The 53,922-nt window shown below is 56.1% G+C and carries 62 protein-coding genes and 1 tRNA gene (2 of these 63 cut by a window edge); 38 read left to right on the forward strand and 25 right to left on the reverse strand.

Annotated features, from left to right (window positions below; all coding sequences use genetic code 11):
- Positions 1–519, forward strand: partial view of an oxaloacetate decarboxylase gene (locus tag B9Z42_RS05480; RefSeq protein ID WP_100132360.1) — the 3' portion only. It extends 336 nt beyond the left edge of the window; only the last 519 of its 855 coding nucleotides appear in the window; its start codon lies off the left edge, out of view; it ends in the stop codon at positions 517–519.
- Between the two features lie 25 nt (positions 520–544).
- Here the strand turns inward: B9Z42_RS05480 and B9Z42_RS05485 are convergent, their stop codons facing one another.
- Together B9Z42_RS05485 and B9Z42_RS05490 are read right to left on the reverse strand one after the other, a co-directional pair.
- A complete protein-coding gene (locus B9Z42_RS05485; RefSeq protein ID WP_100132361.1) occupies positions 545–1,291 on the reverse strand; it encodes a TerC family protein in 747 nt (248 codons plus the stop codon).
- Positions 1,292–1,414: 123 nt separating this feature from the next.
- Positions 1,415–1,491: transfer RNA gene (locus B9Z42_RS05490), tRNA-Met, on the reverse strand.
- Between the two features lie 235 nt (positions 1,492–1,726).
- Here B9Z42_RS05490 and B9Z42_RS05495 point away from each other — a divergent pair.
- Together B9Z42_RS05495 and B9Z42_RS05500 are read left to right on the forward strand one after the other, a co-directional pair.
- Positions 1,727–2,272, forward strand: coding sequence for a hypothetical protein (locus B9Z42_RS05495; RefSeq protein WP_158235909.1), 546 nt, complete (start codon positions 1,727–1,729; stop codon positions 2,270–2,272).
- A 91-nt stretch (positions 2,273–2,363) separates the two neighbouring features.
- The gene (locus B9Z42_RS05500) at positions 2,364–2,750 is read left to right on the forward strand and encodes a response regulator (RefSeq protein WP_100132363.1); all 387 of its coding nucleotides are present in this window, start codon (positions 2,364–2,366) and stop codon (positions 2,748–2,750) included.
- A gap of 29 nt (positions 2,751–2,779) precedes the next feature.
- Here B9Z42_RS05500 and B9Z42_RS05505 read toward each other — a convergent pair whose 3' ends face one another.
- Genes B9Z42_RS05505 through B9Z42_RS05515 form a run of 3 tightly spaced genes read right to left on the reverse strand, consistent with a single transcriptional unit; the run spans position 2,780 to position 6,107 of the window.
- Positions 2,780–3,850, reverse strand: a complete 1,071-nt coding sequence (locus tag B9Z42_RS05505) for an HD domain-containing phosphohydrolase (RefSeq protein ID WP_158235910.1) — start codon at positions 3,848–3,850, stop codon at positions 2,780–2,782.
- A gap of 10 nt (positions 3,851–3,860) precedes the next feature.
- Positions 3,861–5,300: a sensor histidine kinase gene (locus tag B9Z42_RS05510; protein ID WP_100132365.1), complete on the reverse strand. Its 1,440-nt coding sequence runs from the start codon at positions 5,298–5,300 to the stop codon at positions 3,861–3,863.
- A gap of 27 nt (positions 5,301–5,327) precedes the next feature.
- On the reverse strand, positions 5,328–6,107 hold the full coding sequence (locus B9Z42_RS05515; protein WP_100132366.1) for an enoyl-CoA hydratase: 780 nt from the start codon (positions 6,105–6,107) through the stop codon (positions 5,328–5,330).
- Between the two features lie 144 nt (positions 6,108–6,251).
- Here B9Z42_RS05515 and B9Z42_RS05520 point away from each other — a divergent pair, with 144 nt between their 5' ends.
- From B9Z42_RS05520 to paaK, 3 genes are read left to right on the forward strand one after another with little or no spacing between them, the layout of a single operon-like run.
- Positions 6,252–7,082 carry an enoyl-CoA hydratase-related protein gene (locus B9Z42_RS05520; RefSeq protein ID WP_100132367.1) on the forward strand — a complete coding sequence of 277 codons (831 nt, stop codon included), beginning with the start codon at positions 6,252–6,254 and terminating at the stop codon, positions 7,080–7,082.
- On the forward strand, positions 7,082–7,534 hold the full coding sequence (gene paaI, locus B9Z42_RS05525) for a hydroxyphenylacetyl-CoA thioesterase PaaI (RefSeq protein WP_100132751.1): 453 nt from the start codon (positions 7,082–7,084) through the stop codon (positions 7,532–7,534). Before B9Z42_RS05520 ends, paaI begins: the two co-directional genes overlap by 1 nt.
- Complete coding sequence (gene paaK, locus B9Z42_RS05530) at positions 7,531–8,847, forward strand: phenylacetate--CoA ligase PaaK (RefSeq protein WP_100132368.1); 1,317 nt, start codon at positions 7,531–7,533, stop codon at positions 8,845–8,847. The genes paaI and paaK overlap by 4 nt, the downstream gene beginning before the upstream one ends.
- A gap of 52 nt (positions 8,848–8,899) precedes the next feature.
- Here paaK and B9Z42_RS05535 read toward each other — a convergent pair whose 3' ends face one another.
- The 4 genes from B9Z42_RS05535 to B9Z42_RS05550 all read right to left on the reverse strand — a co-directional run bounded on the left by B9Z42_RS05535 (position 8,900) and on the right by B9Z42_RS05550 (position 13,210).
- The gene (locus B9Z42_RS05535; RefSeq protein WP_100132369.1) at positions 8,900–10,771 is read right to left on the reverse strand and encodes a M61 family metallopeptidase; all 1,872 of its coding nucleotides are present in this window, start codon (positions 10,769–10,771) and stop codon (positions 8,900–8,902) included.
- A 1-nt stretch (position 10,772) separates the two neighbouring features.
- A complete protein-coding gene (locus B9Z42_RS05540; RefSeq protein ID WP_100132370.1) occupies positions 10,773–11,225 on the reverse strand; it encodes a DUF3429 domain-containing protein in 453 nt (150 codons plus the stop codon).
- 14 nt (positions 11,226–11,239) lie between these two features.
- The gene (locus B9Z42_RS05545) at positions 11,240–11,971 is read right to left on the reverse strand and encodes a DsbC family protein (protein ID WP_233203543.1); all 732 of its coding nucleotides are present in this window, start codon (positions 11,969–11,971) and stop codon (positions 11,240–11,242) included.
- A gap of 69 nt (positions 11,972–12,040) precedes the next feature.
- The gene (locus B9Z42_RS05550) at positions 12,041–13,210 is read right to left on the reverse strand and encodes an FAD-dependent monooxygenase (protein ID WP_199171989.1); all 1,170 of its coding nucleotides are present in this window, start codon (positions 13,208–13,210) and stop codon (positions 12,041–12,043) included.
- Between the two features lie 33 nt (positions 13,211–13,243).
- Here B9Z42_RS05550 and B9Z42_RS05555 point away from each other — a divergent pair, with 33 nt between their 5' ends.
- From B9Z42_RS05555 to B9Z42_RS05565, 3 genes are all read left to right on the forward strand, one after another.
- Positions 13,244–14,173, forward strand: coding sequence for an MOSC domain-containing protein (locus B9Z42_RS05555; protein WP_100132372.1), 930 nt, complete (start codon positions 13,244–13,246; stop codon positions 14,171–14,173).
- Between the two features lie 75 nt (positions 14,174–14,248).
- Positions 14,249–15,340 carry a redox-regulated ATPase YchF gene (gene ychF, locus B9Z42_RS05560; protein WP_100132373.1) on the forward strand — a complete coding sequence of 364 codons (1,092 nt, stop codon included), beginning with the start codon at positions 14,249–14,251 and terminating at the stop codon, positions 15,338–15,340.
- A 33-nt stretch (positions 15,341–15,373) separates the two neighbouring features.
- The gene (locus tag B9Z42_RS05565; RefSeq protein ID WP_100132374.1) at positions 15,374–16,528 is read left to right on the forward strand and encodes an aminotransferase class V-fold PLP-dependent enzyme; all 1,155 of its coding nucleotides are present in this window, start codon (positions 15,374–15,376) and stop codon (positions 16,526–16,528) included.
- Positions 16,529–16,544: 16 nt separating this feature from the next.
- Here B9Z42_RS05565 and B9Z42_RS05570 read toward each other — a convergent pair whose 3' ends face one another.
- Positions 16,545–17,033, reverse strand: a complete 489-nt coding sequence (locus B9Z42_RS05570; RefSeq protein WP_100132375.1) for a YqaA family protein — start codon at positions 17,031–17,033, stop codon at positions 16,545–16,547.
- Between the two features lie 76 nt (positions 17,034–17,109).
- Here B9Z42_RS05570 and dusB point away from each other — a divergent pair, with 76 nt between their 5' ends.
- The 4 genes from dusB (at position 17,110) to B9Z42_RS05590 (ending at position 21,378) form a co-directional block, all read left to right on the forward strand.
- Positions 17,110–18,144 (forward strand): tRNA dihydrouridine synthase DusB, encoded by a 1,035-nt coding sequence (gene dusB / locus B9Z42_RS05575; RefSeq protein ID WP_100132376.1) that lies wholly within the window; start codon positions 17,110–17,112, stop codon positions 18,142–18,144.
- Positions 18,137–18,373 (forward strand): helix-turn-helix domain-containing protein, encoded by a 237-nt coding sequence (locus B9Z42_RS05580; protein ID WP_100132377.1) that lies wholly within the window; start codon positions 18,137–18,139, stop codon positions 18,371–18,373. The genes dusB and B9Z42_RS05580 overlap by 8 nt, the downstream gene beginning before the upstream one ends.
- Positions 18,374–18,393: 20 nt before the next feature.
- The gene (gene purH, locus B9Z42_RS05585) at positions 18,394–20,007 is read left to right on the forward strand and encodes a bifunctional phosphoribosylaminoimidazolecarboxamide formyltransferase/IMP cyclohydrolase (RefSeq protein WP_100132378.1); all 1,614 of its coding nucleotides are present in this window, start codon (positions 18,394–18,396) and stop codon (positions 20,005–20,007) included.
- An 81-nt stretch (positions 20,008–20,088) separates the two neighbouring features.
- Positions 20,089–21,378 (forward strand): DEAD/DEAH box helicase, encoded by a 1,290-nt coding sequence (locus B9Z42_RS05590; RefSeq protein WP_100132753.1) that lies wholly within the window; start codon positions 20,089–20,091, stop codon positions 21,376–21,378.
- A gap of 119 nt (positions 21,379–21,497) precedes the next feature.
- Here the strand turns inward: B9Z42_RS05590 and B9Z42_RS05595 are convergent, their stop codons facing one another.
- Genes B9Z42_RS05595 through B9Z42_RS05610 form a run of 4 tightly spaced genes read right to left on the reverse strand, consistent with a single transcriptional unit; the run spans position 21,498 to position 24,596 of the window.
- Positions 21,498–21,848: a DUF6172 family protein gene (locus B9Z42_RS05595; RefSeq protein WP_100132379.1), complete on the reverse strand. Its 351-nt coding sequence runs from the start codon at positions 21,846–21,848 to the stop codon at positions 21,498–21,500.
- Between the two features lie 56 nt (positions 21,849–21,904).
- Positions 21,905–22,324, reverse strand: coding sequence for a hypothetical protein (locus B9Z42_RS05600; protein WP_100132380.1), 420 nt, complete (start codon positions 22,322–22,324; stop codon positions 21,905–21,907).
- 38 nt (positions 22,325–22,362) lie between these two features.
- Positions 22,363–23,658 carry a glutamate-1-semialdehyde 2,1-aminomutase gene (hemL, locus tag B9Z42_RS05605; RefSeq protein WP_100132381.1) on the reverse strand — a complete coding sequence of 432 codons (1,296 nt, stop codon included), beginning with the start codon at positions 23,656–23,658 and terminating at the stop codon, positions 22,363–22,365.
- A gap of 5 nt (positions 23,659–23,663) precedes the next feature.
- Positions 23,664–24,596: a bifunctional hydroxymethylpyrimidine kinase/phosphomethylpyrimidine kinase gene (locus B9Z42_RS05610; RefSeq protein WP_100132382.1), complete on the reverse strand. Its 933-nt coding sequence runs from the start codon at positions 24,594–24,596 to the stop codon at positions 23,664–23,666.
- 65 nt (positions 24,597–24,661) lie between these two features.
- Between B9Z42_RS05610 and B9Z42_RS05615 the strand changes: the two genes are divergently transcribed.
- Positions 24,662–24,814, forward strand: a complete 153-nt coding sequence (locus B9Z42_RS05615) for a rubredoxin (protein ID WP_100132383.1) — start codon at positions 24,662–24,664, stop codon at positions 24,812–24,814.
- 71 nt (positions 24,815–24,885) lie between these two features.
- Here B9Z42_RS05615 and B9Z42_RS05620 read toward each other — a convergent pair whose 3' ends face one another.
- Entirely contained in the window at positions 24,886–26,373 is a 1,488-nt protein-coding gene (locus B9Z42_RS05620; RefSeq protein WP_100132384.1) for a deoxyribodipyrimidine photo-lyase, read from the reverse strand.
- 22 nt (positions 26,374–26,395) lie between these two features.
- Between B9Z42_RS05620 and B9Z42_RS05625 the strand changes: the two genes are divergently transcribed.
- The 7 genes from B9Z42_RS05625 to B9Z42_RS05655 all read left to right on the forward strand — a co-directional run bounded on the left by B9Z42_RS05625 (position 26,396) and on the right by B9Z42_RS05655 (position 31,456).
- A complete protein-coding gene (locus B9Z42_RS05625; protein ID WP_100132385.1) occupies positions 26,396–27,034 on the forward strand; it encodes a YqgE/AlgH family protein in 639 nt (212 codons plus the stop codon).
- Positions 27,031–27,441, forward strand: coding sequence for a Holliday junction resolvase RuvX (gene ruvX, locus B9Z42_RS05630; RefSeq protein ID WP_100132386.1), 411 nt, complete (start codon positions 27,031–27,033; stop codon positions 27,439–27,441). Before B9Z42_RS05625 ends, ruvX begins: the two co-directional genes overlap by 4 nt.
- A 37-nt stretch (positions 27,442–27,478) precedes the next feature.
- Positions 27,479–27,976: a bifunctional pyr operon transcriptional regulator/uracil phosphoribosyltransferase PyrR gene (gene pyrR / locus B9Z42_RS05635; RefSeq protein ID WP_100132387.1), complete on the forward strand. Its 498-nt coding sequence runs from the start codon at positions 27,479–27,481 to the stop codon at positions 27,974–27,976.
- Position 27,977: 1 nt separating this feature from the next.
- Positions 27,978–28,940, forward strand: a complete 963-nt coding sequence (locus tag B9Z42_RS05640; protein WP_100132388.1) for an aspartate carbamoyltransferase catalytic subunit — start codon at positions 27,978–27,980, stop codon at positions 28,938–28,940.
- Entirely contained in the window at positions 28,937–30,262 is a 1,326-nt protein-coding gene (locus tag B9Z42_RS05645) for a dihydroorotase (RefSeq protein ID WP_100132389.1), read from the forward strand. The genes B9Z42_RS05640 and B9Z42_RS05645 overlap by 4 nt, the downstream gene beginning before the upstream one ends.
- A 13-nt stretch (positions 30,263–30,275) precedes the next feature.
- Positions 30,276–31,007 (forward strand): 1-acyl-sn-glycerol-3-phosphate acyltransferase, encoded by a 732-nt coding sequence (locus tag B9Z42_RS05650; RefSeq protein ID WP_100132390.1) that lies wholly within the window; start codon positions 30,276–30,278, stop codon positions 31,005–31,007.
- 161 nt (positions 31,008–31,168) lie between these two features.
- Positions 31,169–31,456: a metalloregulator ArsR/SmtB family transcription factor gene (locus B9Z42_RS05655; RefSeq protein ID WP_233203563.1), complete on the forward strand. Its 288-nt coding sequence runs from the start codon at positions 31,169–31,171 to the stop codon at positions 31,454–31,456.
- On the opposite strand, the gene B9Z42_RS05660 is transcribed toward B9Z42_RS05655, so the two are convergent.
- Genes B9Z42_RS05660 through B9Z42_RS05670 form a run of 3 tightly spaced genes read right to left on the reverse strand, consistent with a single transcriptional unit; the run spans position 31,457 to position 33,535 of the window.
- Positions 31,457–31,870 carry a DsrE family protein gene (locus B9Z42_RS05660; RefSeq protein WP_369806855.1) on the reverse strand — a complete coding sequence of 138 codons (414 nt, stop codon included), beginning with the start codon at positions 31,868–31,870 and terminating at the stop codon, positions 31,457–31,459. It lies immediately after the preceding gene.
- A 29-nt stretch (positions 31,871–31,899) separates the two neighbouring features.
- Complete coding sequence (locus B9Z42_RS05665) at positions 31,900–33,186, reverse strand: NAD(P)/FAD-dependent oxidoreductase (RefSeq protein WP_100132393.1); 1,287 nt, start codon at positions 33,184–33,186, stop codon at positions 31,900–31,902.
- Positions 33,187–33,199: 13 nt separating this feature from the next.
- Positions 33,200–33,535, reverse strand: a complete 336-nt coding sequence (locus B9Z42_RS05670; protein WP_100132394.1) for a c-type cytochrome — start codon at positions 33,533–33,535, stop codon at positions 33,200–33,202.
- Between the two features lie 315 nt (positions 33,536–33,850).
- Between B9Z42_RS05670 and B9Z42_RS05675 the strand changes: the two genes are divergently transcribed.
- The 11 genes from B9Z42_RS05675 (at position 33,851) to soxB (ending at position 42,979) form a co-directional block, all read left to right on the forward strand.
- A complete protein-coding gene (locus B9Z42_RS05675) occupies positions 33,851–34,834 on the forward strand; it encodes an MBL fold metallo-hydrolase (RefSeq protein ID WP_233203544.1) in 984 nt (327 codons plus the stop codon).
- Positions 34,831–35,319 (forward strand): thioredoxin fold domain-containing protein, encoded by a 489-nt coding sequence (locus B9Z42_RS05680; protein WP_233203545.1) that lies wholly within the window; start codon positions 34,831–34,833, stop codon positions 35,317–35,319. The genes B9Z42_RS05675 and B9Z42_RS05680 overlap by 4 nt, the downstream gene beginning before the upstream one ends.
- Entirely contained in the window at positions 35,316–36,020 is a 705-nt protein-coding gene (locus B9Z42_RS05685; protein WP_100132395.1) for a Crp/Fnr family transcriptional regulator, read from the forward strand. Before B9Z42_RS05680 ends, B9Z42_RS05685 begins: the two co-directional genes overlap by 4 nt.
- Positions 36,021–36,034: 14 nt before the next feature.
- The gene (locus B9Z42_RS05690) at positions 36,035–36,349 is read left to right on the forward strand and encodes a hypothetical protein (RefSeq protein ID WP_100132396.1); all 315 of its coding nucleotides are present in this window, start codon (positions 36,035–36,037) and stop codon (positions 36,347–36,349) included.
- Between the two features lie 97 nt (positions 36,350–36,446).
- A complete protein-coding gene (soxC, locus tag B9Z42_RS05695; RefSeq protein ID WP_369806844.1) occupies positions 36,447–37,817 on the forward strand; it encodes a sulfite dehydrogenase in 1,371 nt (456 codons plus the stop codon).
- Positions 37,801–38,871, forward strand: coding sequence for a c-type cytochrome (locus tag B9Z42_RS05700; protein ID WP_100132397.1), 1,071 nt, complete (start codon positions 37,801–37,803; stop codon positions 38,869–38,871). Before soxC ends, B9Z42_RS05700 begins: the two co-directional genes overlap by 17 nt.
- Before the next feature lie 26 nt (positions 38,872–38,897).
- Positions 38,898–39,353: a thiosulfate oxidation carrier protein SoxY gene (gene soxY / locus B9Z42_RS05705; RefSeq protein WP_100132398.1), complete on the forward strand. Its 456-nt coding sequence runs from the start codon at positions 38,898–38,900 to the stop codon at positions 39,351–39,353.
- Positions 39,354–39,377: 24 nt separating this feature from the next.
- Complete coding sequence (gene soxZ, locus B9Z42_RS05710; RefSeq protein WP_199171990.1) at positions 39,378–39,689, forward strand: thiosulfate oxidation carrier complex protein SoxZ; 312 nt, start codon at positions 39,378–39,380, stop codon at positions 39,687–39,689.
- 26 nt (positions 39,690–39,715) lie between these two features.
- Complete coding sequence (gene soxA / locus B9Z42_RS05715) at positions 39,716–40,510, forward strand: sulfur oxidation c-type cytochrome SoxA (protein WP_100132757.1); 795 nt, start codon at positions 39,716–39,718, stop codon at positions 40,508–40,510.
- A gap of 11 nt (positions 40,511–40,521) precedes the next feature.
- Positions 40,522–41,175, forward strand: a complete 654-nt coding sequence (soxX, locus tag B9Z42_RS05720; RefSeq protein WP_100132400.1) for a sulfur oxidation c-type cytochrome SoxX — start codon at positions 40,522–40,524, stop codon at positions 41,173–41,175.
- A gap of 70 nt (positions 41,176–41,245) precedes the next feature.
- Complete coding sequence (soxB, locus tag B9Z42_RS05725; protein WP_100132401.1) at positions 41,246–42,979, forward strand: thiosulfohydrolase SoxB; 1,734 nt, start codon at positions 41,246–41,248, stop codon at positions 42,977–42,979.
- A gap of 27 nt (positions 42,980–43,006) precedes the next feature.
- On the opposite strand, the gene B9Z42_RS05730 is transcribed toward soxB, so the two are convergent.
- From B9Z42_RS05730 to B9Z42_RS05740, 3 genes are all read right to left on the reverse strand, one after another.
- Positions 43,007–43,342 (reverse strand): TIGR01244 family sulfur transferase, encoded by a 336-nt coding sequence (locus B9Z42_RS05730; protein ID WP_100132402.1) that lies wholly within the window; start codon positions 43,340–43,342, stop codon positions 43,007–43,009.
- 81 nt (positions 43,343–43,423) lie between these two features.
- The gene (locus B9Z42_RS05735; protein ID WP_100132403.1) at positions 43,424–43,852 is read right to left on the reverse strand and encodes a YeeE/YedE family protein; all 429 of its coding nucleotides are present in this window, start codon (positions 43,850–43,852) and stop codon (positions 43,424–43,426) included.
- A gap of 10 nt (positions 43,853–43,862) precedes the next feature.
- Positions 43,863–44,300 carry a YeeE/YedE family protein gene (locus tag B9Z42_RS05740; RefSeq protein ID WP_100132404.1) on the reverse strand — a complete coding sequence of 146 codons (438 nt, stop codon included), beginning with the start codon at positions 44,298–44,300 and terminating at the stop codon, positions 43,863–43,865.
- An 83-nt stretch (positions 44,301–44,383) separates the two neighbouring features.
- Between B9Z42_RS05740 and B9Z42_RS05745 the strand changes: the two genes are divergently transcribed.
- Together B9Z42_RS05745 and B9Z42_RS05750 are read left to right on the forward strand one after the other, a co-directional pair.
- The gene (locus B9Z42_RS05745; RefSeq protein WP_100132405.1) at positions 44,384–45,256 is read left to right on the forward strand and encodes an MBL fold metallo-hydrolase; all 873 of its coding nucleotides are present in this window, start codon (positions 44,384–44,386) and stop codon (positions 45,254–45,256) included.
- A gap of 142 nt (positions 45,257–45,398) precedes the next feature.
- The gene (locus B9Z42_RS05750; RefSeq protein ID WP_100132406.1) at positions 45,399–46,409 is read left to right on the forward strand and encodes a sulfate ABC transporter substrate-binding protein; all 1,011 of its coding nucleotides are present in this window, start codon (positions 45,399–45,401) and stop codon (positions 46,407–46,409) included.
- A 3-nt stretch (positions 46,410–46,412) separates the two neighbouring features.
- On the opposite strand, the gene B9Z42_RS05755 is transcribed toward B9Z42_RS05750, so the two are convergent.
- Genes B9Z42_RS05755 through B9Z42_RS05770 form a run of 4 tightly spaced genes read right to left on the reverse strand, consistent with a single transcriptional unit; the run spans position 46,413 to position 50,358 of the window.
- Positions 46,413–47,153 (reverse strand): amino acid ABC transporter ATP-binding protein, encoded by a 741-nt coding sequence (locus B9Z42_RS05755; protein WP_100132407.1) that lies wholly within the window; start codon positions 47,151–47,153, stop codon positions 46,413–46,415.
- 18 nt (positions 47,154–47,171) lie between these two features.
- Positions 47,172–48,290: an amino acid ABC transporter permease gene (locus tag B9Z42_RS05760; RefSeq protein WP_100132408.1), complete on the reverse strand. Its 1,119-nt coding sequence runs from the start codon at positions 48,288–48,290 to the stop codon at positions 47,172–47,174.
- Positions 48,290–49,279: an amino acid ABC transporter permease gene (locus B9Z42_RS05765; protein WP_100132409.1), complete on the reverse strand. Its 990-nt coding sequence runs from the start codon at positions 49,277–49,279 to the stop codon at positions 48,290–48,292. The genes B9Z42_RS05760 and B9Z42_RS05765 overlap by 1 nt, the downstream gene beginning before the upstream one ends.
- 38 nt (positions 49,280–49,317) lie before the next feature.
- Positions 49,318–50,358, reverse strand: a complete 1,041-nt coding sequence (locus tag B9Z42_RS05770) for an amino acid ABC transporter substrate-binding protein (RefSeq protein ID WP_100132410.1) — start codon at positions 50,356–50,358, stop codon at positions 49,318–49,320.
- A 205-nt stretch (positions 50,359–50,563) separates the two neighbouring features.
- Here B9Z42_RS05770 and B9Z42_RS05775 point away from each other — a divergent pair, with 205 nt between their 5' ends.
- The 4 genes in view from B9Z42_RS05775 to B9Z42_RS05790 are tightly spaced (at most 40 nt apart) and all read left to right on the forward strand, a layout consistent with a single transcriptional unit that may run on beyond the window.
- Positions 50,564–51,556 (forward strand): sulfate ABC transporter substrate-binding protein, encoded by a 993-nt coding sequence (locus B9Z42_RS05775; protein ID WP_100132411.1) that lies wholly within the window; start codon positions 50,564–50,566, stop codon positions 51,554–51,556.
- Positions 51,557–51,562: 6 nt separating this feature from the next.
- The gene (gene cysT / locus B9Z42_RS05780; protein WP_100132412.1) at positions 51,563–52,417 is read left to right on the forward strand and encodes a sulfate ABC transporter permease subunit CysT; all 855 of its coding nucleotides are present in this window, start codon (positions 51,563–51,565) and stop codon (positions 52,415–52,417) included.
- On the forward strand, positions 52,414–53,307 hold the full coding sequence (cysW, locus tag B9Z42_RS05785) for a sulfate ABC transporter permease subunit CysW (protein ID WP_100132413.1): 894 nt from the start codon (positions 52,414–52,416) through the stop codon (positions 53,305–53,307). The genes cysT and cysW overlap by 4 nt, the downstream gene beginning before the upstream one ends.
- A 40-nt stretch (positions 53,308–53,347) precedes the next feature.
- On the forward strand, positions 53,348–53,922 hold the 5' portion of the coding sequence (locus B9Z42_RS05790; protein WP_100132414.1) for a sulfate/molybdate ABC transporter ATP-binding protein. The gene runs 520 nt beyond the window's last position; 575 of the gene's 1,095 nt are visible here — the first part of the coding sequence; the start codon lies at positions 53,348–53,350; its stop codon lies off the right edge, out of view.

Raw genomic sequence — 53,922 nt, forward strand, 5'->3', positions numbered from 1 at the left:
AAACGCTGCGGCCATTTAGACGGCAAGGGTGTGGTGCCCGTCGCGGAGATGGAAGGCAAATTGCGCGCTGCGCTGGATGCCCGTCGCTCATCCGACACGCTGATCTTGGCGCGCACCGATGCGGTCGCTGTGGAAGGGTTTGAGGCTGCGCTCGAACGCGCTGAGCGTTACTTGGCGTGTGGTGTGGATGCTTTGTTCATTGAAGCCGTGCGCACCCCCGAACACATGAATACCGCGTGTCAACAGTTTGCGCACCGCGTGCCCATGTTGGCGAACATGGTGGAGGGGGGCAAAACGCCTGTCCAAAGTGCCGATGTGTTGGCGCAGCGCGGATACAAAATTGTGATTTTCCCAGGCGGCACCGCGCGCGCTGTGGCGCACACCTTGCAAGGCTATTACGCCAGTTTGCAGGTCCACCAAACGACATTGCCTTGGCAAAACCACATGCTTGATTTTGACGGTTTGAACGCCGTGATCGGCACGCCAGAGCTGTTGGCCGAGGGGCGCCGGTACGAGTGAGACCCTGTTAGGGTCTCACGCGGCCTTATTCGCCGGGTATCCGTGCTTGATGCAGCTGCACCACATCCTTGGAACGCTTGCGAAAGCGGATGTTGAGCATCTCCACAATCACCGAGAAAGCCATCGCAAAGTAGATGTAACCTTTAGGAATGTGGTGACCCAAACCCTCGGCGATCAACACTACGCCAACCACCACCAAGAAGGTCAAGGCCAGCATCTTGATAGACGGGTGGGCTGACACAAATTGACCGATGGCTTTGGCAAACAGCATCATCAAGCCCACTGACACGATCACCGCGGCAATCATGATGGCCACCTCATCCACCATGCCAACGGCGGTGATGATGGAGTCGAGTGAGAACACCAAGTCAATCACCATGATTTGCAAAATGACGCTGGCCAAGGTGGCCTTGACAGCGCTGGCATGACCACCTTCTTCGCCTTCAAACGACTGGTGAATTTCACCCGTGCTCTTCCAAATCAGGAACAAGCCACCAATGATCAAAATCAGGTCTCGCCCCGACAGTGCTTGGTCCATCACCGTGATGATGGGATCGACAAGCCCCACGATGACCGACAAGATCAGCAGCAAGCCAATGCGCATGAACATGGCCATGAACAAGCCAATGCGCCTAGCCATTTCTCGTTGGGCGGCTGGCAGCTTGTCGACCAAGATCGAAATGAAGATGATATTGTCTATGCCCAGCACCAGCTCTAGGGCAGTCAGGGTGGCAAAAGCGATCCACGCTTGGGGATTGGTGAGGAGTTCCATACTTAGCTTTCCAATTAAGAGCCCGAAGGATAGCCATTCATGCAAAAGCATGCGGTTTGTAAGGCGAACAAGCAGGACGCCCAAGAAAAAACCCACAGTCGTCAAACTGTGGGTTTTTATTTTTGGTGGTGGTAGCGGGATTTGAACCTGCGACATCAGCATTATGAATGCTGCGCTCTAACCAACTGAGCTATACCACCGACAAGGCAGCATTGTAAACCATTTTTTAACGTTTGAGGATGCCCAGCCTCGCTGCATCATGCCGGCGAGGGTCGGTGCTCAGAGACGTTTGCAGTTGAAAACCACGCTTGCCAATGTGTTCATATTTTTACAAACAACGTCAATCTGATCTGCTTATATGTTTTAAAAATCAAAATTAAGAGGCTATGCATATGTCAGAATTTAGGCATGTTTGAAAAAACTAATTCCCATGAGATGCGTCTTGAATATCAGGCACTGTGGGTGTTTTTCTGCGCAGTGATTTATTTTTACGCCTTCAAAGTCAACTCGTTTTTATTTGATTGGCTGGAATTTTCTAACGGCGTCAGTTGGATTTTTATTCCGAGTGGTCTCAGGCTTGTGTTTGTGTTGGTCTTGCACCAAGCGGGGGCGATCGGCATTGTTTTGGCTTCGTGCCTGATCAACTACACCCAAGGTCAACCGGATGCCCATCTGTTCAACATCGTGACAGGTTTGCTATCAGGCCTGTCACCGTTTCTTGCCCGTGTCATCGCCATTGATTTTTTCAAATTCAATACAAACTTGGATGGCTTGACGGTTCACACCTTGTTCAAAACGTCGATGCTTTTTGCCGTCATCAGTGGCATCCTTCATCAGCTTTGGTTCTTCTGGGCGGGGCTGACAGAAACATTCGTGACCAACACCTTCGTCATGGTGGTCGGTGATTGTGCGGGCACCATCTTGGTGATGGTGAGTGCGAGCTTCTTATTTAAAACTTATCAAAAATTATTCATTCATTGATATTTTTTAGCATGAATGGACGGTCTATTCTTTCTGATGATCTTGAGTTATGTGTGTCCGTTAAACTTGCTTCATCACTTTTATTGCCCTTATGACCACTATCCTGATCGTTGAAGACGAAGACCTGTTGCGCGAAGGTGTTCAAGAGGTTTTGGAAATGCACGGTTATGTCGTGATCGGTGCTGGCGATGGGCTAGAGGCCTTGCAGTGGTTGTCAGAAACGCATGTCGATCTGGTGGTCACTGACTTGGTCATGCCCAACATGGACGGCGTTGATTTCGTAGCCAAATTGCGTGAGACCCACCCGTATTTGCCTGTCATCGTGGCCTCGGGCAGCACCAATTCAGTGATTGAACGCTATGGGTTGAAATCGATCGACATTCCAGGGGCCAACGCCAGCATTGCAAAGCCTTTCAAGAGCAAAGATCTGCTCCTCAAGATCGAACAGTTGCTGGCTGAGCGCATCGCGGGGCAATAAGCCGTTGGCCGTTCACGTCTCGCAAGCGCTCACAGTGATGCGGTGTTGATGACGCTCACAAAATGGCTCACCATGACGGGGCAAAAGTAAATACTTTCTGCCTTGGTGATGACTGACAAGGCTTCGGCAGACGATTTGGGGCGCGTGCTGAATTCCCCTGTTGTTAACTCTTCATAAGCTTCTGCAATGGCCACAATTCTGGCCCCTATCGGGATGGCATCGCCCGCCAGTTTGTCTGGAAAACCTTGCCCGTTGAAGTGTTCGTGGTGCGCGCGGATGATCTGTGCCACGCCCTTCATGTCGTCCAAGTTTTTCAAACACGCAGCACCCAAAGCGGCATGATTTTCGTAAGCGTGGACATCCCCGAGGGGCAGCTCAAACACCTTGGCTTGCAAAATTCGGTCGCTCACACTGAGTTTGCCAATGTCGTGCAACAAGCCAGCAATGTAAATTTCTTGGCATTGCTCTTCGTCTAAACCTGCGGTGCGTGCCGTTTTGAAAGACAGTTCAGCCACGTTGCGCGAGTGCGCCAACAGACTCTCGTCGCGCATACCCAGCAGGCCAGAAAACGCTTTGATGGATGCGATGTAGGAGTCGCGCAGCTTTTGGTTGGACTCTGTCAATTCAGCTGTTCGCTCTTTGACTTTTTCTTCTAAGTTCAGCACCAAGTCGTTGAGTTTGACGTTTTGTTCTTCCGTGAGTGCGGTCAAGCGGGAGCGGTCTTTTTTGAGCGCAATCAGCTCTAAGGAAGATTCGATGGTGGCCACCAGCTCTGCATCGACCCAAGGCTTGGTCAAGTAGCGGTAAATGCCGCCTTGGTTCACCGCTGCAATGGCGCTGCTGGTGTCGGCATTGCCGGTCAACAAAATGCGCATGGCATCCGGGTGGTGTTCTTTGACGGCTGCCAACAATGCGGCACCATTCATCTCGGGCATGTGCATGTCGGAAATGACCACATCGACGGGCGTGCTAGCCAACAGCTCGAGGGCGGTTTTCCCGCTGTCAGCGGTCAACACCTTGAAGTTATTCAAGGACAACATGCGTCGCAGCGCGGCCAAGATGTTGGGTTCGTCGTCGACGCAAAGGACGGTGGATTTCATGGTGATTGGCTTACTCGGCTGTCGTTTGATGGATGGGCAGCATGACCTTGAACGTGGTGCCTTTGCCCACTTCGCTCTCCACGGTGATGCTGCCGTGGTGGCGTTCAATGATGCCATGCGTGACCGACAAGCCCAGACCCGTGCCCACCCCAACCGCTTTGGTGGTGAAGAAAGGATTGAAAATATTTTTCATGTTCTCTTCGGTCATGCCACAGCCCGAATCGGATACGGTGAAGAACACATGGCTGTCGTCTGCCGTGGTGGTGATGCGAATCAGACCCCGTTGCGCTGGGTCGATGGCTTGTGTGGCATTGACCACCAAATTCAGCACCACTTGGTTGATTTGTGAGGGGTAGCAATCGATCTCGGGCAAAGTGCCAAACACCAACTCGACGTCCGCCACGTTTTTGAATTCGCTGGCCACGATGTTCAAGGTTGAGGCAATGCCTTTGTGCAGATCGGCTTTGGACCACGCTGCCGTGTTTTCGGTGCGCGAGAAGTCTTTCAAATCTTGAATGATGGTTTTGACGCGCTGAATGCCTTCACGCGTTTCAGACAACAAAAACTTGAAGTCCTCTTGGATGAATTCGAAATTGATCTCTTCTTTGATCGCATTGATTTGCTCCAGCGTCAAGGTCTCCTGACCAGGCTGACAATGCTGCTCGAAGGCATCAATGATTTTTTGGTAGGCCTCAAAGTAGCTCACCAGCGACGTGATGTTGGACGAGACATAGCCAATCGGGTTGTTGATTTCATGCGCAACACCCGCAGACAACTGGCCCAATGCCGCCAGCTTTTCCGATTGGTACAACTTTTCGGAAGTGTCTTTGAGTTGATCGGTCACGCGTAATTCACGCCTGATGGCCGAAAAATAAGCGCGCCATAAAAACACGCCAATCGCTGTTAAACCCAACAAAATCGAGATGGCAGACAACACAAACGCATTGCGCTTGATGACATCGAGCTCTCCCCCATCGACGGCGCCCATCATGTCCAGTCGAATCCATCCCAAATTGACACCGATGTTGACTTTTTCCCAGCACACCAAGATGTCGCCTTCGATGCGGCTCACATGGTCTAGACCGGCTTCACTCGGCAGCTTGATGGGGCCGCTGTCAAAGATTTCTAGCGGTTCGTTACCGGGTGTTCTGGCCAAGTGCGTGAGCACTTTGCCTTGGCTGTCAACCACTTGAATCGACAACACCTCATCGTTGTACATGGTTTGCATCATGCGCGACTCGAGGGTCGAGAAGTCTTTCTCAATCAGCGGGTCCACCACGGCCACGATCAAGCCATGCGTGAGGTTTTGGGCACGCTTGAGCTTGTTCTCCAAGAGCAGCGCTTTGGACTGCTTAAAGGCAAACATCCCGCTGCCGATTTGCACCAGCAGCAGCACCCCAAGCACCAAGAACACGGGTTTCAGCCGCTTCCACTTGAGCCATGCTTTCAAGTCGAATTCCTCTTGCGGGTAGGCGCTTTAGGCGTTTTTGAACGCAGCGGGGCGTTTGTTGACAAACGCGTCCATGCCTTCTTTTTGGTCGGCGGTGGCGAACAAGGCGTGGAAGAGGCGACGCTCAAACATCACGCCGTCGGCCAAACCGCTTTCGAACGCACGGTTGACTGACTCTTTGGCAGCCATGGTGGCGAGTTGTGAGTAGCCACAAATCATCAGCGCTGCGCCCAAGGTTTCTTCCATCAGTTTGTCCAGCGGCACGATGCGGCTGACCAAGCCCGCTTTTTCGGCTTCGTTGGCGTCCATCATGCGACCGGTGAGTGCCAAGTCCATGGCTTTGGATTTGCCCACAGCGCGCGGCAAACGCTGCGTGCCGCCTGCGCCAGGAATGATGCCCAGTTTGATTTCGGGTTGGCCAAATTTGGCGTTGTCAGCCGCGATGATGAAGTCGCACATCATGGCCAGCTCGCAGCCGCCACCCAAGGCAAAGCCGCTGACCGCCGCGATGACGGGCTTGCGAATGCTGCGGATGGTTTCCCAGTCGCGGGTGATGTAGTCGTTTTTGTACACGTCGGCAAAGCTGTAGGTGGCCATGGCGCCTATGTCTGCACCCGCTGCAAAGGCTTTTTCGCTGCCGGTGATGATCATGCAGCCGATGGCCTCATTGGCATCAAAGGCTTTGAGGGCTTGGCCCAGCTCCACCATCAAGGGGCCATTCAGCGCGTTGAGCTGCTTGGGGCGGTTGAGGGTGATGACGCCCACTTTGTCGGCTTCGGTGTGAACGGTGATGAATTCGTAGGCCATGCATGCAGCTCCAAAAGTTTTGTAAGAAGATTTTGACGCTAACTATAGCCAAGCTTGTGTGGCCTAGAGACGGTGCGATCCAAGGGTAAACATTAACCAACCGATCGGTCGGTTAATGCTAAATTTATCCTCAGGAGACCACCCATGACCGCATCTACCCCCAATGCCAACGACAGCGCCAACGACAGCGCCACCGTCTTGTACGAAGCCCGTGGCAGCGTTGCTTTGCTCACGCTGAACCGCCCGCAAGCGCTCAACAGTTTCACCCGCCAGATGCACCACGACCTGTGGGCTGCGCTGGACCGTGCCGAAGCCGATGCGTCCATTCGCGCGCTGGTGATCACGGGGGCAGGGCGGGGCTTTTGTGCAGGGGCTGATTTGTCAGAATTCGACTTTGCACCCGGACCCGATTTGATCGAGCGTGCCAACCCCGGACCCGTGATCGAACAAGCCTTCAACCCCACCGCTCGCAGGTTGCAAGGATTGCGCATGCCCACGGTCGCTGCCATCAACGGCGTGGCTGCAGGGGCTGGGGCTTCGCTGGCCATGTGTTGCGACATCGCCATTGCGGCGCCGACGGCCAGTTTCATCCAAGCCTTTAGCAAGATTGGCTTGATTCCCGATGCAGGCGGTAGTTGGTTGTTGGTCGAGCGTTTGGGTATGGCGCGTGCCATGGCCTTGGCCATGACGGGCGACAAACTGCCCGCCGTACAAGCCAAAGAATGGGGCCTCATTTGGGAGGTGGCCGACGACAGCGTGGCCGCCGCTTTGGCTTACGCCGACAAATTGGCCGTCATGCCCACCAAAGCCCTGGTTGAAACACGCCACCTGTTGCGCGACGCAGGCACCCGCAGCTTCACCCAGCATTTAGACGCCGAGCGCGATGCGCAATCGGCCATGGGGCGCACCCATGACTACATCGAGGGCGTAACCGCCTTTTTAGAAAAACGTCCTGCCGTGTTCAAAGGCGAATGATGCGCAGCGAATTACACAACGACCCACAAGCCATCGCGCTGGCGCAGCAGGTGGCCCAATCCATGTTCGCTGTGGACACGGCGACCAAAGACACCATGGGCATCGAGATTTTGGTGTGTGAGCCCGGCCGCGCCGTGCTGCGCATGCCTGTGCAGCCGCTGCATTTGAATGGCCATCAAATCTGTCACGGTGGCTTCATCTTCACACTGGCCGATTCGACCTTTGCGTTTGCCTGCAACAGCTACAACAAAGCCGCTGTTGCGGCCGGTTGCAGCATTGAGTTTTTGAAGCCCGCCAAGTTAGGCGATGTGCTGACGTGCGAAGGCGTGGAGCAAACGCTGTCAGGTCGCCACGGTATTTACGACATGCGCGTGACCAACCAACACGGCGACACCATCGCCCTGTTCCGTGGCAAAAGCGCACAAATTCAAGGCACGGTGATCCCCGCATGAAACCCGCATTCACCTCTCAACAGTTTCCGTTAGAGCCTATCGAGAAGGCCAGCATCGACGAGTTGCGCGCCCTGCAATTCAAGCGCCTCAAAGCCACGTTGCAGCAGGCCTATGCCAACTCGCCCGTGTACCGCGCCAAGTTTGATGCGGCGGGCGTGCACCCAGACGATTGCAAATCCTTGGCCGATTTGGCCAAGTTCCCGTTCACCACCAAAGCCGATTTGCGCGACAGCTACCCGTTTGGCATGTTGGCCAAACCGCGTGAACAGTGCGTGCGCATTCACGCCTCAAGTGGCACCACGGGCAAACCCACGGTGGTGGCTTATACCCAAAACGACATCGATACGTGGGCCAACGTGGTGGCACGCAGCATCCGCGCAGCCGGTGCTCGCCCCGGCGACATGGTGCATGTCAGCTACGGCTACGGTTTGTTCACGGGCGGCTTGGGCGCGCATTACGGGGCTGAGCGTTTGGGCCTCACGGTCATTCCGTTTGGCGGTGGTCAGACCGAGCGCCAAGTGCAGTTGATTCAAGATTTCAAGCCCGACCTGATCATGGTCACGCCAAGCTACATGCTGGCCATTGCGGATGAGTTTGAGCGTTTGGGCCTGTCGGCGGCGGAGTCGAGCTTGCGCCTCGGCATCTTTGGTGCTGAGCCTTGGACCAACGACATGCGCCGCGCCATCGAGCAGCGCTGCGGCATTGACGCCGTGGATATTTACGGCTTGTCCGAAGTCATGGGCCCAGGGGTGGCCAGCGAATGCGTGGAGACCAAAGACGGCCCCACCATTTGGGAAGACCACTTCTATCCCGAGATCATCCACCCCGAAACTGGCGAGCCTGTGGCCGACGGCGAAATGGGCGAGTTGGTGTTCACCAGCCTGACCAAAGAAGCCTTGCCCATCATCCGTTACCGCACCCGCGATCTGACGCGTTTGCTGCCCGGCACGGCGCGCACCATGCGTCGCATGGAAAAAATCACCGGTCGCAGTGACGACATGATGATCGTGCGCGGTGTGAACGTGTTCCCCTCACAGATTGAGGAATACATCTTGAAGCGCCCTGAGCTGGCCCCGCACTACCAATGCGTGCTGACCCGCGAAGGCCCGATGGACAACTTGACTGTGGTGGTCGAAACCCGACCCGGCATTGACCCCGACGCCTCTGCAGCACGCGCTGCCGCGCAAGCCTTGCAGCACGATGTGAAGATGTTTGTGGGCACCAGCATTGGTGTGACACTCAAACCCGAAGGGGGCGTGGAGCGTAGCCAAGGCAAAGCCAAGCGTGTGGTGGATTTGCGGGGCTTGAAGTAAGCCGCTGGGGTCGGGTAGCAGCGGCGTGCGAGACGCGTTCGCTGCTGTTGTCTTAAGACACCAACCAAGCCGCCACTTTGTGGCTGTCTTGAATGGCCAAGCGCCAAGTCGCTTGGTCTTTGGCTTTGGGCAAACTCAGCGGTAAGCGCAGCAGTTGGCGGTCGCGGCTGACCAAGGCGGTCAGTTGCGTTGCGCGGCCTGCATAGAGCAACACATCGTCTAGCTTTTTGATGCGCCATGCCGAGTGGGTGGCTAACTTGGTGGGGCTGCCCACTTCCAGTCCCAACCATTCGTCGCCCGGTGCAAAGCCTGCACGCTGAGCCGCGCTGTCGGCCAACACTTGTTTGATCTGCACGCTGTGGTCTTCGCCCACGCGCAGGCCCAAGCGTTGGGCGAGCGGGGCAGGGTCGTGCTGGATGGTCACGCCGTGCGCTGTGAGCAGCTTTTCCAAAGGCAACTCGCGTGTGCCGTGCACCCAAGCCTTGAACTCGGGTGCCCATGAGCGGCCGGTCAGGTCGTGCAACACGGCCAGTACATCGGCTTCTTGCATGGAGCCGCTGCGTTTGCCGGTGCAGCAGCGTTGCCACAAGGCGCGCATCACGTCGTCCAACGTCACGCTGTGGTTTTTGACGCCGTGCTGGCGCAGGGTAAGGTCGAGGCACAAGGCCACCAAGGCACCTTTGGTGTAGTAGCTCACCGTCAAATTGGGCGTGTTGGCGTCGGCTCTGTAGTACTTGGTCCACGCTTCAAAGCTCGATTGCGCCACGGTGTGCACCTTGCGACCCGGCGTTTGCAGCACTTGGTTGACGGTCTTGTTGAGCAAGCGCAGGTAGGCGGCATCGTCGATCAAGCCAGCGCGGCGCAGCAAGAGGTCGTCGTAATAGCTGGTGAAACCTTCAAAGAACCACAGCAACTCGGTGGTATTTTCGCGGGTGTAGTCGTATCGGGCGAACTCGAACGGGCGCAAGCGCTTGACGTTCCAGGTGTGAAAGTACTCGTGGCTGATCAGCCCCAGCAAGGTGGTGTAGCCGTCGCTCAAGGCTGTGCTGGCGGGGGGGCTGCCCTGGCTTGGTGGTTTCGTTGCGGCCGCTTGAACGGTTGGTGCGCTGTCCAAACGCGGTAAGTCTGCGCGTTGACAAATCAAGGCAGTGGAGTTGCGATGCTCCAAACCACCGTAGCCATCGGCCACGGCGTTGAGCATGAACACATAGTTTTTGTGCGGGGTTTGGCCACGTTTTTTGCCGTGCCAAAACGCAATGGCTTGCTCGCAAATGCGTTGTGTGTCACGCAGCAGGCGCTCGCCGTCGAACGAGGGTGTGGCACCTGCCACCACGAAGCGGTGTTCAATGCCAGCTGCCTTGAAAGTGCCCGACCAAAAAGTGCCCATTTCCACAGGGCAATCGACCAGCTCGTCATAGTCGGCAGCGATGTAGGTGCCAAACCCTTGGCGGTCGATTTTGAGGGGCGTCAAACCGGTGGCAACTTGCCAGCGGGCTTGCGGTGCAATCAGTTCGAGTTGATGGGGCTGCTCGGTTTGCCCAGCTACTTGCAAACATAGGCTGGTGCCATTGAAAAAGCCGCGCTGCGCATCCAGCCAAGCGGTGCGCACCGAGTCGTCATGGGCGTGCACTTGGTAGTGCAGCGTGACGGGCGCGTCTGCTTGGCAGTCCAGCACCCACGTGCATTTGTCGAGCTGCTTCACGGTCACAGCACGCGAGCCTTGGCGAGCGGTGATGCCGACGATTTGTTTGGAAAACTCGCGCACCATGTAGCTGCCCGCAATCCACACCGGCAGGGACACGCGCTGTTGGGCGGCGGGTTGGGCTACGGTGAGGGTCACGCCATACAGGTGGGCGTGGAGGTCAGCGGCTTCGACGCGGTAATGGAGGTTGGTCGCTTCCATGGGGATGTTTGGGGTCGCCATGTCAGGTTGCCGCCGCGCCAATCAGGCAAGACAGTACCGACACCACGGTCAGGCGAAAGCGCATCGTCATCCATTCGCGCAGGCCAGCTTCCGGCCATGTTTTGCGGTCTACCAAGTAGCAGCCAACCAGCAGCAAAGCCAGCACGGGCAAGCCCGCAAAGGCCGGCATGATGACCGCCACCCAGGCCACCAGCGAGGGCGTGACGCCCCAGATCATGTGCAGCTTGCGTTGCGGCGCGTTGTGGCGCAGGCCAATGCCCCAATGGATGCCGCCTAAAAATGCGGCGATGGTGGCCGCATAGGCGCTGAGCGCGATGGCGACAAAAGGGTGGGCTTCAGGTGTGACGATGTGCAACAGCAAGGCCAGCAAGACAAACGGTGCCAAGCCTGCGTAGCCCAGGCGCTGGATCAAAAGACCAGTGTCAGAGTCGGGGGGGATGGTGGAATGGACCATGTTGTGCGCCTCTTTTATTTACTGGCGTCCGCCAACAGCTTTTCGATTTGCGGCGTGCTGATGGCGCCGGGCACGCGGGTGCCGTCCTGCGCGATCAGCGTGGGCGTGCCGGTGATTTTGTGTTTGCGTCCGAACTCGGTGTTGCGGTCAATCGCGGCGGTGTTGCAGGTGCCTGCGTTGTTGGGGGCTTGGTCGCGCGTCATCAGATCGATCCAAGCGGTGGCGGGGTCTTTGGCGCACCAGACGGCTTTGGATTTGTCGACCGAGCCTTGGCCCAGCACGGGGTAAAGAAACAGGTAAATCGTGACGTTGTCGATCTTGGCCAAGTCGCGTTCGAAGCGTTTGCAGTAGCCGCAGTTGGGGTCTTCAAAGACGGCGAGCTTGCGTTTGCCGTTGCCGCGCACCACCGTGATGGCGTCTTTGATAGGCAGCGTGTTGAAGTCGACTGCGCCTAGTTTGGCCTCGCGCTCTTCGGTCAGGTTGCGGCGGCTCTTGGTGTCGATCAAACTGCCTTGGATGAGGAAGTTGCCTTCGGCATCGCTGTAATAAATCTCGTTGGTGCTCAGACGGACTTCATACAAACCTGCCATCGGTGAGCGTGTGACTTCTTCGATTTTGGGGATTTGCGGGATGCGTTCGCTGATGTTCTTGCGAATGGTGGCTTCTTGGCCTTGTGCCCACACGGTGCTTGTCACACTCAGCGCAATCAAAGCAGTGGTGATCCATTGGCGAATTGAAAAGGACATGGTGTTGGGTTTCATGTAAGGGGAAGTTAAGTCAGTGAGACGCGTGTGGTTTGGGCGCTTAAAAGGCTTTCACCTATTTTCTAAACCCATGGCCTGTTGCATGGCCCACGCTTTGACAGGCGCGAGACTGTTGAAGCCATTCATGCCCCAGTTGCGCACCGCTTGCACGCTGGTGTTGGGGTGTGCGAACAGGCGTTGCAGTCCATCGCAAGCGGCCCAAGTGGGCAGCAGGCCTGCTTTGCGGGCGCGTTCGTAGCGGCGTAAAAAGTAACGGTCGCCTGCTTTGCGCCAATAGTCTTTGCCATCGCGGGTTTTTAAAATTTGTGCCAATTCGGCCACGTCGGCCAAGCCAAGGTTGAGGCCCAAACCAGCCAGCGGGTGAATGTTGTGCGCCGCATCGCCCGCCAAAGCCCAAGCGCTGCCATCGGCGAATTGACCCGTCCACTGTTGGGCGCGTGCCAGTTGCAGCGGCCACATGGCACGTTCGCTGGTCAGTGTCAGTTGGCCCAGCACGCCGTGACTGGCGTTTTCTAAAGCCTGCGCAAATGCGTTGGCATCGAGCGCCAACATGGCTTGCGCACGCGCTGGCGGCTGCGACCACACCAAACTGGCTGTGTCACCTTGCGCACCGCCCATGGGCAGTAACGCCAAAATCTCTAAGCCTTCGGGTCCTTGAGAGAACCATTGCAAGGCTTGTTGACGGTGCGGCGTGGTGCAACGCACGCGGGCTGCCACGGCGTGTTGTTGGTAAGGCATCACTTCAAAGTCCACACCCAAGGTTGTGCGGGTGACACTCTGGCGGCCTTCACAAATCACGGTCAAGTCGGCTTGTGTTGTTTGGCTGTCGTCGTCTGTCAAGCAGGTGATTTCTGCTTGGTAACGCACCGCCTCGGCCAGTTGGTTTTCCAGCACTGGCACGTCGACGATCCAGGTCAGACCATCGGGCGTGGGGCTTTCAAAATGCGTGAAGCCACCGTTGTCGCCCCAAACGCGCATGTGTTGCACGGGCGTGGCATGTTGTGGGCTGGGCCAGCAGCGCAGTTCAGACAGCAAGTCGCGGGATGCACTGTTGAGGGAGTAGGCCCTCACATCTTGTGCGTCGTCACTGGTGGTGTGGTTGCCTTTTGATGCGTCGTGTGAGACCAAGCCCACACGCAGGCGTTGGCGGGCCAGCAGCAGCGCCAATGTGCGCCCCACCATACCGTCACCCCGAATGCAAACGTCGAATTTTTGAGCCATGTGAAAGATTGTAGGAGGGCGGCACAATGCGGCATGACAAAGACCTTTGCCGCCCAAGTTGAAGCGCTGTGGATTTACCCCATCAAGTCGTGTGCCGGTGTGTCGGTGCAAGCCGCGCAGCTGACTGAAACCGGTCTGGCTTGGGACCGCAATTGGATGGTGGTCAACACCAAGGGCATGATGGTGACCCAGCGCGATTTGCCCCGCATGGCTTTGATTCAGCCGGTGTTGCCAGCGGCCTCGTTGGACACGTTGGGTCACAACTCCGCTTGGCTGCTGCGAGCGCCAGGCATGGCTGATTTGGGTTTGACGCGCTTTACACAGCCCGTTCCTGAATCTGAGCCTGTTTCCGTCCAAGTTTGGCAGGACACCGTGCCTGCCTTTGACCAAGGCCAAGCGGCGGGCGATTGGTTGATCACGTTTTTGGGCTCCTCAATGGGCCCTTTGCGTTTGGTGCAATTTGACACGCGTCACCGCCGCCTCTCCAGCAAAAAATGGACGCATGATGTGCCCGCCGTGAACCAATTCAGCGACGGATTTCCGATTTTGGTCGCCAGCACCGCCTCGTTGAATGAACTCAACACTCGGCTGGCGAAGCAAGGGCAGCCCACAGTCGACATGCGTCGTTTTCGACCCAACGTGGTGTTGGGCGACCTGTTGTCAGTCCACCCCATGCAAGCGGTCTCGGCGCACGACGAAGACCGCGTGGCCACCTTGACCTTTGCTACCGAGGCCGGTGATGTGCAGTTGCAGCCCGTCAAACCCTGCCCGCGCTGCCCGATTCCCAACATCGACCCCGACACCGCGCAAAGCACGCTCACCGTGGGCGACACCTTGCAGACCTACCGCCAAGATGCGCGCGTCGATGGCGCTGTCACGTTTGGCATGAACGCGATTCCCCTGCGTGGGGTCGGGCGGGTGCTGCAAGTGGGGCAGGCCGTTCAGGCCGATTGGCAGTTTTAGCCCCTAGCTACAATAGGTTCATCCCCCTGAATCACCATTAACCCCGCGCAATGCTTGTGCGGTAGAGGAATCTCCATGAGTTTGAAATGCGGCATCGTGGGTTTGCCCAACGTTGGCAAGTCCACCCTGTTCAACGCCCTGACCAAAGCGGGCATTGCTGCAGAAAATTACCCCTTTTGCACGATCGAGCCCAACACCGGCGTGGTCGAGGTGCCTGACCCACGTCTGCAGCAGTTGGCTGAAATCATCACGCCCGAGCGCATCGTCCCTGCCATTGTGGAATTTGTGGACATCGCTGGCCTGGTGGCTGGCGCGAGCACAGGTGAAGGCTTGGGCAACAAGTTTTTGGCCCACATCCGCGAAACCGACGCCATCGTCAACGTGGTGCGCTGCTTTGAAGACGACAACGTCATCCACGTCGCCAACAAAGTCGACCCGATTGCTGACATCGAAGTGATTCAGACCGAGCTCTGTTTGGCCGACTTGGCTGCCGTGGAAAAAGCCATTCACCGCGTGAGCAAAATTGCGCGCTCTGGCGACAAAGAAGCCGTCAAGCAAATGGCGATTCTTGAAAAGTGCCAAACCGCGCTGAACGACACCAAGCCCGTGCGCACCATCGACTTCAGCAAAGAAGAGCTGGTCGAACTCAAGCAGTTCTTCTTCATCACCGCCAAGCCCGCCATGTTTGTGGCCAACGTGTCGGAAGACGGTTTCGAGAACAACCCGTTCTTGGACCGCCTCAAAGAGTTTGCAAAAGCGCAAAACGCGCCTGTGGTGGCCATTTGCGCCAAGATCGAAGCCGAGTTGTCCGAAATGGACGATGCCGATCGCTTGGAGTTCTTGCAGGAGCTTGGCCAAGACGAGCCAGGCCTGAACCGCTTGATTCGTGCCGCCTACTCGCTTTTGGGTTTGCAAACCTACTTCACTGCCGGCGTGAAAGAAGTACGCGCCTGGACCATCCATGTGGGCGACACCGGCCCACAAGCCGCCGGCGTGATTCACACCGACTTCGAAAAAGGCTACATCCGTGCCCAGACCATTGCATTTGATGACTTCATCACTTTCAAAGGCGAACAAGGCGCGAAAGATGCTGGCAAGATGCGCGCCGAAGGCAAGGACTATGTGGTTAAAGACGGCGACGTGATGAACTTTTTGTTCAGCAGCTAATATCGCGCTTACTTAAAAATTGCGGAGACAGACATGCCAGGACTTTTGAACAACATTGACCCAGACGGATTGCTAGAGTTTTCCGTGGTCTATACCGACCGCGCGCTGAACCACATGTCCACACGTTTTCAAGGCGTGATGAGGGATATTTCGAGCATCCTCAAAGAGGTCTATGCGGCTAAGTCGGCGGTGTTGGTGCCGGGCAGCGGCACCTTCGGTATGGAGTCGGTGGCGCGTCAGTTCGCCACGGGCAAGAAAGTTTTGGTCATCCGCAATGGCTGGTTCAGCTACCGTTGGACGCAGATCTTTGACATGGGGCACATCCCCTCCGAATCGGTGGTCATGAAGGCCCGCCGCATTGAGGATGGAGCGCAAGCCGCTTGGGCACCGTGTCCTGTGGACGAAGTGGTGGCAGCCATCTTGGCTGAGAAGCCAGCTGTGGTGTTTGCCCCGCACGTTGAAACATCGGCTGGCATGATCTTGCCTGACGATTACCTGCGCCAAGTGTCTGACGCGGTTCACCAAGTCGGTGGCCTGTTTGTGCTCGATTGCATCGCATCGGGCGCCATGTGGGTCAACATGGAAAAGACCGGCGTGGACGTGCTGATCAGCGCGCCTCAAAAAGGCTGGAGCGGCTCGCCGTGCTGCGCCATGGTCATGTTGAGCGAGCTTGCGCGCGTGGCCATTGATCAGACCGCCAGCACCAGCTTTGCTGCCGATTTGAAGAAGTGGATGCAAATCATGGAGAGCTACGAAAACGGCACCCATTCGTACCACACCACCTTGCCCACTGACGCCTTGGCGCGTCTGCGTGAAGTGATGCAAGAAACACGCGCTTACGGGTTTGAAAAAGTGCGTGCGGAGCAAATCGAGTTGGGTGTGCAAGTGCGCACGTTGCTCGAAAGCCGTGGCATCCGCAGCGTGGCCGCAGAAGGCTTCAAAGCACCGGGTGTGGTGGTGAGCTACACCACCGACACAGGCATGCACAACAGCAAAAAGTTTTTGGCCTTGGGCTTGCAAACGGCTGCGGGCGTGCCCTTGCAGTGCGACGAGCCTGCAGATTTCATGACCTTCCGCATTGGTTTGTTTGGCTTGGAAAAGCTGCACAACGTGGACCGTACCGTCAGCCATTTGGCACAGGCCTTGGATCACATGGCGGTTGAGGCTGAAGTGGCTGTGGCTGCTTAATCTGCGATTGGGGTAGTCAACCCCAATGCTGAGGAAACACCCAAAGCAACCCACCCGTCATCACCAGATAACGCGCAAATTTACCCACCGCCATATAGGCCACGCAAGGCCAAAAGGGTAGGCGGAGCCAGCCAGCGACTGCGCACAGGGGGTCGCCCACACCGGGCAGCCAGCTGAGCAAACAGGCTTTGGGTCCAAGGGTTTGCAGCCAGCGCAAGGCGCGAGCGTTGTGTCCGGTGGTGCCTTGATGACCCAGCTTGTTGCGCACGCGCTGTGCGCCATGGCCCATCCACCAGCTGATCGCACCGCCGATGGTGTTGCCAACAGTAGCGACAAAAATGGCGGGCCAAAACAGTTCGGGGTTGAGTTTGACCAAGCCAAACACCACCGGCTCTGAGCCCATAGGTAACAGGGTGGCCGATATCAACGACACCACAAACACCGTGCTCAAACCGAATTCAGGCAGAGCCAAGGCGGCCAGTACAGATTGCATCCAGATTTCCATGGGCGCAGTGTAGTGCTGAAATTTTGGGCAGCTACAATGGCGCCTCCTTTTTAAGCACATCTGACTTCTTCCACCCATGCAAATCGGCCCCTACACATTGGCAAACAACCTGTTTGTCGCGCCGATGGCTGGCGTGACTGACCGGCCGTTTCGCATGCTGTGCAAGCAGTTGGGGGCAGGTTATGCGGTGAGTGAGATGGTCACGTCGCGCAAAGATTTGTGGAAGTCGCTCAAGACCTCGCGTCGCGCTGACCACACAGGCGAGAGCGGTCCCATCGCTGTGCAAATTGCTGGCACCGATGCCGCCATGATGGCCGAGGCGGCGGTGTACAACATTGAGCGCGGGGCGCAAATCATCGACATCAACATGGGTTGTCCCGCCAAGAAGGTGTGCAACAAATGGGCGGGTTCGGCCTTGATGCAAGACGAGCCGCTGGCCATGTCCATCGTGCAAGCCGTAGTCGATGCGGCCCAGCCACACGGCGTGCCCGTCACGTTAAAGATGCGCACCGGTTGGTGCAATGAACACAAAAATGCGGTGGCTTTGGCCCGCGCCGCAGAAGCTGTTGGCGTACAAATGATCACCGTGCATGGCCGCACCCGCGAGCAAGGCTACAAAGGCTTTGCCGAGTACGAGACCATCGCCGCCGTCAAGCAAGCGGTGAAAGTGCCGGTGGTGGCCAACGGCGACATTGATTCGCCTGAAAAAGCGCAAGAAGTTTTAAAACTCACCGGCGCTGACGCTGTGATGATTGGCCGCGCTGCTCAAGGTCGTCCATGGATTTTTAGAGAAATTGCCCACTATTTGTCGACAGGCGAGCACTTGGCACAGCCCTTGGTCGCTGAAGTGCGTCGCTTGTTGCTGGACCATTTGGACGAGCATTACGCGCTGTACGGCGAGCTCACCGGTGTGCGCAGTGCCCGTAAGCACATTGCTTGGTATGTGCAGAGCTTGCCCGAGGGTGAAGCGTTCCGCCAACACATGAACACCCTAGAAGATAGCGCCGCACAACACCGCGCTGTCGCTGCTTTTTTTGATGACTTGGCCCAGCGACACGAGCGCTTGCCTGACCCCGTTTTATCTCTCGACTCTTTGGCTTTGCATGAGTAACAAACACATTGACGAGGTGGTGCGCGCCAGCCTCGAGACCTATTTCCGCGACCTCAACGGCACCGAGCCCGACAACATGCACGACATGTTGGTGCGCCTGGTTGAAAAACCGTTGCTCGAAATCGTGATGCAGAAAGCCGACAACAACCAATCTCGCGCGGCCGAATGGCTGGGGCTGAACCGCAACACCTTGCGCAAAAAACTTCTCGATCACAAACTTCTCAAATAAGCCTCTAAGCAAAGAAAAGCATGAAAGCACTCATTTCCGTCTCTGACAAAACCGGCATCGTCGAACTTGCGCGTGATCTTCACGCCTTGGGCGTGGGCCTCATCTCCACCGGCGGCACCGCCAAGCTCTTGGCCGAACAAGGCTTGCCCGTGACCGAAGTGGCCGAAGTCACAGGCTTTCCCGAAATGCTGGATGGCCGTGTGAAAACACTGCACCCCAAAGTGCACGGCGGCCTGCTGGCCCGCCGCGACACGCCCGAGCACATGGCGGCTTTGAAGGCACACAACATCGACACGATTGATTTGTTGATTGTGAATTTGTATCCGTTTGAAGCTACTGTGGCCAAGCCTGGTTGCACGTTGGCAGACGCGATTGAGAACATCGACATCGGTGGCCCCGCCATGGTGCGCTCTGCCGCCAAGAACTGGAAAGACGTGGGCATCGTGACTGACGCCAGTCAGTACCCCGCCGTGATGGCCGAGCTCAAAGCCAACGGCAAGTTGAGCGACAAACTGCGCTTTGCTTTGTCTGTGGCCGCCTTCAACCGCATCAGCCAATACGACGGCGCGATCAGCAACTACCTCTCCAGCGTGAACTTTGAAGCCGAGAAGCTGAGCGAAGAATACGTGCCCGAGCGCGCCCAGTTCAGTGGTCAGTTCAACGAGCAATACGTCAAAGTGCAAGACCTGCGCTATGGCGAAAACAGCCACCAGCAAGCCGCTTGGTACCGCGACTTGGCACCAGCCGCTGGTTCGCTGGCTACCGGCATTCAGCTGCAAGGCAAAGAACTCAGCTACAACAACATCGCCGATGCAGACGCGGCTTGGGAATGTGTGAAGAGCTTTGACACGGGAGCCAACGGCGACCTTTCACAGTCTGCAGCTTGTGTGATTGTTAAACACGCCAACCCTTGCGGTGTGGCTGTGGGTGCGAACCCGCTCGAGGCGTACAGCAAGGCTTTTCAAACCGACCCTACCAGCGCGTTCGGCGGCATCATCGCCTTCAACCGGCCCGTGGACAAATCCACTGCCGAGGCGGTGAGCAAGCAGTTTGTGGAAGTGCTGATGGCTCCTGATTTCAGCGCCGAAGCGCTTGACGTGTTCAAGAGCAAAGTGAACGTGCGCTTGATGAAAATCGCCTTGCCCGCCAACTACGGCGACGTGCGCAATGCTTTGGAAACCAAGCGCGTGGGTTCAGGCCTTTTGTTGCAAAGCGCTGACAACCACGAGCTGGCTTTGGCCGATCTGAAAATTGTCACCGTCAAACAACCCACACCTGAAGAACTGCACGATCTGTTGTTCGCTTGGAAAGTGGCCAAGTTCGTCAAGTCCAACGCCATCGTGTTCTGCAAAAACGGCATGACCATGGGCGTGGGCGCAGGCCAAATGAGCCGCCTCGATTCAGCACGCATCGCCAGCATCAAGGCCGACGCAGCGAAGCTGAGCCTGCAAAACACCGTGGTCGCCAGTGATGCTTTCTTCCCCTTCCGCGACGGCCTCGACGTGGTGGTGGAAGCCGGCGCAACTTGTGTGGTCCAGCCCGGTGGCTCCATGCGCGACCAAGAAGTCATTGACGCGGCCAACGAGCGTGGCGTGGCCATGGTGTTCACCGGCGTGCGGCACTTCCGTCATTGATCGCTCACATTGAACATTGACCACACCAACGCGCCGCTTGATGCGGCGCAATCTGCATCCGTCAACACAACGACTGCTGAGCTGACGCAAAAGCCTGCACCCTTTAACTTTGCCCAGCTCGGCCTCAACGCCGAGCTGCAAAGTTCAGCGGCTCAAGCAGGATTTACAACGCCTACACCTGTGCAGGTCGAAGCCATTGGCTCTGTATTGAATGGCCGCGATGTATTGGCCACTGCGCAAACCGGCTCTGGCAAAACAGCAGCCTATGTGCTGCCTGTGTTGCAACTTCTCATGGCCACGGCTGCCTCGCGTGACGAAGCACCCAAGAAGCGCACCACCCAAGTGCTGGTGCTAGTGCCCACACGCGAACTCGCCACACAAGTGAGCGACGTGCTGCGCGATCTGGCGCGGCCCCTCACGCAGTCCATCAAAGTGGGTACCTTGTTTGGCGGCGTGTCGATCAATCCACAAATGATGAGCCTGCGCAGCGGTGCTGATGTGGTGGTGGCTACGCCAGGCCGCTTGCTGGACATCGTGGACCACAACGCCTTGAACTTGGGCCAAGTGCAGCACCTGGTGCTCGACGAAGCCGACCGCTTGCTCGATCTCGGCTTTGCCGAAGAGCTGCAACGCATCTTGGCGCTGCTGCCCGCCAAACGACAAAACCTGTTGTTCAGCGCCACCTTTGAGCCCGCAGTGCAGACCTTGGCCGAGGCGCTGCTGAGCAATCCCGAGCGCATCACCATTGCACACACCGAGGTGCACGCGCCTGACATTGCACAACGTGCCATTCAGGTGGATGAAAAAAGCCGCACGGCTTTGCTGCGCCATCTCATCAAAACCCACGCATGGAAGCGTGTGTTGGTGTTCGTGGCCACGCGCTACGCGTGTGAGCATGTGGCCAACAAGCTTTACAAAGCGGGCGTGTTTGCCACTGCGTTTCATGGCGAGATGAGCCAAGGCGCACGCCAAGACGTGTTGGCCGAGTTCAAAGAAGAGCGCTGGGAAGTGGTGGTCACCACCGACCTCGCAGCACGCGGGATCGACATTGCGCAGCTGCCCGTGGTGGTCAATTACGACCTGCCGCGCTCAGCCACCGATTACACCCATCGCATTGGTCGCACAGGCCGTGCCGGTGAGCACGGTGAAGCGGTCAGTTTTGTGATGGCCGCCACGCTGGCGCATTGGCAACTGATTCAAAAGCGTGCCCAAGTGCAGATGCCTGTCGAAGTGCTAGAAGGCTTCGAGCCAACCGAAGTACCACCTCCTGCGTCTGCGTTGAATGACGGCACGGGCGGCATCAAAGGCAAGCGCCCAAGCAAGAAAGACAAACTCAGGGCTGCCGCGGCGGCTTCGCCAACGCAAACTTAACGTTTGTCGGCGGGTGATTCGCCACGCAATCCCACCAAGCAAAACGCCACCTTCAAGGTGGCGTTTTTGCTGGTCGTTCGTCGCGTTAATGGCGCTGGGCACGCCACACGGTTGGGCGATCAATCGTTGATTTCATCCAAATCGTCGTCTTCATGCAAGCCGTGGATGTCTTGATGTTCACCCGCTGGGCGGATTGCGCGCACGCCACCCTTGGCCAAGAGTTCCACATAAAACTGGGTGCCTTTGTCGGCGACGACAGCATCGATGCGTTCAATGATGGTGGCCATGTGCACCACTTCCGCAGCTTCTTCAGTGACGCCAAATTTGCAATCAAAGTCCCAAAAGTCAGCGCCTTCGGGTAAGTCACGGCGGCGTTCACGCTTGATGTATTTGCGAATTTCGTGCTTGATGGCTTCGAGCAAACGGTCGGGGTGCTTGCCTTCAACGTGCAGTTGGAATGTTTTTTTCATGGAGGTCCTTCTAAGGAAAATACGCCGTGTCAGGACGAGAGAGTCTAAAAATGCAATTAAGGCTTAAAGCGGTATTTGAGTTGGAAGCTGATGGCACCGTGTAGTTTGTCTTGCACGGTGGGGACGAAGCTCACGTTCATGCCCAATTGTCGTCCTTCCAAGGCGACCACGGGAATGATGGCTGGAAACCAACCGCCTTGGTTGGCATTGGGGTAGCCGTTGAACCCACCGACCACCGCACCCGCCTTGAACGGTCCGATGTCAAAAGGCATGACGTACAGACCCACATAGTGCGAAGTGGCGCGGTCGCTGTTTTCAAACACACCGGCAGTGACCGAATAAACGTCAGTGAGTGGCACCTCAATGCCCAGACCGGTGTTGACATTGTTCAGGTGTTTATCGCGTTCGAAATGGTACGAGTAAAAGCCGGGATTAACCCAGCTGCGCGCCAAATCGACGGCGTGCGCAGCTGGCATCAAAGCAGCTGCAGCTGCGAGGGCAAGAACCCGTTTTCTCATAACTGGGCAAACACCTCGCCAGCCACTTGCACGGTTTGTGCAATGTCTGCCTCGGTGTGTGCGCCACTCACGAACCCGGCTTCATACAAAGCGGGGGCGATGTACACGCCGCGGTCAAGCAAGCCGTGGAACAGTCGGTTGAATTTGGGGCTATCGCTGGTCATGACCTTGGTGTAGTTTTGGGGCAACTCAGGCAACAAGAAGAAGCCAAACATGCCGCCTTGGCAGTCGCCGGCGAAAGGCACACCAGCTTTGGCCGCCGCCGCAGTCAAACCATCGACCAAGCTCTGTGTGCGCGTGCTCAGGGTTTCAAAAAATCCAGGCTTAGCAATTTCTCGCAATGTGGCCAATCCGCAAGCGGTGGCCACGGGGTTGCCACTCAGGGTGCCCGCTTGGTACACGGGGCCCGTGGGGGCCAGCTGCGACATGATGGCGCGAGGTCCACCAAACGCAGCCAGTGGCATGCCGCCACCAATGACTTTGCCCAGCACAGTCACATCGGGTTTGAACCCAGGAATGAGTTGGGCATAAACGCTTTGCGCTGAACCCAGGGCCACGCGGAAACCGGTCATCACCTCGTCAAACACAAAGAGTGCGCCGTACTCGGTGCACAGCTCGCGGCAGCGTTTCATGAAGGGCACACTGGCGCGCACAAAGTTCATGTTGCCGGCAATGGGTTCGATCATCACGCAGGCCAATTCTTTGCCGTGCAAGGCAAAGGCTTCTTCCAGTTGGGCGATGTTGTTGTATTCGAGCACCAAGGTGTCGCGCACCACTTCGGGCGGCACGCCCGCGCTGGTGGGGTTGCCAAAAGTCGCGAGCCCCGAGCCTGCTTTGACCAGCAAGGCGTCGGCATGGCCGTGGTAGCAGCCCTCAAACTTGATGAACTTGCTGCGGCCCGTGGCGCCTCTGGCCAAACGCAGCGCGCTCATGCCGGCTTCGGTGCCAGAGCTGACCAAGCGCACCATCTCCATCGAGGGCACATGCTTCAAAATTTCCTCGGCCAACTCAATCTCGCGCTCAGTCGGTGCACCGAAAGAAAAACCATCTAAGGCCGCTTTTTGGACCGCTTCCAAAACTACAGGGTTGCCATGGCCCAAGATCATGGGGCCCCAAGAGCCGATGTAGTCGATGTACTTTTGGCCATTGGCATCCCAAAAGTAAGCGCCTTGTGCGCGTTGCACAAAACGGGGTGTGCCGCCCACGGCACGAAAGGCACGTACGGGCGAGTTGACGCCGCCTGGAATTACTTGGGCGGCGCGGTCAAACAGGGCTTGGTTCAAGTCGGTCATAGGGTTTAGTGCTTGGTTTCGTGACGGGGAAGTGAGAAGTCTTCGGCGGTGGGCAGGCGTTCGTCGCTCTCGGTGGCGTTGTCATCCACCTCTGCCCAAAACATGCGGTCTGGCAAGGCGTGACCCATGCCGGGTCTGAAACCACTGCTGAGGCTTTGGTCGAGAAATTCCAAAGCTTCATGGGTGGCTTCTTCGAGGTCTGAGCCTGTGGCCAACATGGCGACCAAGGTGGCACTCAAGGTGTCCCCCGCGCCGGCAAAGATGGCATCGAATCGTTCAAAACGCTCGCTCAACATGATGGTGTGTGCGGTGGCCAAAGCGTTTTCAATGTGTTGGTCGGGTTGGCTGATGCCGGTGACCAACACATAGGGCACGCCCATTTCTGCCGCGGCACGGGCAATGTCCCGTGGGCCCGGACTGCGCTCGTTGCGCCATTCAGGCAGTAACCAGCGCCACAAGGTGTTGTGGTTGCCGATCAACAGGGTGGTTTGGGGCAAGATGAGTTCGCGAAAGGCATCCAAATACGCGTCGATCTTTTCGTCTTCCCACCACGACAAATTGGGCATGTAAGCGACCACGGGCACCTCGGCGTAGTCGGTGCTGATTTCTGCAATCACGCTTAAGTTTTCAGGGTCGCCGCAAAAGCCAACCTTGATGGCACGAATATTCATGTCTTCCAGCACACTGCGGGCTTGTTCAGCCACAGCCTCATCGTCAAAGGCGACATGGTCAAAAATTTCGGCGGTGTCGCGCAGATAGGCGCCGGTGACCACGGTCAAGCCATGCACCCCGATGGCAGCACAGGCCAATACATCACCGCTGAGTCCGCCAGCACCACTGGGGTCGTTGGCATTGAACATCAGCACGCACGCTGGCGCGCCGAGCATGTCGTCAGGCAGCGTGCTGTCGTTGGGGGATGAGGAAATTTCTTGCGCCATGGCCTATCTATACAATGCTTTTCATTCTATGTGCTGACGAAAGAAATGCTGTGGCGACTACTTGGATGTGTCTGATTTGTGGATGGATTTATGACGAAGAGGCTGGCGACCCTGAACACGGCATCGCCCCCGGTACAGCTTGGGCTGACGTACCCATGAATTGGACCTGTCCCGAGTGCGCCGCACGCAAAGAAGATTTTGAAATGGTGCAAATCTAAGGCCCTGCTCAATTGGCTACGGACTTTTCACAAGTCTTCAGCGTGGATGGTTCAGTGGCCTGCTGAGCCATTTATTTCACTTTTTTAACCACCGCATAACGTTCCAGCGTCTCCGTGCGCGCTTGCGCGTGATCGACGATGGGCTTGGGGTAGTCGCGGCCCAAGACCAAGCCTGCAGATTCCAGCTCCAAGGGTTTGGCTAGCCAAGGCGCGTGGATGGCCGCATTGGGTAACTTGGCCAGCGCTGGCACGTAGCGGCGAATGAATTTGCCTTCTGGGTCAAACTTCTCGCTCTGGCTGGTGGGGTTGAAGATGCGAAAGTACGGTTGCGCGTCGCAGCCGCTGGAACTGGCCCATTGCCAGCCGCCGTTGTTGGCGGCAAGGTCAAAGTCGTTCAGGTGTTGGGCAAAGTACTGCTCGCCCCAGCGCCAATCAATGCCGATGTCTTTCACCAAAAAGCTGGCCACCACCATGCGCAGGCGGTTGTGCATGTAACCCGTTTGGTTGATTTGCGCCATCGCTGCATCGACCAGCGGATAGCCGGTGCGGCCTTCGCACCAAGCGGCAAATTGTTCTTTGTCGTGTTTGTTGTGGGCCCACTTGATGGCGTCGTACTCGGGCTTGAAAGCCGCGTTCACCACGCGCGGATGGTGGTGCAAGATTTGGTGATAAAAATCCCGCCAAATCAGCTCTGACAACCACACTTCGGCGCCCGCCGAGCCCGTCAACATTCGTTGATAGGCGGTGGACGCGAGTTGGCGGATGGACACCGTGCCAAAGCGCAAATGCACGCTCAAATAGCTCGGGCCTTTCACGGCTGGAAAGTTGCGGGTTTCGTCGTAACGGTCCATGCGGTCAAAGAAGTCCTCAAACAAAGCCAAGCCGCCGGGGCTGCCTGTGGGCACGTGCAAGGTGCTGAGGTTGGTGGGTTCAAACCCTAAATCGGCCAGCGTGGGCACGCTGGTTTGGTAGGCCTTGGGGCGCGATGCCAAGGCTTTGATGTATTTGCCTACGGGGTAGCTGCGCAAAAAATACGGGTTGATTTTTTGCAGCCATGCATTTTTGTAGGGAGTGAACACGCCGTAGGGCTTGCCCATTTGGGTCAGCACTTCGCTGCGTTCAAAAATGACGTGGTCTTTGTAGGTCTGAAAACCAATGCCTGCGTTGGCCAAGGCCCCACGCACTTGGGCATCGCGCGCCAAGGCCTCGGGTTCGTCATCGTGGTTGGCAAACACCTCTTGCACGCCCAATTCCTTGGCCAAACGGGGCACTTCGTCGGCGGCCACCGCATGGCGCACGATCAGGCCTGCGCCGGCTTGGCCTGCCATGGCATGTAATTCGGCATCCAAGGTGACCAAGGACTCGCGGATGAACTCCACCCGTCGGTCTTGGCGGGGCAGTTTGTCCAAAATGGCGCGGTCGAACACGAAGACGCAGTGCACGTGGGTGCAGCTTTTCAGCGCGTGGTAGAGCGCTGCGTTGTCAAAAGCCCGTAGATCGCGTCGAAACCACATCAGTCCACTGGCCACATGCGCGGTGTGGCGCGAAGTGTTTGGCATGTTCACCCTTTAAAATTGCAATATGACCGCTGATTCTGCCTCCATCAACTTGACGCATCACTTTTTGATTGCAATGCCCGGGTTGGAGGACGAGACTTTTTCTAAAAGTGTGGTCTATGTGTGCGAGCACACCGAACGCGGCGCCTTGGGGCTGGTGATCAACAAAGTCAGCGATTTGTCGATGCGTGGTTTGTTTGAAAAAGTCGACTTGGATTTAAACCGTCCCGACTTGATTGACGCCCCTGTTTTGCAAGGGGGGCCTGTCCACACCGAGCGCGGTTTTGTCTTGCACGATGCCATGTTGGCCAACCCCGATCCCGAACTCACCGACGAAGAGTCCGCTTTGAACGCGGTGTCCAAGCACGACGCCATTTACGCCTCCACCATGCGCATTCCAGGTGGCTTAGAAATGACCACGTCTAAAGACGTGCTCGAAGCCTTGTCGGCGGGGCATGGCCCACGCCGTGTGTTGGTCTCCCTGGGGTATTCGTCATGGGGCGAAGGTCAGTTGGAGTCGGAGTTGGCCGAGAACAGCTGGTTGACCGTGCCTGCGGATACCGCTGTGATTTTTGAAACGCCCGTGGCACAGCGTTACGAGCGCGCCATGGGTTTGCTGGGCTTGCAGTCGTGGATGCTGTCGAGCCAAGTGGGGCACGCATGAGTGAAACCCGCGAGTTGCCTGCACACTTTCAATCGTTTTTGGCCTTTGACTTTGGTGTCAAACGTACGGGCGTGGCCTATGGCAGTCGCATGCTGCGCGATGCGCAGCCGCAAGCGACCGTCAATGCCGAAGGCGATGCGCGCTGGACCTTGATCACCAAGCGCATTGCCGAGTGGCAACCCGATGCTTTGGTGGTGGGCGTCCCGTTTCACCCCGACGGTGCCGCCCACGAGAACACGGCCAAAGCCAAAAAATTTGCACGCCAATTGAACGGACGTTTTAACTTGCCGGTATTTGAAGTGGATGAGCGTTACAGCACCACGGAAGCCCACGCGCAAGGTGCGAAAGATGCCGACGCTGCATCTGCTTGCATCATCCTTAACCAATTTTTCAGGGAAAACTTATGAGCACCCATGTGAACCATTGCACGCACGGAGTTTGGGCATGAGCGGCAATCTTTTGCTTGATGCTGAGAGCTTGTATTTAGAACTGCTTAAGGGCGTGCGCAGCATGCTAACGCCAGAGACCCGTTTGGTGGGCATCACCTCGGGCGGTGCTTGGCTGGCTGCGCGCTTGCAAAAAGACTTAGGGCTAGCAGGCGCGGCGGGCAGCATCTCGTCGGCAATGCACCGTGATGATTTCTCCAAGCGCGGCTTGGCGGATGGTGGCGCCACCAAGCTGCCGTTTGAAGTGAACGGCGCGCACATCATCGTGCTGGATGACGTGCTGTACACCGGGCGCACTATCCGCGCCGTGCTGAACGAACTTTTTGATTACGGTCGGCCCGCCTCTGTGCAGTTGGCCGTCTTGGTCGATCGAGGTGGCCGCGAGTTGCCGGTGCAAGCCGATTTCGCAGCCGCCCGTGTGGCCTTGCCCGCCAGTCAGTCGCTCGCCTTGGCCAAGGCCGAGAGCGGTGCATTTAATTTTTCTGTGAAGGGCTGACATGCTCTACAAACGCAACCCACAACTCAACAAAAACGGTGAACTGATTCACCTGCTGTCGACCGAAGGTTTGTCGCGCAACATCTTGACGCACATCCTCGACACGGCGGCCAACTTCACATCGGTCAACGACCGCGAAGTCAAAAAAGTGCCGCTGCTGCGTGGCAAGAGCGTGTTCAACCTCTTCTTTGAAAACAGCACCCGCACCCGCACCACGTTCGAAATCGCGGCCAAGCGTTTGTCGGCCGACGTGTTTAATTTGGACATTGCGCGCTCGTCAGCTGCCAAGGGCGAATCGCTGCTCGACACCATCGCCAACTTGAGCGCCATGGCGGCCGATATTTTTGTCGTGCGTCATGGCGAGTCTGGTGCGCCTTACCTGATTGCCGAGCACGTCGCACCGCATGTGCATGTGGTCAACGCCGGTGACGGCCGTCACGCCCACCCCACACAGGGTTTGCTGGACATGTACACCATCCGGCATTACAAAAAAGACTTCACCAACCTCACCGTGGCCATCGTGGGCGACGTGCTGCACTCGCGTGTGGCCCGCTCGGACATCCATGCGCTGACCACCTTGGGCTGCGCCGAGGTGCGCGTGGTGGGCCCCAAGACTTTGGTGCCCAGCGACTTATCGGCCATGGGCGTGCGCGTGTTCAACAACTTGGAAGAAGGCATCAAGGGCTGCGACGTGGTAATCATGCTGCGCTTGCAAAACGAGCGCATGAGTGGCGCCCTGTTGCCATCGAGCCAAGAGTATTTCAAGTCGTTTGGCCTCACACAAGAGAAGTTGCAATTGGCCAAACCCGATGCCATCGTCATGCACCCCGGGCCGATCAACCGCGGTGTGGAGATCGAGTCGGCGGTGGTCGATGGACCGCAAAGTGTGATCTTGTCGCAGGTCACGTTTGGTATTGCTGTGCGTATGGCCGTGATGTCTATCGTGGCGGGGAATGAAGCATGAACATCCTGATTCAAAACGGTCGCGTGATGGACCCAGCCTCCGGGTTCGACCAAATCGCCGATGTGGTCGTTGCTGATGGCCATGTGTTGGCCATCGTCAAGCCCGGTGAGGCCATGCCTGCTGGGTTTCGCCCCAAGCAAACGGTGGATGCCACGGGCTGCATCGTGGCGCCGGGCTTGGTCGACTTGCAAGTGCGCTTGCGTGAGCCAGGTCATGAGCACGAGGGTATGTTGGACTCCGAGCTAACTGCCGCAGTGGCCGGCGGCGTGACCAGTTTGGTGTGCCCGCCCGATACCGACCCCGTGTTGGATGAGCCCGGTTTGGTGGAAATGCTCAAGTTTCGTGCCGAGCGCTTGCATCGCGCGCATGTGTTTCCATTGGGCGCTTTGACCCGTGGCCTCAAAGGCGAAGTGTTGACCGAAATGGCGGAGCTGACCGAGGCGGGGTGTATTGGTTTTAGCCAAGCCGAAGTGCCTTTGGAAAATACCCAAGTCTTGCAACGTGCCTTGCAATATGCCTCCACCTATGGCTACACCGTCTGGTTGCGTCCGCAAGAGTTGCATTTGGGCAAAGGCGTGGCAGCCAGCGGTCCGTTGGCGACGCGTTTGGGTTTGAGTGGCGTGCCCGTAGCGGCCGAAACGATTGCCCTGCACACCATTTTTGCGCTCATGCGCAGCACCAAAGCCCGTGTGCATTTGTGTCGTATTTCCAGCGCAGAAGGCGTGGCGTTGGTGCGTGCTGCCAAACAAGAAGGCTTGGCTGTGACGGCCGATGTCAGCATCAATTCCTTGCATTTGAGCGATCACGACATGGGCTACTTCGACAGCCGCGCCCGTGTGACGCCTGTGTTGCGCCAACAACGCGACCGCGATGCTCTGCGCGCTGCCTTGGCTGATGGCACCTTGGATGCCTTGGTGTCTGACCACACCCCCGTGGATGCCGACGCCAAAGCCCTGCCGTTTGCCGAGGCTGAACCCGGTGGCACCGGCTTGGAACTGTTGCTGAGCTTGGCGCTGAAGTGGGCGCAAGACAGCGGTGCAGGTCTGATGCGTGCGTTGGATGTGTTGACCGCACAACCCGCGCAGGTCCTGCGTTCTGGCGCTGGCAAGGCCGCAGCGAAAGCCAGCGACGCAGGTCATTTGCACGTAGGTGGTGTGGCCGACTTGGTGGTGTTTGACCCGCAAATGCAATGGCAAGTTTTGCCTGATGCCTTGCATAGCCAAGGCAAGCACACGCCGTTTGCATTTGACATGACGGGTATGGCTTTGCCCGGGCGTGTCAAAGCCACCTTGGTGGCGGGTCGCTTAGCGTTCCAAGCGTGATGCGCGTTTTCTGATGCGTGCTCTTCAAGCCCTTTGGAAATTCATCCGCGTTTTGGCGTGTGTGGTGCGTGGCTATGTGATCGTTCGCTGGACGTTTGCCAAACTCAGTGATGAGCAACAGGCCCGCTATGTGGAAGTGTGGGCGCGCGGCATGTTGGCTGTGATGGGCATTCAGGTGCGCGTGAAAGGCCACCCTGCCAAAGGACCTGTGCTGATGGCAGCCAATCACATCTCATGGCTTGACATTTTGGTGATGCACGCCGCATGCCATTGCCGCTTTGTGGCGAAGTCTGAGATTCGCGCTTGGCCCGTGGTGGGTGTACTCACAACAGGGGGTGGGTCGCTGTATATCGAACGTTCGTCTAACCGTGATGCCATGCGCGTGGTCCACCAAATGGCGGACGCCTTGCGCCAAGGTCAAGTGCTGGCCGTGTTCCCCGAAGGCGGCACAGGAGATGGCGTGAGTTTGTTGCCTTTTCATGCCAATCTGTTGCAAGCGGCTATCTCAGCCGATGCGCCGATTCAGCCTATTGCCTTGCAATTTTTAGAAGCGCGAACCGGCCAGCACAGCTTTGCACCTTGCTATCACGACCATGACACGCTGGTGAGCTCTTTGTGGCGTACTCTGTGCGCCCCGCCGCTGTTGGCGCAAGTCCGCTACGGTGACACCCAAATGGCCAATGGCCGCAACCGCCGTGTGTGGGCCCTAGACCTGCAAGCGACAGTGGCAGATTTACGCAACTGATAAGCTCTTTACCCATGGCAAGCCTTTCACCTACCAAAACCAAAGTTGCGGCACGACCTCTTGCAGCAAAAAAGACGGCGGCAAAAACGGTGAAGACCGTTGCCAAGAAAGTCACAAGCGCCAAAGCGCAAGCCGCTTCAGATCAAGAAAACTTGGACCTCATGTTTTCTCTGGCCGCAGAAACGTTTCGCGTCATGTCTGCACCCATGCGCTTGAAAATCATCAACAGCTTGTGTACCGAAGAAAAGAATGTCGGTCAGTTGCTGGCCGAGATTGACACCACCCAACCCAATATGTCGCAGCATCTGAACACCTTGTTCAAGGCGAAGATTTTGGGTCGCCGCCGTGAAGGTGTGCAAATTTATTACCGCATCATCAACGACCGGGTTGTTACCTTATGCCGCGCCGTGTGCACCCAAATTGCCATCGACAGCGACATCGCCCATTGATCAGGGTTTGAGGTAGACGTAGCCTTCTTTGGCTTGCAAACGGGCCACTTCGGCCACGCCAGAGGGCACGATCTTGGCGTCCATAGAGACTTTATTGGCGTCGATGTTGCGTGAGATCAATGTGTTGTTGCACACCCTGAACTGCACGCCTTTGCCGCTTAAGTCGCTGACCACGCCACTGAACTCACGGCCTTTGCTGTCTTTGGCACCATCCAGCAAAAAGTCGATGCCCAAGCCGTGTGTGACCACCACAATTTTGGCGCTGGGGTCGGCACTCAGGTGGTTGCGCACATTGCCCAAAATGCCCGCAGCCGTTTCCACGCCCGTGTTGACGTGGTAGACGACTTTGATGTCTTGGGCATGCACAGCGCCAAAGCTCAATGCCAATATCAAGCTGGCAAATGCGTGTGAAATGTATTTGAGGATGTTCATGCGGCGTATTTTCACATCAGGCTGTCAGCCCAAATGTTTTGAGCCCAGTTCCACGCGTAAATGCCTTCGAGCTCGTTAGGGGCTGGTGATACACCGCCAGAACCAGGTACGGTTTTGTAGGTCTTGTCTTTGGCGTCGTACTGGTGGACCGACGCGACATGCACCACCAGTTTGTCGTTCACAAAGCTGTAGCAGGTGTTGCTGAGGAAGGGTGCAGGATTCACCGGCATGTCGGACAGTTCTGCCACGATAGCCGCTGCTGTGACCTTGCCATGCGAGTTGGCCATGTGGCCAGACTTGGGCATGAGCGGTGCAATCATGATCGAGTCGCCAATGACGTGAATGTCTTTGGCTTGTGTGGACTCGAAGGTTTGGTAGTGCACGCCGCACCAACGGGCGTTGACGTTGGCCAAGTTCGACTGGACGGCGATGCCACCCGCACGCATCGTAGGCAATACGTTCAGAACGTTCGCTTTGATGTCGTTTTGAATTTCGAATTTCAAAGTGTTGGTCTTCGCATCAACTGCCACGACTTTGTGCTGTGGCACGTATTCCAAGATGCCCTTATAGTTGTCGGCCCAGAATTTTTTGAACAGTGGCCCTTTGGATGTGACGTCTTGGTTGGCATCCAAGATCAGCACTTTGGATTTAGGCTTGTGTTGCTTGAAGTAATGGGCCACTTGGCTGGCACGCTCGTAAGGGCCTGGAGGGCAGCGGTAGGGGGCCTCTGGGATGGTGATCGCGAAAACCCCGCCATCGTCCATGGCTTCGAGTTGCTTGCGCAGGGCCAGCGTTTCAGGTCCGCCCTTCCAAGCTTGCAAAATTTGGCCGGAGGCTTGCGCTTCTTTCAGACCTTCGATGGTGTTGAACATCAGGTCGATGCCAGGCGACATGATCAGCTTGTCGTAGCGAATGGTGGGGCCGCTGGCCAAGGTGACGGTTTTTTTGAGGGGATCCACGCTGGCGACATAGTCGCGCACGATGTTCACGCCGTGCTTGCCCGAAAGCTTGTCGTAGGGTGTGGTGATGTCGGCCATGGTCTTGCTGCCACCGATCACCAAGTTGGAGATGGGGCAGGACACAAATGCGCCACTGGGCTCGATCATGGTGACATCGATTTGGTAATTCGACAACATGCGAACGTATTTGGCGGCAGTCGCGCCACCGTAGCCGCCACCCACCACGATCACACGCGCTTTTTCGGGTACACGACCGACGGATGCGCAACCCACCATGCTGCCAAGTGCGCCAAAAGAACCAAGCGCCAGTGAGGCTTGAACAAAACTACGACGTTTCATGATGAATCCTTAATTAACGCTTGATGGAAGCGTAGTAGCTAGCAATGGTGTCGATTTGGGCATCGGTCAAGCCCTTGGTGATCTGATGCATCACCGTCGCAGGGCGTGTGCCATTTTTAAAGGCTTGCATTTGCTGCACGTGGTAGTCCTTGGGCATGCCTGCCAGAGCGGGAATAGCTGACCCCTCGACGGTACGTCCTTCGGTGCCGTGGCAATTGGCACACATGGCTGCGGTGGCGCGGTTGTTGAGTTGCGTGGCTTTGTCTTCGGCGTATGCATTTACGCTCAAACCCACGGAAAAGACTGTCGCAGCGAGTAAACGCAGCAAGTGGGAATGTGTTTTTTTCATCGTGACCTCGTTGAAGAGAGAAAATCAATCAGTGATCGGTAATATATCCAGAATGACAAAACGCCTGCACGGGGTTTACCCAGTGTTGGTGCGCTCATCCAGTTGAAAAACTATAGCTTAAGAATTTGAATTCGTTGTCTGTCCTACCCCTGCATCCATGTCGGCGAACTGATGGGGCGCGCATTGAAGCGGGATGCGTAGGGTCTGCTTCATATGATTTAGTCGTTGCTTATATTTAGTCTATGCTATGCGCTCTGGCATACGTATAACTTGGTACAGATCAAGTCCAATACCGCGGCCTCTTTGGGAGAAGTGATGTTGAAAGCACCGTTTTTTCGTTTTCTAAGCGTGGTTTTGTGGCTGTGTTGCGCTGGCTTGGTCACTGCTTCGTATGCTGAAGTGCCACGAACGCAAGTGGCTTCACCCCAACCTCTGATGCAGGCCAAGCAAGTTGTGCCCAACGTGTACTACGTCCAGGGCGCTTCCGAAATGGGGTCGTCTGCTAATCAAAACTTCATTTCTAACGCTGGATTTGTGGTCACGCCTGCGGGGGTGGTGGTGGTTGACGCTTTGGGTTCGCCAGAACTTGCGCGTCGCTTGTTGGCTGAAATCGCCAAGGTGACAAATAAGCCCATTCACACCGTAGTGCTGACGCATTACCACGCTGATCACATTTACGGTTTGCAAGTGTTCAAAGAGGTGGGTGCACGCATCGTGGCGCATGGCGCTGCGCGCGAGTACCTCACCTCAGACACGGCGCGTTTGCGCTTGGACATTTCACGTCAAGAGCTTTGGCCGTGGGTAGACGAGAAAACCCGCTTGGTACCTGCCGACGAATGGTTGATCACATCCAAAATGCTCGTTGTGGGTGGCGTGCGCTTTGACATTCAACCGGTCGGACCATCCCATACTGCCGAAGACTTGGTGGTCTACTTGCCAAAACAGAAGGTATTGTTTGCAGGCGACTTGGTGTTTCGAAATCGCATTCCATTTGTGGGCCAAGCAGACAGCCGCCATTGGATAGATGCTATGGAAAACTTGCTCCAATTTGATACCCGATGGGTAGTTCCAGGTCATGGCCCTATCTCCAACGATCCCAAGGGGGATATGACATTGACGCGCGATTACTTGATCTATTTGCGCGAAGTCATGGGCCGAGCTGCCAGAGACATGGAACCGTTTGAAAGTGCCTACAGTGCAACGGATTGGTCAAAATTTGACAAAATGCCACTTTTTAAATCAGCCAACCGTATGAACGCTTACAACACCTATTTGCTGATGGAGCATGAAGCCAAGTGAACCGGGCTACATGTTTGTCACGACGCCAAGCTTTACAAAGCATCGCCTTGTTCGCGTTGGGCTCAGGCGCTCTGACGACTCTAGCCGCACCTGTGACTTTGCCCAGCACAGAGTCGTTGGCTGCTTCGCTTGATCAAGCACTCCGCGTCAAACAACCCTTGGTGGTGATGGTCAGTCTGCATGGCTGTGCGTTTTGCAAAGTGGTGCGCGAGAACTATTTGCAGCCCTTACGAGCCTCGGGTTTGCAGGTGGTGCAAATCGACATGCGCGACAACCGTGCTTTGGCGGATTTTGATGGCACATCCCTCACGCACGATGCGTGGGTACGCAAGCAGGGTATCAAGTTGGCGCCCACCGTGTTGTTCTTTGGCGCGCAAGGGCGTGAAGTGGCCCCTCGACTGAAAGGCGCCTATTTGCCGGATTTCTACGGTGCTTACTTGGATGAGCAGCTGGCAGTGGCACGTCGCGTGGTGGCTGGCACATGATTCCTATCAAAACCGAGTCAGCTTGGCGGGGCACATCAGACTGCCGCAATTGCGGTGTCCGAGATATGGTGTTGTTTGCCGATTTGAATGAGCAAGACTTCAAACTCATCCATGCACCGATTGACGACTTGGTTTATCGGTCTGGGCAATCGTTGTACGACGAGTCAGACAAAGCATTGGGCGTGTTCACCCTGCGAAAGGGGTTGGTCAAGCTGGTTCGTGTCACGGCAGACGGTCGAGAGCGTGTGGTGCGTGTTCTGTTTGCTGGCGATGTGGTGGGCTTAGAAGCCTTGGCCACAGGCCACTACGACAGTCAAGCTGTGGCTTTGAGTGAAGTGTCCCTGTGCCGGATTCCGCTGGATGTGATTCATCAACTCGGGGCCAATAGCCCGCGCCTGCATCGCAAGCTCATGGAGAAGTGGCAAAGTGCTTTGAAGCAGGCGGACGACTGGCTGGCTGAGTTGAACTTTGGCAGTGCGCGTCAGCGAGTGCGGCATTTCATTTACAAAATGCATGAGGTGTCCGAAGATGGCACTGCCACCTTGTTTGGTCGCGACGATATGGGCGCCATGATGGATTTGAAGCTTGAAACTGTCAGCCGCGAGGTGACAACCTTGGTGCGCGCAGGTGTCATTGAGCCTCTGGACAAGCAGGGGCGACGCTACAAGGTCCTGTTGCCCGCGCTTTTGCAAGAGAACTAACAAATAGGCTGCGCATGAAAAAGTTTCTTATTGTGATTTTGTTGATGTCTGCGAGTATCGCGAATGCGCAGCAACATCCTCTTTTTAAAGAGGCAGATCTGCAAGCGGGTGAAAAACTGATTGCAGAAAACCAATGCAACGAATGCCACATTCGTCGCGTCGGAGGCAATGGCAATGCGATTTACAAACCGAAAGGTCGCATCAACACGGCAGGTGCTTTGCGCGGCATGGTGGAGTACTGCAACACAGAACTCAACCTCGGTTTTTTTCCAGAAGACACCACCGCAGTAGCGGCTGTCTTGAACAAACGCCACTACAAGTTTCGTTAAGTTAATTTGGGTTATGGCGTAAACCCGATGGTCTTCGTATCAGAGATGATTTATATTAGCGTCTGTTGATATATAACTTGATGTGGAAGGACTGTCTGTGAAAACACCAGATGGCATTCAATCGGGACGCATTCAAAAAGCACCCGAAAATTTTTTAGACCATGACGGAATTAGCACCGTCATTGCAGAAAGCAAAAACGGTCGTCGCAGCTTCATTCGCAGTGCATTTGCCGCTGCTGCCGCAGGTGCTGCTGCACCCATGGCTTTGGCTCAGGGCAATCCTGTGCCTACCGAGGGCGGGGACACCAACATCTTGAACCTGCCAGAGCATGCGACAGGCCTCGGCCAAGGTGTGGCTGCCAACAATGGATACGGCATACCGTCCAAGTTCGAATCTAACGTGCAACGTCGTCAAAGCCCAGGCTTGACACAAACCACGCAAGCTTCGGTGTCGTTTGCGCCCTTGCAATCGTTGTTTGGCATCGTCACACCGAGTGGCTTGCACTTTGAGCGTCACCACCAAGGTTGGTGGGACATTGATCCGTCTAAGCACCGCTTCATGATCAACGGCATGGTGAAAACACCCAAGGTGTTCACCATGGATGAAATCATGCGGTTGCCTTCCGTCTCACGTTTCCACTTCATCGAGTGCGGTGCAAACACGGCGGTCGAGTGGGGTAACGTGGCTGTGCCTACGGTGCAATACACGCATGGCATGGTGTCGTGTAGCGAGTTCACTGGCGTGCCTTTGATCACCTTGCTCGAAATCGCGGGCGCTGACTTCAAGAATGCCAAATTCATCTTAGCCGAAGGTGGCGACGGTTCATCCATGACCCGCACCATTCCCATGAGCTTGATCTTGTCTGGCGAAGTGCTGGTGGCCTATGGTCAAAACGGCGAAATGCTGCGCCCGGAAAACGGCTACCCCTTGCGCCTGATCGTGCCCGGCATTCAAGGTGTGAGCTGGGTCAAGTACTTGCGCCGCATTGAGGTGGGCGACATGCCCTACGCAGCCAAAGACGAAGCCGTGCACTACATGGACTTGATGCCCGATGGTCAACACCGTCAGTACACCAACATCCAAGAGTGCAAGAGCGTAGTCACCACGCCTTCTGGTGGTCAAGTCCTGTTAGACAAAGGTTTTTACAACATCACGGGCTTGGCATGGTCGGGCCGCGGCAAGGTGAAAAAAGTTGACGTGTCTGTCGACGGTGGCCGTAATTGGCGTCAAGCCCGCTTGGAAACGCCGGTGCTCAGCAAAGCGCTGACCCGCTTCAACATCGACTGGGTGTGGGACGGCAAGCCCGCCATCATCCAAAGTCGCGCCACAGACGAGACGGGTTTTGTGCAACCCACCTACAAGCACTTGCGTGCGGCGCGTGGCACCCGTTCGATTTATCACAACAACGCCATCCAATCTTGGTTGGTGCAAGAAAACGGCGAGGTTAAAAATGTCCAAGTTTCTTAAAGTTGTTTTGACCACAGCCTTGTTGGCGACTGCTGGTTTTGCCAGTGCACAAAGCACGGCTTACCCTGGCGTGGGCCGTCCCGCCACCGTCAAAGAAGTGGCCGCATGGGACATCGACGTTCGCCCTGACTTCAAAGGGTTGCCTGCAGGCTCAGGCTCGGTTGCCCAAGGCCAAGACTTGTGGGAAGCCAAGTGCGCCCATTGTCACGGCGTGTTTGGTGAGTCCAACGAAGTTTTTAGTCCATTAGTGGGCGGCACGACCAAAGACGACATCAAAACCGGCAACGTGGCCAACTTGAAACGATCCGACTTTCCCGGCCGCACCACGATGATGAAGGTCGCCACCGTGTCCACCCTGTGGGACTACATCAACCGCGCCATGCCTTGGACGGCGCCTAAGTCACTCAAGCCGGATGAGGTGTATGCGGTGACTGCCTACATGTTGAGCTTGGCCGATGTGGTGCCTGAAAATTATGTTTTGTCCGACAAAAACATCGCGGAGGTGCAAAAGCGCATGCCTAACCGCCATGGCATGACTACCAAGCACGCAATGTGGCCAGGCAAAGAGTTCAACGGCACCCCCAAGCCCGATACAGCCAATGTCGCCTGCATGAAAGACTGCATTCCAGAAACCCATGTGGCTTCCATGCTGCCCGACTACGCACGTAACGCGCACGGTAACTTGGCTGATCAAAACCGTTTTGTTGGACAGCAACATGGCGCAAACACGACGATGCCTGAAAACAAGTCAGCCGCTGCGGGTGTGACAGCAACTCCTGCGTTTGCTAAACCAGCAGCGAAGGTGGCAGATCCTGCATTGGCATTGCTGGCCAAGCACAATTGCACGGCATGTCATGCGCAAAACACCAAAGTGGTGGGCCCAAGCTTCAGCGATATCGCAAAGAAGCATGCAGGCAAGGCCGATTACTTGACCAGCAAGATCAAGGCTGGTGGTGTCGGCGTTTGGGGCCCCATCCCAATGCCTGTTCAGAATGCGCCTGATGGGGACATCAAGATCATGGCCAATTGGCTAGCCGCAGGTGCGGCAAAATAACCCAAAACTTTTTTTAGGAGCATGACATGCAAACTCGTCGCGAGACCCTCAAGCACAGCGCTGCGGTGGCAGGCCTTTTGGCCTCAACCGGCCTGTTTCCACACTACGCGCAAGCGTTTGAAAAAGCTGCATTTGACGCGAAAAGCGTTGCAGATGCTGTCAAAGTCATGGGTGGCGCAGCCCCCGTGGAAAGCAAAGACGTCACCATCACCGGTCCAGACATCGCTGAAAACGGCGCTGTGGTGCCCTTGGGCGTGAGTACCAGCTTGGCTAACGTCAAACGTGTGTTGTTACTGGTGGAGAAAAATCCATCGGCTTTGATTGCCATGTTCAACGTGTCGCCAGACGTAGATGCCAATTTCTCTACACGCGCCAAGATGGGCCAATCGTCTGACGTGTACGCCGTCGCAATCACCAACGACGGCAAAGCTTTCTTTGCGAAGAAAGAAGTCAAAGTCACACTCGGCGGCTGCGGCGGCTAATTTAGAAAATTTAGGAGAAATAACATGGCAGATCCAATGCGCATTCGCGCCCAAGCAGCTGGCGATAAAGCAACCATCCGTGTCTTGATGAGCCACGAAATGGAATCCGGTCAACGCAAAGACGGTACCGGCAAAACCATTCCCGCTTGGCACATCCAAGACGTGACAGCCACATTGAACGGCAAAGTCGTCATGACAGCCGAGTGGGGCCCAGCTGTGTCTAAAAACCCGTTCTTGCAGTTCACCATCAAAGGCGCTAAGGCCGGTGACAAAGTGGGCGTGGTTTGGAAAGACAACAAGGGCGACACACGCTCTGACGAAGCCACCGTTTCGTGATGAACTCGAACGCAGTGGAGACACGCATGAAAAAAATAATTATTGCCTTAGGGCTCATTGGCTTGTCGGCCGCAGCGTTCGCCCAAAAGTCATCCGCCGACAGCATCGCGGAGTACCGCGCCATGCTGCAAGACGGCAATCCTGCCGAATTGTTTGAAGCCAAAGGTGAAGACCTGTGGAAGCAAAAACGCGGGCCAAAAAATGTCTCGCTTGAAAAATGCGATTTGGGCAAAGGCGCAGGTGTTGTCAAAGGCGCGTGGGTTGAATTGCCCCGTTACTTTGCCGATACGGGCCGTGTGCAAGACCTTGAATCCCGTTTGGTGACTTGCATGCAAGAGCTGCAAGGCTTCAATGGTGAAGAGATTTCCAAGACTCCTTTTGGCAGAGGCGAGCAAAGCAACGTGACCGCTTTGGCCACGTGGATTTCTGCGGAATCCAAAGGCATGAAGTTCAACCTCTCACAAAGCCACATCGAAGAACGCAAGATGTACGAAGTGGGCAAGCGCCTGTTCTTCATGCGCGGCGGCTCACACGACTTTGCCTGCGCCACTTGCCACAGCCAAGACGACAAACGCATCCGTTTGCAAGACTTGCCCAACCTGACCAAGAACCCCGGTGCTGGTGCTGGTTTTGGTGCTTGGCCCGCTTACCGTGTGTCCAACGGACAAATGTGGGGCGCCCAGTTGCGCTTGAACGATTGCTACCGTCAACAGCGTTTCCCTTACCCCTTGTTTGGCAGTGATGTCACCATCGCTTTGGGCGTGTACATGGGTGTGAACGGCAAAGGTGGCGAAGCCATCGCGCCTGCGATCAAACGATAAGGACAACGCAAATGAACCGTAAATATCAAATCGCCTTGAGCGCTGTCGCCGTTGCCTTGCTGACCGCCTGTGCGACACCCATCCCCTCTGCCGCCGATCTCGACAAGTTGACACAAGACATCTTGAATCGTTCGTTCCGCGCCGAAGGTCAGGCCAAGCTCGACCGTCTAAGTCCTGACGAGGACAACCGCTTGTGTGCTGAGTCCGATCAGACGGGCGTCCCCTTGGAGGCCAAGGTGGCCGAAGCCATCGAAGCACGCAATATGGCGACCATCAAAGCCCCAACGGACGGAAAGTTCTTAGGCGACTGGAAAGAGGGCGAGAAAGTTGCCCAGAGCGGTGCTGGCAAGACGTGGACCGACAAAGAAGGTTCGCTCAATGGTGGCAATTGCTACAACTGCCATCAGATCAGCAAAGAAGAGCTGTCTTACGGCACGCTTGGCCCCAGCTTGTACAACTACGGCAAGTTGCGCGGTGTGGCCAATCCAGCCAGTGCAGAAGCAAAACCCATTGTGGAATACACCTGGGGCAAATTGCAAAATGCACGCGCCTACAACGCATGTTCCAGCATGCCACGCTTTGCGCACAAGGTCATCCTGACGGAGACTCAAATCAAAAACGTCATGGCCCTGTTGCTCGACCCTGCGTCGCCTGTCAACAAGTAATCTTTTTTCAGCCGCAGCATGAGCAATCATCTGCGGCTTTTTTACGCTCTTTAAATAAGCAGGTGATGATATGAACTTAACCAAACGCGAATTCATGCAAGTCATGGGCGCTGGCTCAATGGCTGGCCTCAATATGAATGCCTATGCGCAAGCAGATAGTCATGTGGCTGCTCATGGCCTGTATGACATTCCTAAGTTTGGTCAAGTGTCATTTCTACACATGACCGACTGCCATGCGCAGTTGAAGCCCATCTACTTTCGTGAACCCAGTGTCAACTTGGGCATTGGCAGCATGAAAGGTCAGTTGCCCCATTTGGTGGGCGAGCATTTGCTCAAAACAGCAGGTGTGCGCCCCGGCAGCGCCGAGGCCTATGGCATGAGTTATTTGAACTTTGAAGTGGCGGCCAAACGTTACGGCAAAGTGGGCGGCTTCGCGCACTTGGCCACCTTGGTCAAGCGCCTCAAAGCCAGCAGACCCGGCGCTTTGTTGCTCGATGGGGGTGACACGTGGCAAGGCTCGGCCACATCGCTGTGGACCAACGGCCAAGACATGGTCGACGCCTGCAAATTGCTGGGCGTGGACGTGATGACCGGTCACTGGGAGTTCACCTATGGCATGGAGCGCGTGCAAGAAATTGTCGAGAAAGACTTTGCGGGCAAGGTCGACTTTGTGGCGCAAAACATCAAGACCCAAGACTTTGGCGACCCAGTTTTCAAGCCCTATGTCATTCGAGAAATGAATGGTGTGCCTTGCGCCATCATTGGCCAAGCGTTCCCTTACACGCCCATTGCCAACCCGCGTTACATGGTGGCCGATTGGGCCTTTGGCATTCAAGACGACAACATGCAAAAAATGGTCGACGAAGCCCGCGCCAAAGGGGCGCAGGTGGTGGTCGTGTTGTCGCACAACGGCATGGATGTGGATTTGAAGATGGCCAGTCGCGTCAGTGGCATTGACGCCATCATGGGCGGTCACACCCACGACGGCATGCCTGTGGCCACCTTGGTCAGCAACGCTGGCGGCAAAACCATCGTCACCAATGCAGGATCGAATGGCAAGTTTTTGGGCGTGCTTGACTTTGAGGTGAAGAACAAAAAGATCACGGACTTCCGCTACAAGTTGTTGCCCATCTTCTCCAACATGTTGCCTGCCGACAAAGAGATGGATGCGCTCATCACCAAAATCCGCGCACCTTACGAAGCCAAACTGAACGAGAAGCTCGCCATCACGGAAGGCACGTTGTACCGTCGTGGCAACTTCAACGGCACGGGTGACCAGTTGTTGCTTGATGCCTTGATGGATGTGCAAGGCGCTGACATGGCCTTCTCACCTGGTTTCCGTTGGGGCACGTCCTTGCTGCCCGGCCAAGCGATCACGCGCGAGTGGTTGATGGACATGACAGCCACGACTTACTCTTATGCCACCGTGTCCGAGATGAGCGGCGAGACCATCAAGACTGTGCTCGAAGACGTGTGCGACAACTTGTTCAACCCTGATCCGTATTACCAACAGGGCGGCGACATGGTGCGCGTGGGTGGCTTGGAGTACGTGTGCCGTCCCAACGAAAAAATGGGCAACCGCATTGGTGAAATGCGACTTAAAGGCAAGCTCATCGACGCTAATAAGAAATACAAAGTGGCGGGTTGGGCGCCTGTGGCCGAAGAGGCCAAGCATCAAAACCTAAAACCCGTTTGGGAAGTGGCTGAGCAATGGCTCAAAGCCAGTGGTGGCAAAGTGTCCAAACGCACGCTGAACACGCCCAAGCTGGAGGGTGTTTTACCCAACCCAGGCTTTGCCGCCTGAGTTGGCTTGCAGGGGCGCTGCGTTGGCTTAGCGTCCCATGCTCCAAATATTGGTAGAGCGTGCGCCGCTGCGGCAAAACGCCAGCACAGGTCCGGTTGCGGCTTTCATCAGGGCCGCGAATTGCTGTGTTTGTTCAGGCGTGATTTGACCGCTGATCACGGGCAAATAGTGGTAGCTCAAGCCAGCCGCCGCAGCGGCTGTCGCCATCTGCGCTGAGGTGGGCTGCGCTGGACCGCCTTCACCGTCGGGGCGGTTGTTGATCACGGTGGTGAAGCCATGGGCAGCAATCGCTGCCATGTCTTGCGGATCAATTTGTGGCGCTGTGGCAAAGCTGGGATTGTGCTGGGTGATTTGAACGCTCATATGAATCCTTCGAGGTTAGAGTAGCTAACGCTTAGTTTACAAAACGCCGCAACGCTATCGGTACAAGCTGTGCCCTGTGCGTCAGGGCTGTGTCGCTTTCGGTTTGCGCTCTGCCCACTCATAGATGCCCATGCCCAGCACCATGGCCAGTACAAACACCAGCGCCTTGTCTTGACCTGCCGCCATCGACACCAAGGCTGGACCTGGGCAAAAACCAGCGAGTCCCCAGCCCGCACCAAATAGCAAACCGCCCAGCACCAAACGTTTGTCGATGTGTGTGGCAGTTGGCAAATGCAAGGCACCACCCAGCACATTGGTCGTGCGCTTTTTGGCGATGGTGAAGGCCACGAACCCTACCAAAATGCCGCCGCCCATCACGAAGGCCAGTGAAGGGTCCCACGTGCCGGCCAAGTCCAAAAAGCCCTGTACTTTGCTTGGATCGGTCATGCCGGATAGCAGCAAGCCCAGTCCAAACAAAAGGCCCACGATGAATTCTGAAAGACGGTGCATGAGGGGCTCCTTAGATGACATGACGCATGACAAAAACCATGGCAAAACCAGCCGCCATGAACGACAGCGTAGCCACCAACGAACGGGGCGACAAGCGGCTCAAACCACACACGCCGTGGCCACTGGTGCAGCCTGCGCCATAACGGGTTCCCAAGCCAACCATCAAACCCGCTGCGACAACGGCTCCCCAGCCCGCATCAATGCGGGGGGTGCTGATCCAGTCGCTTGGAAACAACAGGCGTGCAGCGAGGGGCGATACAAAGAGCCCCAACAAAAACGCAATACGCCAACTGGCATCGCGCACTTTGGGAGCCAGCAACCCGCCCACGATGCCGCTGATACCCAAGATTCGGCCGTTGACCAAGATGAACATGGCCGACGCGATGCCAAGCAAAATGCCGCCCGCCAGCGACATCCAAGGGGTGAAATGGTTCCAATCGATTTGCATGGCAAAGCTTTCGTTTGAGTAAATGCAGAATTTTTAAATTGGCGTTAATATATCAGTTAATTCTTATATTTAAAAGGCCATCCATGTCGTCTGTTTCAAACCCTGTTGTTCATGGCATCTTTGACCCTGCTACATGGACCGTCACTTACGTGGTTTACGAGAAAGAGGGCAGTGCCTGCGCCATCATTGACTCGGTGCTCGACTACGATCCCAAGTCGGGCCGTACAAGCACCGAATCGGCAGACAAAGTCATTGCGTATGTGCGCGAAAAAAATCTGCAGGTGTCATGGATTTTGGAGACCCATGCGCATGCCGACCACCTCACCGCTGCACCTTATTTGAAGGCGCAATTGGGTGGTCAAACCGCGATTGGGGACCACATCACCAAGGTGCAGCACGTCTTCAAAGGCATCTTCAACTTGGAGCCTAGCTTCAAAGAAGACGGCACCCAGTTCAATCACTTGTTGAAAGAAAACGAAGTCTTCGCCATTGGCAGCCTGACGGCACGCACTTTGTTTGTGCCAGGTCACACCCCGGCTTGTGTGGCTTATCAAATTGGCGATGCGGTGTTTGTGGGCGACACCTTGTTTATGCCCGATGTCGGTTCGGCACGCTGTGATTTCCCGGGCGGTGATGCCAAGACTTTGTATGCGTCGACGCGCAAACTGTTGAGCTTGCCGACTGAGACACGTCTCTTCATGTGCCACGACTATCCGCCCAACGATAGGCCCGTTCGCTTTGAGACCACCGTCGCCGAGCAGCGCGCACACAACATCCACCTACACGATGGCATCAACGAAGCTGAGTTCATTCGCATGCGCACCACACGCGACGCCACCTTGGCCATGCCGGTGTTGATCTTGCCGTCCGTGCAAATCAACATTCGCGCGGGCGAGATGCCGCCCAAGGAAGACAACGGCGTGTCGTACCTCAAAATCCCGGTAAACGCGCTCTAAATTTGTTGGTATTCAGGTCCCTATGAATCCGCCTTAGATGATTTGGTAATTAACAACCAATAACTCAGTCGTTCCCTTTTGAGCACCACGCTCTCAGAATTCATCCATTGAAATTTTTCAGATGAATTCGAAGGGAACACACATGATTCAACGTCAACACTTTCTCAAGACACTCGCCGCTACCGCTTTGCTGGCAGTCAGCGGTTTTTCCGCAGCGCAGTCGCCCGTCACACTGTTGAATGTGTCGTATGACCCCACCCGAGAGTTGTACTCAGAGTTCAACGTCGCCTTTGCCAAACATTGGAAAGCTCAGACCGGCCAAGACGTGATCATCAAGCAATCGCATGGTGGTTCTGGCAAACAAGCCCGCTCGGTGATTGACGGCATCGATGCCGATGTGGTCACGTTGGGATTGGCCGGTGATGTGGATGCGCTCTACAAACACGGCGGCTTAATCCCTCAAGACTGGCAAAAACGTTTGCCGAATAACTCAGCGCCTTACACCTCGACCATTGTGTTGGTCGTGCGCCAAGGTAACCCCAAAGGCATCAAAGATTGGGACGACTTGGTCAAGCCAGGCATCAGCGTCATCACCCCTAACCCCAAAACATCGGGCGGCGCGCGTTGGAATTATTTGGCCGCTTGGGAGTTCGCCAAACGCAAATACGGGGGTGATGCGAAGGCCAAAGACTTTGTGGCTGCACTCTACAAAAACGTGCCTGTGCTCGACACAGGCGCACGCGGTTCGTCGGTGACGTTTGCGCAGCGCAACCAAGGTGATGTGTTCATTTCTTGGGAGAACGAGGCGCATTTGTTAGAAAAAGAGTTTGGCAACAAGGTCGACATCGTCTATCCATCCCTCAGCATCTTGGCTGAACCACCGGTCACCCTCGTGGACAAAAACGTCGATCGCAAAGGCACCCGAAAAGTGGCCGAAGCCTATTTGAATTACCTCTACACCGACGAAGGTCAGGACATTGCGGGCAAAAACTTTTACCGCCCTATCTCCGCCAAGGCACAAGCCAAATACGTCAAGCAGCTGCCCAAGTTGCCCTTGTTCACCATCGATCAAGCGTTTGGTGGTTGGACCAAGGCTGACAAAGACCACTTTGCCGATGGCGGCAGCTTTGACCAAATCTATTTGAAGAAGTGATGTTCAATGGCCAATGATCTTGGCCAAGAACGCCTGTGTGCGTGCATGGCGTGGATGCTCAAAGAATTCGGAGGGCGGGGCTTCTTCCACAATTTGCCCCTGATCCATGAACACCACGCGGTCTGCCACGGCGCGGGCAAAGCCCATTTCGTGGGTGACGCACAGCATGGTGATGCCTTGTTGGGCCAATTCCGTCATCACGTCCAACACCTCTTGAATCATCTCGGGGTCGAGAGCCGACGTGGGTTCGTCAAACAACATGATTTGCGGGCTCAGGCACAAGGCCCGCGCAATCGCCACGCGTTGTTGTTGACCGCCTGAGAGTTGCAAAGGGTACTTGTGGGCTTGGTCGGCAATACGCACACGTTCAAGTTGCTGCATGGCCCGTTGGTTCGCTTCAGCGGCGGGCAGCTTACCCACAAAGATGGGTGACAGCGTGAGGTTTTCTAGCACGGTGAGGTGCGGGAATAAGTTGAATTGCTGGAACACCATGCCCACTTGACGACGCACTTGGTCGATGTCGCGCAGGTTGTCACTCAGCGTCACGCCTGCCACCGTGAGTTGGCCTTCTTGATGCTCTTCCAAGCGGTTGATGCAGCGAATCAAGGTGGACTTGCCCGATCCCGATGGCCCGCAAATCACGATGCGCTCACCACGTTGCACGCGCAAGTTGATGTCACGCAGCGCATGAAAATCGCCAAACCATTTGTTGACGTTCTCGAAACTCAGGATAGGGTCAGACACGGGTGTTCCTTAGGGGCATCAGCGGTGCGCGAGTTGGCGCTCAACCCACAGGCTGTAGCGCGACATGGCGAAGCAAAACACAAAGTAGATCAGTGTGATGAACAGATAGCCTTCGATTTTGAAAGGTCGCCAGTTTGGATCACCACTGATAGCCAGCCCCAAAGCGCCTGAGAGTTCGTACAAACTCACGATGGTCACCAAGGAGGTGTCTTTGAAGATGGCAATGAAGTTGTTCATCAGACCCGGCACCACATGCGTCAAGGCTTGGGGCAAAACGACTAAGCGCTGTGTTTGCCAATAACTGAGCCCTAAGGTGGCAGCGGCCTCCACTTGTCCTAAGGGCACGGCTTGCAAACCACCGCGAACAATTTCGGCGGTGTAAGCCGCTGAGAACAATGTGATGCCCACCAAAACGCGCAGCAACACATCAGGCGAAGTGCCGCTGGGCAAGAGCAGCGGGAACATGAAGCTGGCCATGAACAGCACCGAAATCAAAGGCACGCCGCGCACCAACTCGATGTAGCCCACGCACACGCTGCGTAAGGCGGGCAGGGTGCTTTGCCGCCCCAGGGCCAGCAACACGCCCAACGGAAACGCCAAGCTGATGGCCAGCGTGGCCAGCATCAAGGTCAGCGGCAGGCCACCCCATTGGTCGCTGGGCACCGCTTGCAAGCCAGTTGGGGTACCCCACCAACTGCCACCGCCCATCAATCCAAAAAACAGCAGCCAAACGGCCACCCACATCAGTACCAAGCTGCGCCGCCAAAAGATGGGCAAACAACTCAGCACCAGTGCCGACGTCAATATCAGTGTGGCCACCAAAGGCCGCCATTGCGCCTCAAAGGGGTAACGCCCGAGCAAGATGAGTCGGTATTTTTCGCTCACCACGCCCCAACAGGCACCGACACCGCGCAAGGCTTGGCAGCTGTCTGCATCGGCTTGCCATACCGCCCGCCATAGTGCCCAGTTCAGTACCGTTGGTAGCCACCACAGAAGTGCCGCTATCAACAAGGCACTTACCAACGCTTGACCTGTCGTGGGCCACAGATGGGTGTGACACCACTGCCAAAGCGTGCGGTGTGCCATGGGTGCGGGTCTGGCCGACACCCAAGGGTGGTTAGTGCCTTGACTGGGCATCACCGTGCCCTCAGCGCCATGCGGCGGTTGTACATATTCATCAGCGCAGCGGTCAGTAACGACAAGCTCAAGTACACCGCCATCACAATGGCGATGCACTCCACAGCGCGGCCCGTTTGGTTCAAGGCCGTGTTGGAGATGTTGACCAAGTCGGGGTAGCCAATGGCCACCGCCAGCGATGAGTTTTTGATCAAGTTCAAATACTGGTTGGTCAAGGGCGGGATGACCACGCGCATGGCTTGGGGCAACACCACCAAGCGTTGTATCTGCCAAGCGGACAAGCCCACGCTTTTCGCCGCTTCAGTTTGGCCACGCGGCACGGCGGTGATGCCTGCACGCACCAACTCCGCCACGAAGGCGGAGGTGTACAAGCTCAAGCCCCAGGTCAGGGCTAAGAATTCGGGCGTCACGCTGGCGCCGCCTGTCACTTCGCCCACGCCTTCAACAATGCGCCACACGGGCACGTCCCACATCCAAGCGCCATCGGCATGGATCAGCCACGGCAGTGTCAAGCCGCCTTTGCTCAAAAACAGCCAATCGTTGAGGTGCAGCGGCGCATCGGTGTCTGGCATGAACTCCACCAGCAGCACGTACCACATGAAGAGTTGCAGCAGCAGGGGAATGTTGCGAAACAACTCGGTATAGCTGTAGCAAAGACCACGCGCCAAAGCGTTGTTGGATACACGTCCCAATCCTAGCAAGCCACCCCACACGGTGCAGGTGACGATGCCCAACACCGAGACGCGCAAGGTGTTGAGCAGTCCCACCAAGAAGGCTTGCCAATAGGCCTGCGTTGCGTCGTAGGAAATCATCGACTCGCCGATGTCAAAGCCCGCGGTGTCGAATAAAAATCCAAAGCCACTTTGAATGCCACGCGCACGCAAGTTAGTCAGCGTGTTGTTGAACAACCAATACGCCACGCCCACCAACACCGAAACCAACAGGAATTGGTACAACAGAGCGCGCGAGCGGCGGCTGTGCAGTGGCATATTGAGTCAGCCCAAATGAACGATGTGTGTGAGCGTGATCAGCGGATGGGCATGGCGTATTGCAAACCGCCTTTGCTCCACTGAGCATTCAGGCCGCGCTTGAGACCTAGGGGTGTTTTTTCGCCCAAGTGACGCTCGAACATTTCACCGTAATTGCCCACGGCGCCAACCGCACGCGCCAACCATTCGCGGTCTAGCCCGAGTAACTTGCCTGTGTCATCCGATTTACCAAGCAAGCGCAGTACCACGGGGTCGGTGCTCTCTGTTTTGAGTTGCTCGACGTTGGCGGTCGTGATGCCGACTTCTTCGGCCTCAATCAAGCCATACACCGTCCACTTAACGATGGCCAACCATTCGTCATCACCTCGGCGCACCATAGGACCCAAGGGTTCTTTGGAAATCAGTTCGGGCAGGATGACGTGGTCTTTCGGAGTCTTGGCTTCTTTGGCGCGGACAGAAGCCAAACCAGAGGCGTCGGTGGTGTAGGCCTTGCAACGGCCCGCAAAGTAGGCTGCATTGGCAGCATCAAACTTTTCAAACACCACGGGTTTGATGTCCAGTTTGTTAGCGCGTGAAAAATCGGTCAGGTTCTTTTCGGTGGTGGTGCCCGATTGCACGCACACGGTCGCACCTTTGAGTTGCTTGGCACTTTTGAGGTTGTTCTTGGCCGGCGTCATGAAGCCTTGGCCGTCGTAATAGGTCACGGCCGTTTGGTGCAAGCCCATAGATGAATCGCGTGTCAGAGTGAACGTAGTGTTGCGTGAGAGCACATCCACCTCGCCGGATTGCAAAGCGGTAAAACGCTGTGGGGCAGACAGGGGTACGTAGCGCACCTTGTCGGCACTGCCCAACACGGCAGCGGCGACGGCGCGGCAGACGTCCACATCCAAACCGGTCCATTTGCCTTGACTGTCGGCAGCCCCAAAGCCGGCCAAACCGGTATTCACCCCGCACACCACTTGGTCGCGTTGTTTGACGGTGTCTAAGGTCTTGCCAGCCCATGCGTTGACCGCGCCAGCGGCCAGTAAAACCAAGGCAACGACGGTGTGCGACTTACGACGAGTTGAGGGTGATTGCATGGGGTCTCCTACTTATAAAAATTACGAAATGCATTGTCCGTCAAATGCCAAAACCCTTGGCTCGATGCGGCCTGTGGCTGCATAGATGAATTAGCTATTAACAAACTACAAAACTGTAGTTTGTGAATGACGGGCGCCTACCCACAATCGCGCCCATGTTTCAAACACGCCCCCTCTCATCTCATTCCTTGGAGCTTCAAACGGTATGAAAAAATTTCTACACACCACCTTGGCCGCTGCGCTTTTGGCAGTCAGCTCTTTGGCCTCAGCCCAAACTTTGCTGAACGCGTCGTATGACGTGGCCCGCGAGTTTTACAAAGACTACAACGCCGCCTTCGTGGCCCACTACAAAAAGACCACCGGCAAAGACATCAAGGTCGACCAAGCGCACGGCGGCTCTAGCGCCCAAGCGCGTGCGGTCAACGATGGCTTGGATGCCGACGTGGTCAGCATGAACACCACCACCGACATTGAGTTTTTGGCCAGTACCGGCGTGGTGGCCAAAGACTGGGCGAAGAAGTTTCCCAACAACGCATCGCCCACCACCTCGACCATGTTGTTCCTCACGCGCAACGGCAACCCCAAGGGCATCAAAGATTGGGACGACCTGGTCAAGCCTGGGGTGCAAGTCATCATCGTCAACCCTAAGACCGGTGGCAATGGCCGTATGGCGTATTTGGCGGCTTGGGCCTATGCGCGTAAAAAAGGTCAAACCGATGCACAAGCGGCAGATTTTGTGGCCAAGCTGTTCAAGAACGTGCCGGTGCTCGCCAAAGGTGGCCGTGATGCGACCACCATCTTTTTGCAACGCAACATTGGCGATGTGTTGGTGACCTTTGAATCCGAGGTCGTGTCCGTGGACAGTGAGTTTGGCGAAGGCAAGGTGGATGCGGTACATCCCTCCATCAGCATCATTGCTGAAAACCCAGTCGCTGTGGTGGAGCGTACTGTGAACAAAAAAGGCACAGGCGAATTGGCCACGGCCTATTTGAACTACTTGTATTCAGACGAAGCGCAAGAAATTGCCGCCAAGCATGCCTTGCGCCCACGTTCGCCCACGTTGCTGAAGAAGTATGCGTCCACCTTTAAGCCTATTCAATTGGTGCCTGTGAGCGAGTATTTCGGCTCACTCAGTGAAGCGCAAAAAGTCCACTTCAATGATGGCGGTCAGTTCGACAAGATTTACACACTGAAGTAATTATTCATGGCATTGTTTTATCTGTCGCGCAGCCATAAGGCGGCGCGCGTTCTTCCTGGCTTCAACATCACGCTTGGTTTCACGCTCACTTACTTGAGCTTGATTGTGTTGATCCCTCTCTCTGCTTTGGTCTTCAAAACCTTCACGCTGACATGGGAGCAATTTTGGGCAGCCGTCACCGGCCCCCGCGTGATGGCGTCGTATCGCTTGACGTTTGGTGCGTCGCTGATTGCGGCTTTGGTCAACGTGGTGTTTGGCTTGCTTGTGGCTTGGGTGTTGGTGCGTTACGACTTTTTTGGCAAGAAGGTGGTCGACGCATTGGTGGACTTGCCCTTTGCTTTGCCCACGGCGGTAGCGGGTATTTCGCTCACAGCCTTGTTGGCGGGTAACGGCTGGATCGGTCAGTACTTAGAGCCCATGGGCATCCAACTCGCGTTCAACCCCAACGGCGTGGTGATTGCGCTGATCTTCATTGGCTTGCCCTTTGTGGTGCGGACCGTGCAGCCGGTGTTGGAAGACGCAGAGAAAGAGCTCGAAGAGGCGGCCACTTGCTTGGGTGCCACGCGCTGGCAAACCTTCACGCGGGTGATTTTTCCCAGCATCGCGCCTGCCTTGTTGACCGGCTTTGCCATGGCGTTTGCGCGTGCGATTGGTGAATACGGCTCGGTCATTTTCATTGCGGGCAATATGCCCATGGTGTCTGAAATCACGCCGCTCATCATCATCGGTAAGTTGGAGCAATACGACTACGCCGGTGCCACCGCCGTGGCCGTGGTGATGTTGGTTATTTCGTTCATTTTGTTGTTGGTCATCAATGCCCTGCAAGCTTGGCAGCGTCGCCACACAGGAGCCCCAGCATGAGCACCACGATGAATCCTTCACAGCGTCGCGCTCAAGCGGGCACGACCGAGCCCGCCTGGGTGCGTTACAGCCTGATTGGTGTGGCGTTGACCTTCATGTTTTTCTTCTTGGTCTTGCCTTTGGCGGCGGTTTTTACCGAAGCCTTGCGTAAAGGTTTTGACGCGTATTGGGTGGCCCTGCAAGAACCCGATGCTTGGTCGGCCATTCGCTTGACCTTCATCACCGCACTCATTGCTGTGCCATTGAACTTGGTGTTTGGCGTGGCGGCTGCTTGGGCGATTGCCAAATATGAATTCACAGGCAAAGCGTTTTTAACCACGCTCGTGGACTTGCCGTTTTCGGTGTCGCCGGTTGTGGCGGGTCTGATCTACGTGCTGATGTTTGGTGCACAAGGTTGGTTTGGCCCGTGGCTGCAAGCGAACGACATCCGAATCATCTTTGCGGTGCCTGGCATTGTGTTGGCCACCGTGTTTGTCACGTTCCCCTTCATCGCACGTGAGCTGATTCCGCTCATGCAAGCGCAGGGCAATGACGAAGAGCAGGCGGCCATTGTGTTGGGTGCCACAGGCTGGCAAACCTTTTGGTATGTCACGCTACCCAACATCAAGTGGGGTTTGATTTACGGCGTGATCTTGTGTAACGCCCGTGCCATGGGGGAGTTTGGCGCGGTGTCGGTGGTGTCGGGCCACATTCGCGGGCAGACCAACACCATGCCTTTGCATGTGGAAATTTTGTACAACGAATACCAATCGGTGGCGGCGTTTGCCGTGGCCTCGCTGTTGGCTTTGTTGGCATTGGTGACCTTGGCCATCAAGTCCACGGTGGAGTGGCGTCATGCGCGTGAGCTCAAAGCCACGGCTGATTTGCCGCCCGAGAACCCACACGCATAAAAAGCGCTGACGCAGAATTTAAGAATACGAGTATCGAATCATGAGCATCGAAATCAGAAACATCCACAAACAGTTTGGCGATTTCCAAGCGCTGGGCGATGTGAGCCTAGACATTCATTCTGGCGAGTTGATCGCGTTGTTAGGCCCTTCGGGCTGCGGAAAAACCACCTTGCTACGTATCATCGCGGGTTTAGAAAACGCAGATGCGGGCACTATTTTGTTCAGCGGTGAAGATACCACCCATGTGCATGTGCGCGAGCGTCAAGTGGGTTTTGTGTTCCAACACTACGCCTTGTTCCGCCACATGACGGTGTTTGAAAACGTGGCCTTTGGCTTGCGCGTCAAGCCGCGCAACGAGCGCCCCAGCGAAGAACAAATCAAAAAGAAGGTGCACGACTTACTCAGTCTCGTGCAACTCGATTGGTTGGCCGATCGCTACCCCTCGCAGCTCTCAGGTGGTCAACGCCAGCGCATTGCCTTGGCGCGTGCTTTGGCGGTGGAGCCCAAAGTGTTGTTGTTGGATGAACCTTTTGGCGCCTTGGATGCCAAGGTGCGAAAAGAGTTGCGTCGCTGGTTGCGCCGCTTGCACGACGACTTGAACGTGACGACCATTTT

It is taken from the genome of Limnohabitans sp. B9-3, assembly GCF_002778325.1.
GTDB classification, from domain to species: domain Bacteria; phylum Pseudomonadota; class Gammaproteobacteria; order Burkholderiales; family Burkholderiaceae_C; genus Limnohabitans; species Limnohabitans kasalickyi.

Excerpts from the sequence above, each read along its gene's own strand:
- B9Z42_RS05770 (WP_100132410.1), bottom strand. The coding sequence starts at position 50,358 with ATGCAATCACCCTCAACTCGTCGTAAGTCGCACACCGTCGTTGCCTTG.
- B9Z42_RS05775 (WP_100132411.1), top strand. The coding sequence starts at position 50,564 with ATGAAAAAATTTCTACACACCACCTTGGCCGCTGCGCTTTTGGCAGTC.
- B9Z42_RS05615 (WP_100132383.1), top strand. The coding sequence starts at position 24,662 with ATGTGTCTGATTTGTGGATGGATTTATGACGAAGAGGCTGGCGACCCT.
- B9Z42_RS05565 (WP_100132374.1), top strand. The coding sequence starts at position 15,374 with ATGCCAGGACTTTTGAACAACATTGACCCAGACGGATTGCTAGAGTTT.
- B9Z42_RS05730 (WP_100132402.1), bottom strand. The coding sequence starts at position 43,342 with ATGAGCGTTCAAATCACCCAGCACAATCCCAGCTTTGCCACAGCGCCA.
- B9Z42_RS05515 (WP_100132366.1), bottom strand. The coding sequence starts at position 6,107 with ATGGCCTACGAATTCATCACCGTTCACACCGAAGCCGACAAAGTGGGC.
- B9Z42_RS05650 (WP_100132390.1), top strand. The coding sequence starts at position 30,276 with ATGCGTGCTCTTCAAGCCCTTTGGAAATTCATCCGCGTTTTGGCGTGT.
- B9Z42_RS05750 (WP_100132406.1), top strand. The coding sequence starts at position 45,399 with ATGATTCAACGTCAACACTTTCTCAAGACACTCGCCGCTACCGCTTTG.
- dusB (WP_100132376.1), top strand. The coding sequence starts at position 17,110 with ATGCAAATCGGCCCCTACACATTGGCAAACAACCTGTTTGTCGCGCCG.
- B9Z42_RS05625 (WP_100132385.1), top strand. The coding sequence starts at position 26,396 with ATGACCGCTGATTCTGCCTCCATCAACTTGACGCATCACTTTTTGATT.
- B9Z42_RS05685 (WP_100132395.1), top strand. The coding sequence starts at position 35,316 with ATGATTCCTATCAAAACCGAGTCAGCTTGGCGGGGCACATCAGACTGC.
- B9Z42_RS05670 (WP_100132394.1), bottom strand. The coding sequence starts at position 33,535 with ATGAAAAAAACACATTCCCACTTGCTGCGTTTACTCGCTGCGACAGTC.
- B9Z42_RS05495 (WP_158235909.1), top strand. The coding sequence starts at position 1,727 with ATGCGTCTTGAATATCAGGCACTGTGGGTGTTTTTCTGCGCAGTGATT.
- B9Z42_RS05655 (WP_233203563.1), top strand. The coding sequence starts at position 31,169 with ATGTTTTCTCTGGCCGCAGAAACGTTTCGCGTCATGTCTGCACCCATG.
- B9Z42_RS05550 (WP_199171989.1), bottom strand. The coding sequence starts at position 13,210 with ATGGCTCAAAAATTCGACGTTTGCATTCGGGGTGACGGTATGGTGGGG.
- soxX (WP_100132400.1), top strand. The coding sequence starts at position 40,522 with ATGAACCGTAAATATCAAATCGCCTTGAGCGCTGTCGCCGTTGCCTTG.
- B9Z42_RS05595 (WP_100132379.1), bottom strand. The coding sequence starts at position 21,848 with ATGAAAAAAACATTCCAACTGCACGTTGAAGGCAAGCACCCCGACCGT.
- B9Z42_RS05690 (WP_100132396.1), top strand. The coding sequence starts at position 36,035 with ATGAAAAAGTTTCTTATTGTGATTTTGTTGATGTCTGCGAGTATCGCG.
- ruvX (WP_100132386.1), top strand. The coding sequence starts at position 27,031 with ATGAGTGAAACCCGCGAGTTGCCTGCACACTTTCAATCGTTTTTGGCC.
- B9Z42_RS05540 (WP_100132370.1), bottom strand. The coding sequence starts at position 11,225 with ATGGTCCATTCCACCATCCCCCCCGACTCTGACACTGGTCTTTTGATC.
- ychF (WP_100132373.1), top strand. The coding sequence starts at position 14,249 with ATGAGTTTGAAATGCGGCATCGTGGGTTTGCCCAACGTTGGCAAGTCC.
- B9Z42_RS05555 (WP_100132372.1), top strand. The coding sequence starts at position 13,244 with ATGACAAAGACCTTTGCCGCCCAAGTTGAAGCGCTGTGGATTTACCCC.
- soxZ (WP_199171990.1), top strand. The coding sequence starts at position 39,378 with ATGGCAGATCCAATGCGCATTCGCGCCCAAGCAGCTGGCGATAAAGCA.
- B9Z42_RS05610 (WP_100132382.1), bottom strand. The coding sequence starts at position 24,596 with ATGGCGCAAGAAATTTCCTCATCCCCCAACGACAGCACGCTGCCTGAC.
- cysT (WP_100132412.1), top strand. The coding sequence starts at position 51,563 with ATGGCATTGTTTTATCTGTCGCGCAGCCATAAGGCGGCGCGCGTTCTT.
- cysW (WP_100132413.1), top strand. The coding sequence starts at position 52,414 with ATGAGCACCACGATGAATCCTTCACAGCGTCGCGCTCAAGCGGGCACG.
- B9Z42_RS05570 (WP_100132375.1), bottom strand. The coding sequence starts at position 17,033 with ATGGAAATCTGGATGCAATCTGTACTGGCCGCCTTGGCTCTGCCTGAA.
- B9Z42_RS05640 (WP_100132388.1), top strand. The coding sequence starts at position 27,978 with ATGCTCTACAAACGCAACCCACAACTCAACAAAAACGGTGAACTGATT.
- B9Z42_RS05735 (WP_100132403.1), bottom strand. The coding sequence starts at position 43,852 with ATGCACCGTCTTTCAGAATTCATCGTGGGCCTTTTGTTTGGACTGGGC.
- B9Z42_RS05745 (WP_100132405.1), top strand. The coding sequence starts at position 44,384 with ATGTCGTCTGTTTCAAACCCTGTTGTTCATGGCATCTTTGACCCTGCT.
- B9Z42_RS05620 (WP_100132384.1), bottom strand. The coding sequence starts at position 26,373 with ATGCCAAACACTTCGCGCCACACCGCGCATGTGGCCAGTGGACTGATG.
- B9Z42_RS05675 (WP_233203544.1), top strand. The coding sequence starts at position 33,851 with ATGTTGAAAGCACCGTTTTTTCGTTTTCTAAGCGTGGTTTTGTGGCTG.
- B9Z42_RS05760 (WP_100132408.1), bottom strand. The coding sequence starts at position 48,290 with ATGCCCAGTCAAGGCACTAACCACCCTTGGGTGTCGGCCAGACCCGCA.
- B9Z42_RS05645 (WP_100132389.1), top strand. The coding sequence starts at position 28,937 with ATGAACATCCTGATTCAAAACGGTCGCGTGATGGACCCAGCCTCCGGG.
- soxB (WP_100132401.1), top strand. The coding sequence starts at position 41,246 with ATGAACTTAACCAAACGCGAATTCATGCAAGTCATGGGCGCTGGCTCA.
- B9Z42_RS05700 (WP_100132397.1), top strand. The coding sequence starts at position 37,801 with ATGTCCAAGTTTCTTAAAGTTGTTTTGACCACAGCCTTGTTGGCGACT.
- B9Z42_RS05505 (WP_158235910.1), bottom strand. The coding sequence starts at position 3,850 with ATGAAATCCACCGTCCTTTGCGTCGACGACGAACCCAACATCTTGGCC.
- B9Z42_RS05580 (WP_100132377.1), top strand. The coding sequence starts at position 18,137 with ATGAGTAACAAACACATTGACGAGGTGGTGCGCGCCAGCCTCGAGACC.
- B9Z42_RS05545 (WP_233203543.1), bottom strand. The coding sequence starts at position 11,971 with ATGTCCTTTTCAATTCGCCAATGGATCACCACTGCTTTGATTGCGCTG.
- hemL (WP_100132381.1), bottom strand. The coding sequence starts at position 23,658 with ATGACCGACTTGAACCAAGCCCTGTTTGACCGCGCCGCCCAAGTAATT.
- paaK (WP_100132368.1), top strand. The coding sequence starts at position 7,531 with ATGAAACCCGCATTCACCTCTCAACAGTTTCCGTTAGAGCCTATCGAG.
- B9Z42_RS05485 (WP_100132361.1), bottom strand. The coding sequence starts at position 1,291 with ATGGAACTCCTCACCAATCCCCAAGCGTGGATCGCTTTTGCCACCCTG.
- B9Z42_RS05520 (WP_100132367.1), top strand. The coding sequence starts at position 6,252 with ATGACCGCATCTACCCCCAATGCCAACGACAGCGCCAACGACAGCGCC.
- pyrR (WP_100132387.1), top strand. The coding sequence starts at position 27,479 with ATGAGCGGCAATCTTTTGCTTGATGCTGAGAGCTTGTATTTAGAACTG.
- B9Z42_RS05740 (WP_100132404.1), bottom strand. The coding sequence starts at position 44,300 with ATGCAAATCGATTGGAACCATTTCACCCCTTGGATGTCGCTGGCGGGC.
- B9Z42_RS05600 (WP_100132380.1), bottom strand. The coding sequence starts at position 22,324 with ATGCCAGCTGCGCACGCCGTCGATTTGGCGCGCAGCTGGGTTAATCCC.
- B9Z42_RS05535 (WP_100132369.1), bottom strand. The coding sequence starts at position 10,771 with ATGGCGACCCCAAACATCCCCATGGAAGCGACCAACCTCCATTACCGC.
- purH (WP_100132378.1), top strand. The coding sequence starts at position 18,394 with ATGAAAGCACTCATTTCCGTCTCTGACAAAACCGGCATCGTCGAACTT.
- paaI (WP_100132751.1), top strand. The coding sequence starts at position 7,082 with ATGCGCAGCGAATTACACAACGACCCACAAGCCATCGCGCTGGCGCAG.
- soxA (WP_100132757.1), top strand. The coding sequence starts at position 39,716 with ATGAAAAAAATAATTATTGCCTTAGGGCTCATTGGCTTGTCGGCCGCA.
- B9Z42_RS05665 (WP_100132393.1), bottom strand. The coding sequence starts at position 33,186 with ATGAAACGTCGTAGTTTTGTTCAAGCCTCACTGGCGCTTGGTTCTTTT.
- B9Z42_RS05765 (WP_100132409.1), bottom strand. The coding sequence starts at position 49,279 with ATGCCACTGCACAGCCGCCGCTCGCGCGCTCTGTTGTACCAATTCCTG.
- B9Z42_RS05500 (WP_100132363.1), top strand. The coding sequence starts at position 2,364 with ATGACCACTATCCTGATCGTTGAAGACGAAGACCTGTTGCGCGAAGGT.
- soxY (WP_100132398.1), top strand. The coding sequence starts at position 38,898 with ATGCAAACTCGTCGCGAGACCCTCAAGCACAGCGCTGCGGTGGCAGGC.